The organism is Colwellia sp. BRX9-1, assembly GCF_014077195.1.
Lineage (GTDB): Bacteria > Pseudomonadota > Gammaproteobacteria > Enterobacterales > Alteromonadaceae > Colwellia_A.
The window spans coordinates 115,343-173,013 of the sequence record NZ_JACGVM010000003.1; the positions used below are offsets into that span (position 1 = coordinate 115,343).

52 protein-coding genes (2 of these 52 running past the window's edge) are annotated in these 57,671 nt (G+C 37.7%); 19 read left to right on the forward strand and 33 right to left on the reverse strand.

Annotation, left to right across the window (positions count from 1 at the left end; all coding sequences use genetic code 11):
• The 10 genes from H4J76_RS04865 to zapE form a co-directional block, all read right to left on the reverse strand.
• Positions 1-136, reverse strand: partial view of a ClpXP protease specificity-enhancing factor gene (locus tag H4J76_RS04865; RefSeq protein ID WP_182221806.1) — the beginning only. 317 nt of this gene lie to the left of the window's left edge; 136 of the gene's 453 nt are visible here — the first part of the coding sequence; its start codon is at positions 134-136; its stop codon lies off the left edge, out of view.
• Between the two features lie 17 nt (positions 137-153).
• A complete protein-coding gene (sspA, locus tag H4J76_RS04870; RefSeq protein ID WP_070375788.1) occupies positions 154-792 on the reverse strand; it encodes a stringent starvation protein SspA in 639 nt (212 codons plus the stop codon).
• Between the two features lie 85 nt (positions 793-877).
• Positions 878-1,591, reverse strand: a complete 714-nt coding sequence (locus H4J76_RS04875; protein WP_182213685.1) for a cytochrome c1 — start codon at positions 1,589-1,591, stop codon at positions 878-880.
• Entirely contained in the window at positions 1,591-2,856 is a 1,266-nt protein-coding gene (locus H4J76_RS04880; RefSeq protein WP_146799547.1) for a cytochrome bc complex cytochrome b subunit, read from the reverse strand. Before H4J76_RS04880 ends, H4J76_RS04875 begins: the two co-directional genes overlap by 1 nt.
• Positions 2,856-3,446 carry a ubiquinol-cytochrome c reductase iron-sulfur subunit gene (gene petA, locus H4J76_RS04885; protein WP_070375785.1) on the reverse strand — a complete coding sequence of 197 codons (591 nt, stop codon included), beginning with the start codon at positions 3,444-3,446 and terminating at the stop codon, positions 2,856-2,858. Before petA ends, H4J76_RS04880 begins: the two co-directional genes overlap by 1 nt.
• Positions 3,447-4,015: 569 nt before the next feature.
• Positions 4,016-4,408, reverse strand: coding sequence for a 30S ribosomal protein S9 (rpsI, locus tag H4J76_RS04890; protein WP_182169313.1), 393 nt, complete (start codon positions 4,406-4,408; stop codon positions 4,016-4,018).
• Between the two features lie 3 nt (positions 4,409-4,411).
• On the reverse strand, positions 4,412-4,840 hold the full coding sequence (gene rplM, locus H4J76_RS04895; protein ID WP_070375783.1) for a 50S ribosomal protein L13: 429 nt from the start codon (positions 4,838-4,840) through the stop codon (positions 4,412-4,414).
• A 255-nt stretch (positions 4,841-5,095) separates the two neighbouring features.
• Positions 5,096-5,764 carry an NrdJb gene (locus H4J76_RS04900; protein ID WP_182213687.1) on the reverse strand — a complete coding sequence of 223 codons (669 nt, stop codon included), beginning with the start codon at positions 5,762-5,764 and terminating at the stop codon, positions 5,096-5,098.
• 33 nt (positions 5,765-5,797) lie between these two features.
• Positions 5,798-7,954, reverse strand: coding sequence for an adenosylcobalamin-dependent ribonucleoside-diphosphate reductase (locus tag H4J76_RS04905; RefSeq protein WP_259368029.1), 2,157 nt, complete (start codon positions 7,952-7,954; stop codon positions 5,798-5,800).
• Positions 7,955-8,159: 205 nt separating this feature from the next.
• Positions 8,160-9,275: a cell division protein ZapE gene (zapE, locus tag H4J76_RS04910; protein WP_182213690.1), complete on the reverse strand. Its 1,116-nt coding sequence runs from the start codon at positions 9,273-9,275 to the stop codon at positions 8,160-8,162.
• 176 nt (positions 9,276-9,451) lie between these two features.
• Here zapE and H4J76_RS04915 point away from each other — a divergent pair, with 176 nt between their 5' ends.
• The 3 genes from H4J76_RS04915 to H4J76_RS04925 all read left to right on the forward strand — a co-directional run bounded on the left by H4J76_RS04915 (position 9,452) and on the right by H4J76_RS04925 (position 12,530).
• Complete coding sequence (locus H4J76_RS04915) at positions 9,452-9,907, forward strand: YhcB family protein (RefSeq protein ID WP_182213692.1); 456 nt, start codon at positions 9,452-9,454, stop codon at positions 9,905-9,907.
• A gap of 91 nt (positions 9,908-9,998) precedes the next feature.
• On the forward strand, positions 9,999-11,354 hold the full coding sequence (locus tag H4J76_RS04920) for a Do family serine endopeptidase (protein WP_182221764.1): 1,356 nt from the start codon (positions 9,999-10,001) through the stop codon (positions 11,352-11,354).
• A gap of 126 nt (positions 11,355-11,480) precedes the next feature.
• The gene (locus H4J76_RS04925; RefSeq protein ID WP_220465261.1) at positions 11,481-12,530 is read left to right on the forward strand and encodes a trypsin-like peptidase domain-containing protein; all 1,050 of its coding nucleotides are present in this window, start codon (positions 11,481-11,483) and stop codon (positions 12,528-12,530) included.
• 310 nt (positions 12,531-12,840) lie between these two features.
• Here the strand turns inward: H4J76_RS04925 and H4J76_RS04930 are convergent, their stop codons facing one another.
• Positions 12,841-13,752 (reverse strand): diguanylate cyclase domain-containing protein, encoded by a 912-nt coding sequence (locus H4J76_RS04930; RefSeq protein ID WP_182230198.1) that lies wholly within the window; start codon positions 13,750-13,752, stop codon positions 12,841-12,843.
• A gap of 84 nt (positions 13,753-13,836) precedes the next feature.
• Positions 13,837-19,935 carry a response regulator gene (locus H4J76_RS04935; protein WP_182230199.1) on the reverse strand — a complete coding sequence of 2,033 codons (6,099 nt, stop codon included), beginning with the start codon at positions 19,933-19,935 and terminating at the stop codon, positions 13,837-13,839.
• 193 nt (positions 19,936-20,128) lie between these two features.
• On the opposite strand from H4J76_RS04935, the gene H4J76_RS04940 reads away from it, so the two are divergent.
• Together H4J76_RS04940 and H4J76_RS04945 are read left to right on the forward strand one after the other, a co-directional pair.
• Positions 20,129-20,311 carry a hypothetical protein gene (locus H4J76_RS04940; RefSeq protein ID WP_182213698.1) on the forward strand — a complete coding sequence of 61 codons (183 nt, stop codon included), beginning with the start codon at positions 20,129-20,131 and terminating at the stop codon, positions 20,309-20,311.
• On the forward strand, positions 20,311-21,012 hold the full coding sequence (locus H4J76_RS04945; RefSeq protein WP_182221761.1) for an iron-containing redox enzyme family protein: 702 nt from the start codon (positions 20,311-20,313) through the stop codon (positions 21,010-21,012). The genes H4J76_RS04940 and H4J76_RS04945 overlap by 1 nt, the downstream gene beginning before the upstream one ends.
• An 88-nt stretch (positions 21,013-21,100) precedes the next feature.
• On the opposite strand, the gene H4J76_RS04950 is transcribed toward H4J76_RS04945, so the two are convergent.
• On the reverse strand, positions 21,101-23,056 hold the full coding sequence (locus tag H4J76_RS04950; RefSeq protein ID WP_182230200.1) for a RiPP maturation radical SAM C-methyltransferase: 1,956 nt from the start codon (positions 23,054-23,056) through the stop codon (positions 21,101-21,103).
• A gap of 174 nt (positions 23,057-23,230) precedes the next feature.
• Here H4J76_RS04950 and H4J76_RS04955 point away from each other — a divergent pair, with 174 nt between their 5' ends.
• On the forward strand, positions 23,231-24,208 hold the full coding sequence (locus H4J76_RS04955; RefSeq protein WP_182230201.1) for a C1 family peptidase: 978 nt from the start codon (positions 23,231-23,233) through the stop codon (positions 24,206-24,208).
• 95 nt (positions 24,209-24,303) lie between these two features.
• On the opposite strand, the gene H4J76_RS04960 is transcribed toward H4J76_RS04955, so the two are convergent.
• The 8 genes from H4J76_RS04960 to H4J76_RS04995 are packed head-to-tail and all read right to left on the reverse strand — an operon-like array spanning position 24,304 to position 29,534.
• A complete protein-coding gene (locus H4J76_RS04960; protein ID WP_182230202.1) occupies positions 24,304-25,509 on the reverse strand; it encodes a bifunctional alpha/beta hydrolase/OsmC family protein in 1,206 nt (401 codons plus the stop codon).
• 58 nt (positions 25,510-25,567) lie between these two features.
• Positions 25,568-26,146, reverse strand: a complete 579-nt coding sequence (locus H4J76_RS04965; RefSeq protein ID WP_182221757.1) for a thioredoxin domain-containing protein — start codon at positions 26,144-26,146, stop codon at positions 25,568-25,570.
• Positions 26,147-26,200: 54 nt separating this feature from the next.
• On the reverse strand, positions 26,201-26,683 hold the full coding sequence (locus tag H4J76_RS04970) for a DoxX family protein (protein ID WP_182221756.1): 483 nt from the start codon (positions 26,681-26,683) through the stop codon (positions 26,201-26,203).
• Positions 26,684-26,685: 2 nt separating this feature from the next.
• Complete coding sequence (locus H4J76_RS04975; RefSeq protein WP_182230203.1) at positions 26,686-27,513, reverse strand: putative DNA-binding domain-containing protein; 828 nt, start codon at positions 27,511-27,513, stop codon at positions 26,686-26,688.
• The gene (locus H4J76_RS04980) at positions 27,510-28,388 is read right to left on the reverse strand and encodes a DUF692 domain-containing protein (protein ID WP_259364678.1); all 879 of its coding nucleotides are present in this window, start codon (positions 28,386-28,388) and stop codon (positions 27,510-27,512) included. Before H4J76_RS04980 ends, H4J76_RS04975 begins: the two co-directional genes overlap by 4 nt.
• A 3-nt stretch (positions 28,389-28,391) precedes the next feature.
• The gene (locus tag H4J76_RS04985; RefSeq protein WP_070375771.1) at positions 28,392-28,676 is read right to left on the reverse strand and encodes a DUF2282 domain-containing protein; all 285 of its coding nucleotides are present in this window, start codon (positions 28,674-28,676) and stop codon (positions 28,392-28,394) included.
• A 30-nt stretch (positions 28,677-28,706) separates the two neighbouring features.
• Entirely contained in the window at positions 28,707-29,024 is a 318-nt protein-coding gene (locus tag H4J76_RS04990) for a co-chaperone YbbN (RefSeq protein ID WP_182213710.1), read from the reverse strand.
• Positions 29,025-29,048: 24 nt separating this feature from the next.
• The gene (locus H4J76_RS04995; protein ID WP_070375769.1) at positions 29,049-29,534 is read right to left on the reverse strand and encodes a YHS domain-containing (seleno)protein; all 486 of its coding nucleotides are present in this window, start codon (positions 29,532-29,534) and stop codon (positions 29,049-29,051) included.
• A 163-nt stretch (positions 29,535-29,697) separates the two neighbouring features.
• Here H4J76_RS04995 and H4J76_RS05000 point away from each other — a divergent pair, with 163 nt between their 5' ends.
• Positions 29,698-30,519 carry an AraC family transcriptional regulator gene (locus tag H4J76_RS05000; protein WP_182221754.1) on the forward strand — a complete coding sequence of 274 codons (822 nt, stop codon included), beginning with the start codon at positions 29,698-29,700 and terminating at the stop codon, positions 30,517-30,519.
• 252 nt (positions 30,520-30,771) lie between these two features.
• A complete protein-coding gene (locus H4J76_RS05005; RefSeq protein ID WP_182230204.1) occupies positions 30,772-31,875 on the forward strand; it encodes an aldose epimerase family protein in 1,104 nt (367 codons plus the stop codon).
• Between the two features lie 51 nt (positions 31,876-31,926).
• Here H4J76_RS05005 and H4J76_RS05010 read toward each other — a convergent pair whose 3' ends face one another.
• The 3 genes from H4J76_RS05010 to argR all read right to left on the reverse strand — a co-directional run bounded on the left by H4J76_RS05010 (position 31,927) and on the right by argR (position 33,406).
• Positions 31,927-32,241 carry a helix-turn-helix domain-containing protein gene (locus H4J76_RS05010; protein WP_182230205.1) on the reverse strand — a complete coding sequence of 105 codons (315 nt, stop codon included), beginning with the start codon at positions 32,239-32,241 and terminating at the stop codon, positions 31,927-31,929.
• A gap of 1 nt (position 32,242) precedes the next feature.
• Positions 32,243-32,728, reverse strand: a complete 486-nt coding sequence (locus H4J76_RS05015) for a hypothetical protein (RefSeq protein WP_182230206.1) — start codon at positions 32,726-32,728, stop codon at positions 32,243-32,245.
• A gap of 207 nt (positions 32,729-32,935) precedes the next feature.
• The gene (gene argR / locus H4J76_RS05020) at positions 32,936-33,406 is read right to left on the reverse strand and encodes a transcriptional regulator ArgR (protein ID WP_070375764.1); all 471 of its coding nucleotides are present in this window, start codon (positions 33,404-33,406) and stop codon (positions 32,936-32,938) included.
• Between the two features lie 492 nt (positions 33,407-33,898).
• On the opposite strand from argR, the gene H4J76_RS05025 reads away from it, so the two are divergent.
• The 6 genes from H4J76_RS05025 to H4J76_RS05050 all read left to right on the forward strand — a co-directional run bounded on the left by H4J76_RS05025 (position 33,899) and on the right by H4J76_RS05050 (position 39,771).
• On the forward strand, positions 33,899-34,762 hold the full coding sequence (locus H4J76_RS05025) for a MipA/OmpV family protein (protein WP_182213719.1): 864 nt from the start codon (positions 33,899-33,901) through the stop codon (positions 34,760-34,762).
• Positions 34,752-35,222: a DUF3019 domain-containing protein gene (locus H4J76_RS05030; protein WP_182213721.1), complete on the forward strand. Its 471-nt coding sequence runs from the start codon at positions 34,752-34,754 to the stop codon at positions 35,220-35,222. The genes H4J76_RS05025 and H4J76_RS05030 overlap by 11 nt, the downstream gene beginning before the upstream one ends.
• Before the next feature lie 31 nt (positions 35,223-35,253).
• A complete protein-coding gene (locus H4J76_RS05035; RefSeq protein ID WP_182169277.1) occupies positions 35,254-35,949 on the forward strand; it encodes a response regulator transcription factor in 696 nt (231 codons plus the stop codon).
• Between the two features lie 3 nt (positions 35,950-35,952).
• The gene (locus H4J76_RS05040; protein WP_182221751.1) at positions 35,953-37,263 is read left to right on the forward strand and encodes an ATP-binding protein; all 1,311 of its coding nucleotides are present in this window, start codon (positions 35,953-35,955) and stop codon (positions 37,261-37,263) included.
• Positions 37,264-37,573: 310 nt separating this feature from the next.
• On the forward strand, positions 37,574-38,674 hold the full coding sequence (locus tag H4J76_RS05045) for a phosphotransferase enzyme family protein (protein WP_182221750.1): 1,101 nt from the start codon (positions 37,574-37,576) through the stop codon (positions 38,672-38,674).
• 245 nt (positions 38,675-38,919) lie between these two features.
• A complete protein-coding gene (locus tag H4J76_RS05050) occupies positions 38,920-39,771 on the forward strand; it encodes a FecR family protein (RefSeq protein WP_182230207.1) in 852 nt (283 codons plus the stop codon).
• Between the two features lie 124 nt (positions 39,772-39,895).
• On the opposite strand, the gene H4J76_RS05055 is transcribed toward H4J76_RS05050, so the two are convergent.
• The 5 genes from H4J76_RS05055 to H4J76_RS05075 form a co-directional block, all read right to left on the reverse strand.
• Entirely contained in the window at positions 39,896-40,054 is a 159-nt protein-coding gene (locus tag H4J76_RS05055; RefSeq protein ID WP_182213728.1) for a hypothetical protein, read from the reverse strand.
• A 38-nt stretch (positions 40,055-40,092) separates the two neighbouring features.
• A complete protein-coding gene (gene rraB / locus H4J76_RS05060) occupies positions 40,093-40,446 on the reverse strand; it encodes a ribonuclease E inhibitor RraB (protein ID WP_259364676.1) in 354 nt (117 codons plus the stop codon).
• 11 nt (positions 40,447-40,457) lie between these two features.
• Positions 40,458-41,198, reverse strand: coding sequence for a 1-acylglycerol-3-phosphate O-acyltransferase (locus H4J76_RS05065; protein WP_182213730.1), 741 nt, complete (start codon positions 41,196-41,198; stop codon positions 40,458-40,460).
• 158 nt (positions 41,199-41,356) lie between these two features.
• A complete protein-coding gene (locus H4J76_RS05070; RefSeq protein WP_220465260.1) occupies positions 41,357-41,743 on the reverse strand; it encodes an MlaA family lipoprotein in 387 nt (128 codons plus the stop codon).
• A 20-nt stretch (positions 41,744-41,763) separates the two neighbouring features.
• Positions 41,764-41,937: a hypothetical protein gene (locus H4J76_RS05075; protein ID WP_182221747.1), complete on the reverse strand. Its 174-nt coding sequence runs from the start codon at positions 41,935-41,937 to the stop codon at positions 41,764-41,766.
• A gap of 239 nt (positions 41,938-42,176) precedes the next feature.
• Between H4J76_RS05075 and H4J76_RS05080 the strand changes: the two genes are divergently transcribed.
• Positions 42,177-42,839: a hypothetical protein gene (locus H4J76_RS05080; protein ID WP_182221746.1), complete on the forward strand. Its 663-nt coding sequence runs from the start codon at positions 42,177-42,179 to the stop codon at positions 42,837-42,839.
• A gap of 194 nt (positions 42,840-43,033) precedes the next feature.
• Here H4J76_RS05080 and H4J76_RS05085 read toward each other — a convergent pair whose 3' ends face one another.
• Entirely contained in the window at positions 43,034-44,815 is a 1,782-nt protein-coding gene (locus H4J76_RS05085; protein ID WP_182213733.1) for an acyl-CoA dehydrogenase C-terminal domain-containing protein, read from the reverse strand.
• A gap of 229 nt (positions 44,816-45,044) precedes the next feature.
• On the opposite strand from H4J76_RS05085, the gene H4J76_RS05090 reads away from it, so the two are divergent.
• Positions 45,045-46,052, forward strand: a complete 1,008-nt coding sequence (locus tag H4J76_RS05090; protein WP_259368932.1) for a hypothetical protein — start codon at positions 45,045-45,047, stop codon at positions 46,050-46,052.
• A gap of 42 nt (positions 46,053-46,094) precedes the next feature.
• Here the strand turns inward: H4J76_RS05090 and H4J76_RS20140 are convergent, their stop codons facing one another.
• Positions 46,095-49,379 carry an ATP-binding protein gene (locus H4J76_RS20140; RefSeq protein WP_182230208.1) on the reverse strand — a complete coding sequence of 1,095 codons (3,285 nt, stop codon included), beginning with the start codon at positions 49,377-49,379 and terminating at the stop codon, positions 46,095-46,097.
• A gap of 162 nt (positions 49,380-49,541) precedes the next feature.
• Entirely contained in the window at positions 49,542-50,921 is a 1,380-nt protein-coding gene (locus H4J76_RS05100) for a PhoH family protein (protein WP_182221744.1), read from the reverse strand.
• A gap of 355 nt (positions 50,922-51,276) precedes the next feature.
• Between H4J76_RS05100 and rapA the strand changes: the two genes are divergently transcribed.
• From rapA to H4J76_RS05115, 3 genes are all read left to right on the forward strand, one after another.
• Positions 51,277-54,204 (forward strand): RNA polymerase-associated protein RapA, encoded by a 2,928-nt coding sequence (rapA, locus tag H4J76_RS05105; RefSeq protein ID WP_182230209.1) that lies wholly within the window; start codon positions 51,277-51,279, stop codon positions 54,202-54,204.
• Positions 54,205-54,263: 59 nt separating this feature from the next.
• Positions 54,264-54,947: a pseudouridine synthase gene (locus tag H4J76_RS05110; RefSeq protein ID WP_182230235.1), complete on the forward strand. Its 684-nt coding sequence runs from the start codon at positions 54,264-54,266 to the stop codon at positions 54,945-54,947.
• Between the two features lie 106 nt (positions 54,948-55,053).
• On the forward strand, positions 55,054-56,001 hold the full coding sequence (locus tag H4J76_RS05115; RefSeq protein WP_182213740.1) for a DUF3530 family protein: 948 nt from the start codon (positions 55,054-55,056) through the stop codon (positions 55,999-56,001).
• Positions 56,002-56,158: 157 nt separating this feature from the next.
• Here H4J76_RS05115 and H4J76_RS05120 read toward each other — a convergent pair whose 3' ends face one another.
• A protein-coding gene (locus H4J76_RS05120) for a methyl-accepting chemotaxis protein (protein ID WP_182230210.1) crosses the window boundary here: on the reverse strand, positions 56,159-57,671 show its 3' portion. The gene runs 506 nt beyond the window's last position; 1,513 of the gene's 2,019 nt are visible here — the last part of the coding sequence; its start codon lies off the right edge, out of view — the gene reads right to left on this strand; the stop codon is at positions 56,159-56,161.

The window sequence follows — 57,671 nt, forward strand, 5'->3', positions numbered from 1 at the left end:
TTTGCCCATCAGTCACATAAGCTGTTGGAACTAACACACCATAGACACTCGTATCTACAGCAATATATGGTGTAAGGTCGTTATCAGAAATCCACTGATAAAAAGCTCTCACTATATAAGGCTTGTTAGAGGTCATCTCTGGAGATATCAAGGTTAAAACATACCTAAACGTATTTCACGTTCTTCTTCAGTTAACGATGCTTGAAATGACTCACGTTCAAATAACTTCAGCATGTAACCTTTAAATTCTTTAGAGCCTTCACCATCAAGTTCAATACCTAAAGCAGGTAAACGCCATAATAGTGGTGCTAAGTAACAGTCAACTAAACTAAATTCTTCACTCATAAAGTAAGGCGCTTCATTTAAAATTGGCGCTACACTTAACAAACTTTCTTTAAGTTCTTGACGAGCTTTGCTTGCAGCGTCTGCTGGGCCACTCATAATTATTTTTGCTAGACTGTACCAATCTTGTTCTACGCGATGCATCATCAAACGGCTACGACCACGTGATACCGGATAAACTGGCATTAATGGTGGATGAGGAAAACGCTCATCTAAGTATTCAATAATAATTGATGCTTCGTATAGTGCTAATTCACGATCAATTAACGTCGGTACTGTGCCATAGGGATTTAAGTCGAGTAAATCTTCTGGTAAGTTAGCCAAATCAACTAAGTGAATATCAACGCCAACACCTTTTTCAGCGAGTACGATGCGTGTTTGATGACTATACATATCATCAGCATGAGAATATAAATTCATCACTGAACGCTTGTTTGCTGCTACGGCCATAATGCCTCCAAAAATCTGTAATAAAAAACTAACAAAGGGGGCCAAAGCCCCCCATAAATAAAACGCTGTACATTAACAATAATTGTTAGTGTACATCCTTCCAATATTCAACTTTAAGTAAGTAAGCAAAAATAAGGAAAATAAATAAGAAACCTATTACCCAATATCCCATAGCTTCACGCTTAAGCTTGCTTGGCTCACCGGTGTACTCTAAGAAATTGGCTAAATCACGAGCAAAGGCATCGTACTCTTCAACGGTCATAGAACCACCCGTTGCTTCACTGAGTTTACCATTTTCGTCCATCGTACGAACACCTTGTAAACCCTGTAAAACATGCGGCATACCCGCATTTTTTAATACCGTGTTATTAACGCCAAAGGGACGCTCAGGATCAACGTAGAAAGAACGCAAGTAGGTATAAATATAATCAGGCCCTGGTTTTAAACGCGCCATTAGCGTTAAATCAGGTGGTGTATTACCAAACCATTTAGCCGCATCTTTTGCTGGCATAGTATTAGTAATATGATCACCGACTTTTTCACCCGTATACATATAATTAGCAATACCATCGGCTTCACTAATACCTAAATCCTCAAAAGTACGGTTGTATCTTTGGTACTGTAACTGGTGACAACCTAAACAATAATTAATGTAAGATTGAAAACCACGTTTAAGTGACTCTTTGTCACTTAAATCATTACCGGCTTTGTCTAAATGAACACCACTGCTAGCAGCAAGTGTAAGCATAGGCACAAGCGCAAAAATTCCAAAAGTAAAAGCTCTAATAAATTTATTCATTATCCTGAAACCCTCTCTGGAACTGGCTTAGTTTTTTCGTTCTTACTGTATACCCATAAGGCAAGAAAGAAACCAAAATAACCAAACGTAGCGATAGTACCAATTAAGTTATAGACCGGTGTTGATGGCAATGTACCTAAAATACCCAAAGCAATAAAACAAATAACAAATTGCGCTAAGTTAACCGTATGAGCAGTACAACGGAATTTAATAGATTTCACTGTACCACGGTCAAACCAAGGTAATAAGAATAAGACAATGATCGCAGAAAACATACCAACTGCCCCTAATAACTTATCAGGGATAACACGTAAGATGGTATAGAAAGGACCAAAATACCAAACCGGTGCAATATGCTCTGGTGTTTTCAAACCATTTGCAGGTTCAAAATTCGGCGCTTCCATAAAGTAGCCACCGCCTTCAGGGTTGAAAAACATTACCCAAGAGAAAATGATTAAGAAGATAACGATCGCCACTAAATCTTTAACCGTGTAATAAGGGTGGAACGGGATCGCATCGACGATATCGTATTTTTTAGTATATTGCTCATGGAAAGTAAATTTACTGTGCTCTTCTAATGGCACACTACCTTTAGGTTTTTTAATATCTGTGCCTTCAGGGTTGTTCGAACCCACTTCATGAAGTGCAAGAATATGTAAGAAAACTAATACAACTAAAACCAGTGGCATTGCAATAACGTGTAAAGCAAAGAAACGGTTTAAGGTAGCACCTGATATAACGTAGTCACCACGTATCCAGAGTGTTAAGTCATCACCTATAATTGGAATAGCACCAAACAGAGAAATAATAACCTGCGCGCCCCAATAAGACATATTACCCCAAGGTAATAAGTAACCCATGAAAGCTTCAGCCATAAGCACTAAAAAGATCAACATACCGAAGATCCAAAGTAACTCACGAGGCTTTTGGTATGAACCGTACATCATGCCACGGAACATATGCATATAAACAACAACAAAGAACGCTGACGCGCCTGTAGAATGCATATAGCGAAGTAACCAGCCGTAATCAACATCACGCATGATGTATTCTACAGAAGCGAATGCACCTTCACCTGATGGCTCATAACTCATTGTTAACCAAACACCCGTTAACAATTGATTGACGAGTACGACACTCGCTAAAACACCAAAGACATACCAAAAATTAAAGTTTTTAGGTGCAGGGTATTGACCAGCATGCTTGTTTACCGCGTCGGTTAACGGTAAACGTTTGTCAATCCACGCCATTAAATTAGCTAACATTATGCTTCTCCTGCGCTAACACCAATTAATAAGGTGTCTGCTGTTGGGAATGAATGCTCAGGAACCACCAAGTTTGTTGGTGCAGGAACGCTTTGAAAAACACGACCAGCCATATCGAATTTAGAACCGTGACAAGGACAAAAGAAACCGTCTTTTACACCTTCAACAAACTCTTCAAAATCGCCTTGGTGGTGAGTAGGAGCACAACCTAAGTGAGTACACACGCCTAAAGCAACCATAAACTCAGGCTTTATTGAACGATATGCATTGGCTGCATAAGTAGGTTGTTGAGGCTCTTCTGAACCTGGGTCTTTCAATTGATCGTCATGCGCCGCTAAAGTTGATAATATTTCTTCAGTTCTACGGACCACATACACAGGTTTTCCTCGCCATTCAGCGCGGATTAATTGACCTGGTTCTATTTTACTAACATTGACTTCAACCGGAGCACCTGCAGCTTTCGCTCTAGCACTAGGGTTCCAAGAACCAATGAAAGGCACAGCCAAACCGACAACACCAACACCACCTACTACCGAAGTAGCAGCAGTTAAAAAGCGTCGACGGCCGTTATTCACGGGCGCATTGCTCATTCAAAATCTCCAAATAACATTGTTTCAAACAAATTCGAATTATTATTCTCACAGCTACAGTGAGTTGCGAGAGGAAATACTTTCCAATTGTTTGCCCAAACTTGCGACAAAAAATTTTTCTGATAATAAAGAAATAAGCACTTTTTTACAAGTAAAAATAAGCGAAACATCAGTTATATATCTTAATTTCACTGACTTTGTCACTTTAAACACACAGCTAAATACGAAAGATTATTATTCAAAAAAAGCGCAGAAAAGAATAGTTTCTCTTTCGCTATCCGATAAATTATTTTAATGCTTATATAGTTGAGTGTAATTGCTAACCATCGAAAAAGTGCTCAGTAAACAGCTCAATAATACGACTATTTTCCCGCATATTATTTTTATTACTGATCCTTTAAAGTTTACCATTTTATTGGAACTCGCACTGTATTATTTATTATCGCCTAAGGTCGCTTTTATAATAAACAGCCCACGAAGTTACCTTACTGCGGATGCTCATTTTTCTAAATGACAGATATAAAAAAACCGACATAAAGTCGGTTTTTTGAAAACGTATAAGGTAAATATTAACGTTTTGAAAATTGTGGCTTTTTACGAGCCTTGTGTAAACCAACTTTCTTACGTTCAACTTTACGAGCATCACGAGTTACGAAACCAGCTACACGTAGAGAACCACGTAAAGTTTCATCGAACTCCATTAATGCACGAGTAATACCGTGACGAATTGCGCCAGCTTGACCAGAAATACCACCACCAACAACAGTGATGTTAAAGTCAAACTTTTCTAACATTTCAACTAATTCTAATGGTTGACGAACAACCATACGAGCCGTTTCACGACCAAAGTATACAGAAATGTCACGCTTGTTAATTGTAATTGCACCGTTACCAGCTTTCATGAACACACGAGCAGTTGAGCTCTTGCGACGACCAGTACCGTAATATTGATTATCAGCCATTGCTTAAAGCTCCAAAAGTTGTGGTTGTTGTGCAGTATGCTTATGTTCAGTGCCCGCGTAAACTTTAAGCTTACGGAACATTTCACGACCTAAAGGACCTTTAGGTAACATACCTTTAACTGCGAATTCTAAAACACGCTCTGGAGCTTTTTCAATTAGTTTTTCAAAACTAATTTGCTTAAGACCGCCTGGGAATTCTGTATGCGAGTAGTAAATTTTACCTTTCGCTTTATTACCAGTTACTTTCACTTTCTCAGCGTTAATAACAACGATGTAATCGCCAGTATCTACGTGAGGAGTATATTCTGCTTTATGCTTGCCGCGTAAACGGGTTGCAATTTCAGTAGCGATACGTCCTAAAGTCTTATCTTCGGCGTCCACTAAGAACCATTCGCGTTGTACGCTTTCTGGTTTTGCTACAAAAGTTTTCATTAAAAAACCCAATATTTATTATGTTACTTTAAATGATGAATGCTAAGAATTAGCATCACCGGTTAAAAAGACCACGCTCTACCCCTTCGAGTATCGAGTCCATCGCCACTACTTTTCACAAAAGTCAAAAACAGTAGGCATTTGTAACGCAGGGAGCGCGGATTATACAGAAGTTATCTACTAAGATCACCTATAAATCACAATCAATTGCACTTTTTTTAAACTTTTATCACGAATACAATCGCTAGCTAGTAACTAACCACATTTTGAATCGCCGCAATTTAAGCAAGTAGCGCAATTGTCTAATGAGATTACCGACTTTTGATAACATTTTACACATTGGCTTGCTGTGGTTGGAAAAGCTAATAGCTCACTTCCCTCTTTAGCTTTTATTGTTTGGCGCTTTTCCTCAATGTAGGCTTGTTGGTGGTTATCTCTTTCACTTTTTGGCAACATATCTAATGCCTTTAAATGTGTTTCAATAACATGGCCAATATCAGCGACCACCGATGGCATAAATATACCTGTGCCTCTTTGGTAATAGCCACCTTTGGGGTCAAATACTGCTTTTAGCTCTTCGACTAAAAAGGTGCAGTCACCTCCCTTGCGAAATACCGCTGAAATAACCCGTGTTAGCGCCACTACCCAAGAATAAAACTCCATATTTTTTGAATTGACAAAAATTTCGAAAGGACGGCGAGTTTCTTGGTCACTTTCTTGATTGAGCAAAATATCATTAATAGTAATATAAAGAGCATGGTCTGATACTGGCGGTTTTATTTTATAAGTAGAACCAATTAACATTTCAGGACGTTTTGTACTTTCGGTGAGTTTATCCGCGATGCCTTTTATTTTTTCTTTAACAGGCAGCTGATCAGCAACTAACACCTTAACCGCAGTGATCGCTTGATTAATTTCTCTCATTATTAGTTTCCTCGTTATTTTTTGCCAGGGCTTTTAGAGCTTACCGTAGTAACCTTCTTTTAAAGCGTCATGAAGATTTGCAGCCGTATGCGTTTCGCCGTCGTAAACCACCTCTTCATTACCTTTCGCTAAAATCTCAGTGCCATCGGCTAAGGTAAACTGATACGTTACATTAGCGAGTTCTTCGTCTTTTACTAATACGCCTTGATGGACTTCTGGGTTAAAACGAAAAGTCGTACAGCCTTTCAAGCCCTGGTCGTATGCATACAAATAGATATCTTTGAAGTTTTCATAATCGATATCAGTTGGAACATTAATTGTTTTTGAAATAGACGAGTCTATCCAGTATTGTGCCGCAGACTGAATATCAACATGTTCTTTAGGAGCGATGGCATCGGCAGATACAAAATAGTTAGGCAGCTTTTTATTGTCATCTTCGCTATATGCCAAAGCATCTTTATTGATAAAATGACGATATGCCAGCAGTTCATAACTTGAAACAGCGACGGATTCTTTTGATTTCTTACCTTGACGAATAATATTGCGGTGATATTCATGTGCAAAGCTTGGTTCAATACCATTAGATACATTATTACCTAGACTGAGCGCTAAAGTGCCTGTGGGTGCTATTGAAGAATGATGTGTAAAACGGGCGCCAACCTCAGCTAACGCTTCGACAAGTTCAGGATTTTCTTCAGCGATACGCTGCATATAACGACTGTATTTTGCGTGCAGAACTGAACCTTTGATTTTATCCGCCACTTTTATGCCGTCTTTTATCATTTCGGGGCGTTTTACTAGCATTTGCTGAGTTACCACGAACGTTTGTGCAAGTATCGGCGCAGGGCCTTTTTCTTTTGCTAAATTTAACGCTTCTTGCCACCCCGTTATCGCTAAAACTTTTGATACTTTGTCAGTAAAAGCCAGGGCTTCAGGACTATTATAAGGTATTTTTAATAATGTCAGAGCTGAGCCTAATCCTAAGTACCCCATACCATGACGGCGCTTACTTTGAATTTCTTGCTGTTGTTCAGGCAGTGGTAAGCCATTAATTTCTACTACGTTGTCGAGCATGCGGGTAAAAACTTTAATAACTTCGCGGTATTTATCCCAATTAAATTTCGCACTAGAAGTGAAAGGTTGCTCAACAAATTTAACTAAATTTACTGAACCCAGCAGACAAGCACCGTTGGGTGGTAATATTTGTTCGCCGCAGGGATTACTTGCACGTAGTTTTTCACAAAACCAGTTGTTATTCATTTCGTTAGCATGGTCAATGAGTAAAAAACCTGGTTCAGCATAGTTAAATGTATTGCTCATTATCATATCCCACAGCCTAACAGCTGGTATCGAGCTATAAATTTTACAGGCGATTTTACCTTCATGATTCAATACATAATTATGTTTTTTAATATAAGCGTTATCAAAATAATTCTCTTTGAAGAGTATTTTATCCCGATCGGTGATAGCGATATCATCGGCAAGTAACTCTTGGTGAGAAATAGGAAAATTGAGTAACCAGTCTTGTTGATTTTTTACAGCAGCAATAAATTCATCACTGATCAGTAGTGATAAATTAAATTGCCGTAACCGACCATCCTCGCGCTTCGCTAAAATAAAACGTTTAACATCAGGGTGAGAGATATCAAAAACCCCCATTTGCGCACCACGCCGCCCGCCGGCAGAACTAATGGTAAAACACATTTTATCGAAGATATCCATGAACGACAGTGGACCTGAAGTTGTGGCACCGGCGCCAGCAACAAAGGCACCACTGGGTCTTAAAGTTGAGAATTCATAACCAATACCACACCCCGCCTTTAACGTTAGGCCTGCTTGGTGCACCGCAGTTAATATACCCGTCATTGAATCGTCGATAGTGCCTGAAACCGTGCAGTTTATTGTTGATGTGGCGGGCTTAAATTTTTCGGCACCTGCATTTGATATTATTCGTCCCGCAGGATAGGCGCCACACTCCATCGCCCAAACAAATTTCTCGTACCACTTTTTCTTATCTTTATTTTCTATATCCGCGAGCGCTAAGGCAACTCGATGAAATGTTTCTGAAATAGTATTCTCTTGCGGGTGGCCATGTTTGTCTTTTAAGCGGTATTTTTTATCCCAAATATCAACTGAAGCGTCTTGTAATTTAATACTTGTCGCTAAGCCTGGTGAAAAAGCGTTTGTCATCAGCATTCCTTTATCATTTTATTTTTGGTGTATATTACCTATAAAAATAAATGACAAAAGCCAAAGCACTACATATTGCGATCAAGATCAATAAATAACACAACATATAGCTAGTTAGCGTAATAACGCTAAAATTGGCATAAAAAAATGCCGATCGTTAAATCGGCATTTTTATAATTATCTTTAAGTAAGTTTTACTATCTCACTAAGGTAAGTGCTTACTTGCTAAATAATCATGTGACTGCATTTCTTGTAAACGACTTAAACAACGTTTGAACTCAAATTCCAAACCACCGTGGCTGTATAAATTTTCCATTTCGACTTCAGCAGAAATAATTAATTTTACATTACGTTCATAAAATTCATCAACCAAGGCAATAAATCGACGGGCCGCATCTTCACGATCGACACTCATTTGTTTAACATTTGCTAATAATACCGTGTGATACAAACGACTTATCTCCATATAGTCAGTTTGACTACGTGCGGATTCACACAACACCGAAAAGTCAAAGTGCACAATACCGTCTGACTCTTCAATCGCCGATAATGAGCGATTATTTATTTTAACGTCAACATCTTTCTTACCTGGTTTGACCGACAATTGAATAAAATATTGCGCCAGGTTTTCACTTGCCTCTGCATCAAGTGGAGCATGGTAAATCTCGGCTTGCTCTAGGGTTCGCAAACGGTAATCAATACCGCTATCGACATTTACCACATCACAATGTTTATTGATGAGTTTAATGGCTGGTAAAAAACGTTCGCGTTGCAAACCATTTCGGTACAGACCGTCAGGTATAATATTTGACGTTGCCACTAAAGTAACATTATGTGCAAATAATTCTTCAAACAAAGCGCCAAGGATCATTGCATCGGTAATGTCGGAAACAAAAAACTCATCAAAACAAATAATGCAGGTTTCATCAGCAAAACGTTTGGCAATTATTTTCAATGGGTCAGCTTGCCCGGTTAATGTTTTTAATTCTTGATGAACACGGTGCATAAAGCGATGAAAGTGAACACGCATTTTATTTTCAAAAGGCAAACAATCATAAAATGTATCAACTAAATAAGTTTTCCCTCGACCAACGCCACCCCAAAAATAAAGTCCTTGTATGGTTTTGGTTTCAGATGAGGCAACAATGCGCTTCCAGCGATTAAGCACCTTCTTAAATCCTTCAACGGGTAAGGGTTTATTTTGAAGATCTTCATAGAGACGCTGTAAGTTTTTTACCGCATTTTCCTGCGCATCGTCATGTAAAAAATCATCACGAGTTAAATCTTCATTATACTTATCTAGAGGTGAAAGCTTGATCATTTATTGGCCACTTATATTTTGTTTCACAAAGTCTTTACAGGACTAATGAAATATTTTCTTGAAATTAACAAATTCGCAATCATATTCATTAGGTAAGCGCGAACAGAAGCGCTATTATACAAAATAAGTTCCCATATTTTTACTAATTTTATTGAATATAACGAGGGTTTGACACTATGGATATAGTTTTAGCAATTTTTCTTTTATTAGTTGGTGCGGCAATAGGTTTTGTTGCTAGTCGTTTTTTATCTGCATCAGTCCAAGACAACCAGAAACTTAGTGAACGCGTTAGTAATAGTGAAGCCGCTTTAGCGCAATATAAACTCGATGTTGCAGAACATTTAGATGATTCAACAATACTTTTGGACAAAATGAATAGCACTTGCCAAACAGCCATGTTGCAAATGGAAAAAAGTACGCAGTTATTAAAACAAGCAACACCTTCAGACGTTGATGGCATGCCTTTTTTCTCAAAAGAAACACAAGAACAACTTGCACAAACCGTATCATTACGTCACAGCCGAGCCGAACGTAAGAGTGAAGAAACAAGCACAGAACCACCACTTGACTACTCAGGTCAAGCGAGTGGACTTTTTGCCGACAAGAAACAAAGTGTTACAAATGTAGGCTAATGTTCTTTGGAACTAACGCACACAGCATAGGTCTTTAGTTAAGTATAAAATTACATTAATCATTTATGTTTATAAGAAGGTTGTCTCTTTTATGAAAAAACTGTCTGTTTTAGCAACAAGTATTCTTCTTTCCGGCTCTATTGCCGTGGCAAGTTTGCCCGTCCAAGCCAATTTACCTTTTTCCGTTAGTGGTCAACAGTTGCCAAGTTTAGCGCCGATGCTAGAGAAGGTTACTCCGGGTGTCGTGCTAATTTCGGTTACTGGTACCCACGAAGATAAATCTAAAGTACCAGATGCTTTAAAGTTTTTCTTTGGTAATCCTCAACAAAACCAAGCAAGAAAACGTGAATTTCGAGGTTTAGGCTCAGGGGTCATTATTGATGCTGCACAAGGCTACATAGTCACTAATAATCATGTCATCAATGAAGCTGATGAAATTCAAATAACGTTAAAAGACGGTCGTCAAATCACCGCCAAGAGAATTGGCTCCGATGCCAGTAGTGATATCGCTTTACTACAAATAGACGCTGAAGATTTAATTGAAGTAAAATTAGCTGACTCAGATGATATACGAGTTGGAGATTTTGCTGTTGCCATTGGTAGCCCTTTTGGTTTGGGGCAAACCGTCACTTCAGGTATTATAAGTGCTTTAGGACGTAGCGGATTAAACGCGCAGAATTACGAAGACTTTATTCAAACTGATGCTGCTATCAACAGCGGTAATTCAGGTGGTGCACTCATTAACTTACACGGTAAACTTGTTGGCATTAATACGGCGATATTAGGCCCTAATGGTGGCAATGTGGGTATTGGCTTTGCCATACCCAGTAATATGGTCGATAACATTGTTAGACAATTGATTGAGTTCGGCGAAGTTCGCCGTGGTGTACTTGGCGTGTTAGGCCGAAGTGTCAATGGTGAAATCGCCAAGGCACTAGAACTCGAGTCGAGCCAAGGTGGCTTTATCGAGCAAGTCGTTGCTGATTCTGCTGCTGCCGATGCCGGCATTGAGTCTGGTGATGTTATTACCAAAGTGAACGGAAAAGTGGTAAAAACGTTTGCCGCCATTCGAGGAAAGATTGGCTCAATTGGCGCAGGCAAGTCTGTTGAATTAACGGTCATCAAAAAAGACGGCTCAGAAAAGACTTATGACGTTACGCTTAAAAAACAAGAAACAGCAAAAGTAGAGGCCGCAAGCATTCACAGAATGTTAGATGGCGCTGAGCTTGAAAATAGTACGAATGATCAAGGTATTGATATTAAGTCAGTCGAAGAAGAAAGTCCCGCCGCCGCTATTGGTTTACAAAGAGGTGACGTGATCAGCGGAATAAACCGCACGCGTATAAAGTCTATAGGTGAATTACGCAGTTACTTAAATGATAACAAAGGGGTTTTTGCGCTCAATATTGTCAGGGGTAATAGCACATTATTTTTAATGATCCGCTAACACCGCAAGGGTGATAATGGACTTATCTAAAGGCTCTTTATGAGCCTTTTTTATTTTTCAAACTATAAGATTAAAGCAGACCTATGCTATGCTAGCGATATTAAACACTCATCATAAAAATTAATTTTGAACATAATAAACCTAATAAAATACATTGTTCGTCCAGCCAGTTATGGCGTGATGTTAGCTGTCACTTTACTTCTATTAGTGCCAGAGTTACGCAACAACACTTTGCAAGTACTACAAAACAATCAACCACAACAACAACCATTATCTTATGCAAAAGCAGTAAGTACCGCCAGTCCTGCTGTTGTTAACATCTATTCAGAAGATATAAGCACTAGCCCTGTCTATGGTGCAAAAGCAAGAAGATCTACCCGCTTAGGTTCTGGGGTTATCATGGATTCTAACGGATATATATTAACTAATTTTCACGTCGTACAAAATGCTGATTTAATTAATGTTGATCTGCAAAATGGCCAACGTTTTCCTGCAGAACTTATTGGTTATGATACTTATACTGATTTAGCCGTCCTTAAAGTAGACACAGCGAACCTACCGGTTATTCCACAAAGAGCTGATTTACAATCACTTGCTGGTGATGTGGTTTTAGCGATAGGTAATCCACTAAATTTAGGACAAACAGTGACTCAAGGCGTGATAAGTGCCACAGGTCGTAGCGGTTTAAGTGTCATTAATTATTTAGAATTATTACAGATGGACGCGGCCATTAATGATGGTAATTCCGGCGGCGCGCTTATCAATACTAATGGCGAGCTGGTAGGTATTAATTCAAGAAAGTTCATTGATACAGAAAGGAATATTCAGGGAATATTTTTCGCCGTTCCTTATTCACTCGCCCATAAAGTGATGAGAAAAATAATTGCTAATGGTCGGGTCATACGTGGCTACTTAGGCGTAAGTATCAACTCGCTACCAAACAACTTTAAAGGTTTTACTATTGCTGGCGTTGAAAAGAACAGCCCTGCCTTTAGAGCTGGCTTACAACCGGGTGATATCGTTTACCAGATTAATAATGTCGCCATTAGTTCATTTATACAAGCACAAGATATTGTGGCTGAAACTCAACCTGGCACCGTATTACCTTTTAAATTAATACGAAAGAAACAGTTAATAGAAGTATCTGTCACTATTTCTGAAAAGGCAAAAGATTAGCCAGTGATTAAATGATAATGCCAAATGTTTTTTATCTCTTGCGCCAAAAGTTAACAAAAATTTGGCGCTGTTGATAAACAATTTGCCTAGTTCGTTCAGCTCAGCAAGACAGTGATTAAATTATAACGCCATGGGTGTTTTATCACTTGCGCTAAAAATCAACTAACATCCGGCGCTGTTGATAAACAATTTGCCTAGCTCGTTCAGCTCAGCAAGACAGTGATTAAATTATAACGCCATGGGTGTTTTATCACTTGGCTAAAAATTAACTAACATCCGGCGCTGTTGATAAATAATTTGCCTAGTTCGTTCAGCTCAGCTCAGCAAGACAGTATTGATTACGGCCATTGTTTTTCGCCTGATAGAGTAAACTGTCCGCTTTTTTCATAACATTCGCGACAACAACAGACTGAGATGACTTAACCACCACAGCACCAACACTGACTGTTAATTGTGGCGACACACTAGAATACTGATGTTTGATTTTTTTATCTTTGATCGCTTGAGCAATATTACTGAGCATAATTTCAGCGCCCGCTTTATCACAATCAGGTAAGATGAGCACAAATTCTTCACCACCATAGCGTGCGATAAAGTCTCGTGGTCTTACACAGATTTCACGAAGCGCCTGTCCGACTTGCCTTAAAGCAACATCGCCAGCGCCATGACCGTAGCCATCATTATATTGTTTAAAGTAATCTATATCGAGAATTGCCACGAGTAAATTGGTATGCTCATATTTATTTGCTGCAACTTCATCTTTTAAAACAAGATCCATCTTACGCCGGTTATTAACCCCTGTTAAGGCGTCAATATGAGCAATTTCATCTAACATTTTACGTTGACGAATTAATTCTAAATGCATCATCACGCGAGCAATAACAATGTTGGGTTTAAAGGGCTTATAGATATAATCACAGCCGCCTAAATTAAAACCACGCTCTTCATCATCATCATTAGCTAAACCTGTGATAAAAATGACCGAAATATTGATTGTCTTAGGGTCATTTTTCAAAGAATCGATGACCTCAAAACCAGAAATATCAGGCATAATCACATCTAATAAGATAAGATCAGGAAGATGTTTTCTAGCAAGTTCTCTGGCTTGTTTACCATTTTTCGCAAAAATAATTTTTGCTTGTTCCTGCAACAACTCTTTTAGCATTTTACGGTTTGCTTTATCGTCATCGACAATTAAAATGATTTGCTCTAAAGTTTTCATTTTCCGCTATCAACTTTTTTCTTTTAAAACAGATAATAATCAAGCCAAACTTGACCCACTAATACTCACTTGCCCTTGAGCCGACTAATAGACAAGTTTATTCCTTAATGCTTCGATACGGTTTAATGCGCTAGCGTATTCGATATCTTCAACTAATTCGACAATATTATCAACAAGTTCAACGAGATCACTTCCTCGGGTATATTCGAGTAACTGCGGTAATAAGTCTTCGACTTCTGCATCTTCTTTTTTAAGTAAGTCGACAATAGAATTTAACAGTACGAGTAGTAACTCTTTGTTAATGGCCTTTTTAGGCTCATCACTTAATAAATCTGTATTGCTATTAGTCAAGGTCGCTAAGGCTGATAATATCTTCTGGTGTTCTGTTATCAGTTGTCTCATGAGTGATAAACAGTTCTCAGGTTGCTCTTTTATTTTTCCTTCTAGCTCTGCTGATAACTCAGCTAAACAGAAGGCACCAATGTAAGCGGCATTAGATTTCAAAGAATGAACCATGCGATATAAACTTTCAACGTCTTTATCTTGGTAAGCTTGCTCTATTTTTTGAGGAATTTTTAGGGTACTTTTATGAAAGTCGATAACGAGTTTTTGATAAATATGCTGTCTGCCACCCATCGCCTGCAAGGCTTTCTTACTGTTTAAGCAACTCAGTTGTGCAATGCGATCCATTAATGTTTTTTCGGGGTTATCCGAAATCAACTCAGTAATATCAATATTTTGCTCTTTAATATCGACAGATTTGTTTACCACGGCATTAATTTTATCACTTAAGTATTTTGCCATTAAACTAAATAACGCGTTAGGGTCAATCGGTTTAGTGAAATATTCATTCATACCGGCTGCCAAACATTTATTGAGCTCATCTGGCATCGCGTGAGCTGTCATAGCAATAATAGGCAGCTTTTTAAATTGGGCTTGTTTTCTAATTTCTTGTGTGGCCGTTACCCCATCCATTTCAGGCATTTGAATGTCCATCAAAACTAAGTCATAACTTTTATTGGCTAATTTCTCTAAGGCGACAAGGCCATTTTCTGCAACATCAACATTCGCTTGGGTATCTTCTAAAAACCCTAAAACAACCTGTTGGTTTAACTCATTATCTTCAACTAATAATATGTCAGTTGTTGAAAAGTCCATTAAACTTGCATTTTTTATGCTGTAAAAGTCTTCATCAGGGGAGATTTTCAATACGTCCATCATCGCCTCTAATAGCAAGCTGGCATTAACAGGTTTCTCTAAGAAGCCATCAATACCCGATGAATGTGCTAACGGCATGGCATCACTTTTATCAAATGCCGTCACCATTAACACTGCTCGAACGTTATATTGATTTTTATCATCTTGTATCGCTTTAGCAAAAGCAATACCGTCCATTTTGGGCATACGCCAATCAGTAATAACCAAGTCATAAGATTTATGATTACTTTTTGCCGTTGCTAACAATGCTAATGCTGTTTCTGCGCTGGCTACGGCGGTAATTTCACAATGAAACTCTTGTAACAACTCAGTAATAACATTCAAGCAAAGCTCATTATCATCCACCACTAAAATATTAAGTCCTTTAATAGCGTCAATATTTATCAGCTCATTGCCCGGTAAATCGCTTTTTTCACAGACAATATTAAAGCTAAATTTACTGCCTTTTCCTAACGTACTCTCAACCCAAATCTCACCACCCATCAAACCACTTAACTCTTTACAAATGGATAAGCCTAAACCTGTGCCACCAAATTTTCGGGTAATTGAACTGTCTGCTTGGGTGAACGACTGAAAGAGGTTATTCATTGTTGATTGTTCGAGACCGATACCTGTATCACTCACACTAAATTCAAGCGTAAGCTGATTACTATCATCAGCCATTAATGACTGTTTAGCCAGACCGACTTCAATAAGGATATGTCCTTGTTCGGTAAACTTAATAGCATTACTCACTAAGTTAACTAAAATTTGCTGCAGGCGAACCGGATCAGACTTGATATGCTTTGGCACATCACTATGTACTTTAACAATAAGCTCTAAATCTTTAGCATGAGCACGCAACGCACAAATATTATTGGTTTTCTTAATTAAGCCACCCATATTCATTGTTACCGACTCTACTGACATTTTACCGGCTTCAATTTTGGAGAAATCTAGAATATCGTTAATTAGCCCTAAAAGCGCTTGAGAAGCGTCTTGGGTTTTGCTAATTAAGTCTTTTTGATGGGGATTTAAATCCGTTTTCAGCGTTAAATAACCTAAACCGATAATAGCATTCATCGGTGTGCGAATTTCATGACTCATTTTAGCCAAAAACTCACCTTTTGCTTGCATCGCATATTCGAGTTCAACGGTACGCTCAGCGACTTTCGTCTCTAAACTGCGGTTAATATCTAGCAAGGTTAAATGCGTTTCAACACGCGATAATAGTTCGTATTTTGAGATAGGTTTAGTTAAATAATCATTACCGCCAGCAGAAAAACTTTCAACTAAGTCAACGACTTGATTTTTAGCCGTTAAAAAGATCACCGGTAACTCATTAACTGAATATTTTTCTCGAAGTTTTCGACAGACTTCATAACCTGAAATTTTTGGCATCATAATATCAAGTAAAATTAAATCAAACGGACGTTCCCCCGCCAACAAGCCTTCACTCGCTTGTTCAATAAGCGCTAAAGCTTGCTCACCACCGTGGGCTTGAAAAAGCTGATAATCCAGTGGCAATAAATAGTTATTTAAGACTTGACGGTTAATCGGATCGTCATCAACGATTAATACTCGAAAATCATTATTCTCCTTATTGGTCGTACTATTTTTCGGTGATAAAATATCAACAGGAAAGTAGTCAATAGTGTCATCTAGGGCCTGTAATCGTGATAACTGTTGCTTAGTTTGCTCATGGTTTACATCCCCCACGGCGATAAGTTCACTTAATTCACTATCACTTATATCGTAAATCGGAAGCGTGAAGCTAAATATGCTGCCTTTATTCTGTGTCGAGCTTACCGTTATAGTACCGCCATGTAACTCAACAAGCTGTTTAGAAACCGCTAAGCCTAAACCTGTGCCACTTGCGGCACGCGTCTCGTTACCCGTAACTTGTTCAAATGATTTAAAAATAGTCGCCAAATTTTCTGTTGCAATCCCAATCCCAGTATCACTGATATCAATACAAACAAATTGCTGTTCATCAGTACGGCTATTGCCCACTAATTGCGCAGAAATAGTCACTGTACCTGATGGGGTAAACTTAATCGCATTGCCAACTAAATTAAAAAGAATTTGCTGCAAACGGTCCTCATCAGCTTTGACCGCAGGGAAATCTTTAGCAATATTATTAATTAGTTCAATGTCTTTTGTTTTTAATGTGGCTCGAGATAAAGTAAAGACCACATCAACCATACTGTTAATATCAATTGCAGAGGTCTGTATTTGTAAACCATGATTTTTTAATTTTGAAAAATCTAAGATATCATTCACTAAGTTTGATAACCGTCGACCACTCGCCACCACCATGGATAGGTCATGATTCGCTTTTTCCGGCAACTGCCCAGCAACACCGTCAATTAATGACTCGGCTAAACCAATAATACCGTTTAAAGGAGTACGTAATTCATGGGAAGTATTAGCTAAAAATTCATCTTTTAATTTATCAACACGGGTTAAACGTAAATTAATGGCTTGCTCTTTTAAACGTTGGTAATTCAAACGATATATATAAGAGATTAGCGCGCCAATACCGACAATAAAATAAAAAGTAAACGCCCACCAAGAAAGCCATGGCGCTGGTAATACCGTAACGTTTAATGACTTCCCTTGTTCGTTCCAGTAGCCGTCACCATTACTGGCTTTTACCCGAAAGACATAATCGCCTGCGGGTAAATTGGTGTAAGTGGCTCGGCGATTTTTTGCATCGGTATAAACCCATTTTTCATCAAAGCCTTCAAGTGTGTAAGCATATTTATTACTCATTGGCTCAGAAAAGTGGAGAGCTGAAAATTCAAAAGTGATCAGTTTTTCAAGGTGAGTTAACGTTAGTTGTGTTAATTCATTGATGACGGCATCAAGCATAAATGGCTGTTCAGTTTTATTGCCACTTTCTTCATATGAGCCCACTTTAACAGTTTCGTTATGTACCAAAAAATTGGTTAGGACAATGTTGGGTAATCTGGTGTCGTCTTTAATATCTTGTGGATAAAAATGGTTATAACCATTAACACCACCAAAAAACAACTCACCCGATTTGCTTTTATAATATGAAAGTGTGGCAAACTCCTTTGATTGAAGTCCATCGGTAACATCATAGTTTTTAAAATTTTCTGTTTCTGGATTAAAGTGTGACAAGCCATTAGTCGTACTCAACCATAAGTGACCTTGTTCATCTTCTAAGATGCCATAAATAGTAGAACTGGCAAGACCATGTTTTTCTTTATAATGGGTGAACTTTTCTGTTAATGGGTCAAATTTATTTAAACCATTTGAAGTCCCCAACCATAAAATACCGTCACTCGTTTGATGAATTGCATCAACAAATTGATTACTAAGGCTATTGTCATTTTTGGGGTCGTGCTTAAAGTGCGTAAAAGTATTCGTTTTAGGATCAAACTTATTCAAGCCACTAAACATGGTGCCGAGCCAAAGAAAGCCTTTATCGTCTTTATGTATCGCCCATATATTATTTCCTGACAAAGAATTTATATTGTTAGGATCGTGCATAAAGCGAGTAAACTTTTTAGTGCGCGTATCAAATTTATTGAGACCGCCCCCCCAAGTACCTATCCATAAAGTATGCTCATTCTCTTGAAAAATAGGTAGTATTTTATTATGGCTAATACTGTTTGGATCATCAGGATTATGCATAAAGCGCGTAAAAACTTTTGTTTTAACATCAAAAAGATTTAAACCGCCACCAACGGTCCCCACCCAAACACCTTGTTTTTCATCATTGATTAACCAAGTAACCGTATTCGATCCTATGCTATTATTATTGGTCGGATCATGTAAATATTGATGATATTCGCCTGTCGTTTTGTCATATTCATTTAACCCTGATTGATAGGTTGAAATTAATAATTTATCGGTAGAGTGTTCCAAAAAGTGAAAAAAAGCACCACCTTGTAAGTTATTATTTTTTGTAACATCTTGTACTGTATGGTTAAATTGTTCTCTAGATACGTCATATTTATCAATACCATTGATATATGTACCTATCCATAGGTTATTTGCATTATCATTAATAATGGCTCTGATATCATTGTCGATTAAGCTATCAGGGTTTTTCTTGTCTGATTGCAGGTGCTCAATACTTTTGCTGATGAGGTTATAGCGATAAAGCCCCTTATTCCTAGTCGTTATCCATAAGTCTTTATTATTCTGTAATAAAAATGAGGTAATATGGCTACTAGCAAGTTCATTAATTAATGTGTTGTGATCACTAAGCAAACCACTTTTCTTGTGGTATAAATACAAACCATTTTCAGTGCCTAACCATAATGTATTATCGTCATATTCGAAAAGGCTGGTGATACTTTGCTCTTTCAACTCTACTTTCACAGCGTTCAGCGTCTTAGCTTTCACATCAAAAAAACTAAGTCCACCTTGAGTACCCAGCCATAAATCATTGTTGCTATCTTCGAGAATAGTTTGAATATTGTTACGTAAGGCATTATTTTCTTCACTCTGGTGGGAGAATAGAACAAAATTTTCGCCATTAAATTTATTTAATCCATTTTTGGTGCCTACCCATACGCTGCCAAACTTATCAGCAGTTAATGATTGAACAATATTGTTACTCAAACTATTATTTTGTTTGTTGTCATGTAGAAACGTAGTAAATAACTCGGTACTTTTATTAAACCTATTTAAACCGTTTACTGTTCCAAACCATAAATTTTCATTGCTGTCTTGGGTAATCGATAAAACATTATTATTAGATAAACTATCAAGTTTATCGCTATTGCTGCGGTACACTTTAAATTGATAACCATCAAAGCGATTAAGACCATCAGTAGTACCAGCCCAAATAAAGCCTTGTTTATCGTGATAAAGAGCTTGCACTGATGCTTGTGATAACCCTTGGTCGCGAGAGAAGTGATCAAAACTATACTTCGAGTTTTCTGCATAGCTGTGTAGCGACGTAGCACATAATATGATGAGGGAAAGTAATTGAATTAAGCAGCGCATTTGTTTCTTCTTTTTATAAATAATGATTCAAGGAAGCTGGTATGTAGCTTAAATATAAAGTTTGACATCAACAAGTTATAATTAAAATTATCACTTGACAAGAAATTCAATTAATTACTATGCTATTGCAGCTTTATTTCAATGTACTGGTATAAAGTAAGGTAAATAATACCTCTAATCTAAGGATAAAAATATGTCTAATAATAAAAGTAACGCAGATCATCTACATGACGCTGGAGTAGTGAACAAAGCAGAGCTAAGTGATGAACATCTAAAAGCCATCGATAGTTTATCAAAAGAAGAAGTTGCACAATTAGAGTCTATTCATAAAAGTGCGAACAAAGGCAATGATAAGCCTGTTGGCGTTATTGTTTAATGGAAAAAAAGAATACGTTAACTCATTATCAACGTTTAAATACAAACCTTTTGTTAATGAAAATGCGAGCAGGGGCTGTAAATAGTACTTTTACTCAACTTGCTTGTTACCCTGATGTTTGTATAGAACAAGCCATCGTAAATTATAAAATATCAACGACATCTACAGAGTTGATGAAAGAAGTTATTCGTTGCGCTAAATTACGACCTGAAGACCCTATATCAAAACCCCTTATTGCTTACATGGAACAACATATTCCTGAAGAGCTTAATCACGACGAGTGGTGCTTAGAAGACTTAGAAGTACTTGGGGTGCCCAGAGAGTCTGTTATCAATAAAATACCTTCAACCAATTTAGCCGCCTTAATTGGTTCACAATATTACTGGATCCGCCATGCTGACCCGATTGCCTTTATGGGATACTTGGCCTGTTTAGAGGTGAACCACCCTACCGTAGAATATGTTGAAACATTAATTGAAACTTCAGGTCTACCGGCAGCAGGCTTTAACAGTTTAATGCATCATGCCAAAGTTGATTCACATCATAAGCAAGATATTATCGATACGATAAACGCTTTACCATTAACGCAAGAGCAATATAAATTGATGGAACTAAGTGCTTTTCAGACTTATCGCTATGTCGCTTTAGTGATGGAAGATGTTTGTCGGGTAGCACCCGTTCAACAAAAAACGAGTACTTAATATCAAGGTTCGTTATTATTCTTTGTGGTAAGAAAAGTATTTATCTGATTATTTTTCACATAATTTGGTAACTGTTTTTTATATCCACTCACTCGATGGCAACCGCCTTTGCTGCTTTATCTAAATTCAAATATCCTGAAGGATAATCTTTTACATCGGGTAATTTTGGCGTTTTCCCTTTTAATGCAAGTGCTAAATAACAGTGACTTAATGATAGCAACAATTTATTTTTTATCAGTATTGCTAATGCTTTATTCACGTTGATGTCATCATTAGGGAGTGCTAACTCGGCTAACTTACTGATCAAACGACTTTTTGACACTGGCTCTTCACATAATCTGTAAATACATGCTGTTAAACCTGATAATTGATGGGTAACGTTAGTAGCCACTTTACGGGTGTCAATAACAACAATATTTTCGCCTTGGTCGCTCATATAAAGTAAGGGTACTGAGCTACCACTCCACTGCTGTGACCATAGTGTAACTTGCTCTTGTAGTAACTTATGACCCGCTACATTGTGAACATTACCAACAGTTAAACTAAAAACAGCTTGATCTTTTGTTGATTTATCATCAAAAAAATAGGCGATATTAGCAAGTTCATTCTCTGTTAAAGGATAAATATACTGATAACTTTGTAATGGTTCAAGCGTTAGGCCGTACTTTTTAGGGTCTTTAAAATAAGGGCTAAAGCGCGGATAGCGTATTTTAATCAATTCATGATAAGGTGGTTGTAAGTGCATAATAAGCGGCAGTATTTCTGCCATTTCATCATACCAATGGTCTTTTTCATTTGGCGCTCCACATAACAAATTCCATGAAACCCTCACACCAAAATTTAAGCTCCATTTAAGTGCAGAAACATTTTGAATACCTGTAGCACCTTTAGCAACGAGCTTTAAAAAATCGTCGTGTAAACTTTCAAAGCCAGGTTGTATCCATTTTACCCCAGCATCAGCTAGTTGAGCGACATGCTCTTTTTTCAGGTTAGACTTTGTTTCATAAAAAATATTATATTTTTGTTCCTTACTTAATGCAGGTAGCACTGTTTTCATGTATTCCATCGGTAAAATATTATCAACAATTTCTAATTTATTAATGTTGTATTTTTGATGAAGCTCCTCAAATTCAGCTAATACTGCTGACGAAGACTTTGAGCGATGCGTCATGCTAACACCGTTTAAGCCACAAAAGGTGCAATGCTTTTTGGCTCCCCACCAGCATCCTCTCGAGGTTTCAGCTAACAACCCCGGATGAATACTTGCCGTTAAATCTAAATGATTTAACGTACTAAAATAGCTGTCGTAAATGGGGATACCTACCTGAGCCATATCTTCAATATAACCACGTGGTGGCTTGGTTGACACCTTGTTTTGTGAGAGCAATAAGTCATTATTTTTTTGGCAAATAAAACCATGCGGTAAGTTATGCGTGCCAATAAATTCATTACGCATCAGCTTATCAATGAACTTACCGATAACGTCGTCACACTCACCTGAAAAAACGTAATCAACCCACGGAAAAGACTCACTGATGGTTTGCCCCATAATACTTTCACAATTTGCCCCTCCCATCATTGTTACTACATTGCTATTTTTTTCTTTGATTATGCGTAGTAACGCCAAAGAGGCACAATTTTGTTGGAAGGTAGAAGTACAGGCTACGACTTTGGGTGAGTCTGCTAGGATGCGATCAGCTAATTCAGCAATATATTGTTCCGCTTTATTTCTAGTGGATAAAAGTTGCTGTTTTATGATGTCGGTCAAATCAGTGAATAGCCCAAAGAAACCGTCGTCATCACGTTTTTTGTCCGGAAAAGCACCACGAGAAAATGTCCATTCGCCAATGAGATGTTCAAAAAAAGAGTTGTCTATTTGATCATAAAGTTCAAGGCCAATTTGTGTCGAGAATTCAACATTGCCATATATTGTTTCTACTTGGTGACCATATTTATTAATATAATTTTCAATAAGCCCCAGTGCTAGAGAAGGCCGAGTAATTGAAGAATACGGCATATTGATCAAGTAGATAGTTGAAAGCATGAAAGAGACAAGTCTTATTAAATTTAATTAAACGATATATTAACAACTAAAATTATTTTTCGCTTCCTTTAATCTCTTTTGTATAAAGAGACAAAGTTTGTACACTTTTATCGACCTAACAAAACAAATATTGTATCTTTAGTCATTGTTATTGTTTATAAAGTTAAAAAAGACATGGAAGCCTTGCATAAAAGAACCATACAACCTGATATCCATGATCATCGTGATCACCAATTTTGTCTGCATCACGGTGACAAATCGCCCCAGTACAGCCATATAACTTGCCCAATTAAATTAAAAGAGCAAATGGCTGAAGATATTCTCCCTATGGTAGATTTACGCAAGAGTCTTACCTCTGAGATAATTAACCAAGGCTTACTTAATTCATGTTCAGCCTGTGCTATTGCAGTAGCGGCTGAACTTTATTTAGTCAAAGATAATCAGCCTTTTATTAATGAGAACATCAGTAATATCGATGCTTCACAAATGTTCATTTACTACAATGAGCGCGTAATAGAAGGTAAAGTTGATTTAAATGCCCCTGTTTTTATTCGTAACGGAATTAAATCTTTGTTTAAAAACGGCATTTGTTCAGAAGTCTCTTGGCCTTATCCTGAAACAACATTACCCAAAAGCATTAAAAATATTATTAGGACAGGCAGCGTTGCAGAAATTACAGCAGCGATAGCAAAAGCACTAAAAGACAATGAAACCGAATTACATGCTGCTATTTCACAAAGCCCCTCTATGCAGGCTCTCACACAAGCAAAAAAACATATAATCAACCGTTATTGCAAATTAACCCTAGATAACGGTTTGCTAGACCTAAAAATGTCTTTGTCGAAAGGCTTTCCTGTTATTTTTGGCATGATGGTACCGAGAAGTTTTTATTTAACACCGGCGAGTGGTATTTTTACTATGCCTTCCCAAAATGAAATTAGGCTCGGTGGTCATGCCTTACTAGCGGTTGGATATAATGATGCCGCGCAGCACTTTATTGTTAGAAATTCATGGGGTGAAGAATTTGGCGACAAAGGCTATTGCTATATACCTTATGATTTTTTTATTGGTAAATATAACACCAATCAAATAAGTCAGCCTGAAGAGACACAAGACAACACCTTTAGCTTTTGGTGCCTGACTCATGACTAATTACTCGGTAACAAGTTATGAGTCATCGGTGTGACCATTTAATGGCATTAATCTTAGGTAGATAAACTTAGATACATAAACTTAGATAGATTAGCCTAACCATCAATCAATACCGTTAATATTTGCGGATTATTGTGCAATGTTCGATGCACAGGACAACGGTCAGCTATTTCCATTAATCGTTTTTTTTCATTATCACTTAACGGCCCAAACAACTGAACTTTGCGAAGTAATGATTCTATCTTTTCATCATGCTCTGACGCTTTGTCTGCATCATTTAAATAATTACGCTCGTGGGATAAAGAAACTTCAACGTGCTGAAGCGGAATTTTTTTGTGGTCGGCATACATACGGATGGTCATTGCCGTGCAAGTACCTAGAGCAGCAAGTAAATGTTCATAGGGATCTGGACCTGAATTCTTCCCACCTGACTGAGTCGGTTCATCCGCATACCAGTGATGGCTATCACTAAAAACTTCCTGCTGAAATTTGTGATCAAGCTCAGCAACCAAAACATGTCCCTTTGTAATGTTAGCAGTCGAGATTTCAGGCGCGGGAAGATAACGACTCGCCCACCCTGAAATTGTTTGAGCAACATATTCACTATCAATTGATTTGGATAAAAGGTGATCAGCGGTATCTAGGCTAACAAAACTTTTAGGGTGTTTTGCCGCTTTGTAGATTTTCTCTGCATCTGCGATATCTACGGTTAAATCAATCGGAGAGTGTAAGACCAATAAAGCTTTATTCAAGTGTTGTATATGTTCTGTCGTTTGATTACGTAAATCATCCAAAAATTGCTTCTTAATTGTAAATTCACGAGAACCTAAACTCACTTTCGCCGAACCGCTTTGTTCAATTTTATCAAGGTGTGCATCAAAGTTATGTATAACATGGCTTACCTCATATGGGGCACCAATCGTTACTACGGCTTTAACTTTTGGAAGTTGTGAAGCCATAGCTAAAACAGCCGCGCCACCAAGACTATGACCTATTAAAAGTTGAGGAGCTTGATAATTTTTTTCAAGGAAGTGAGCGGCTGACAGTAAATCTTCAGTATTGGATGAAAAATTAGTATTGGCAAAATCACCGTCACTATTTCCTAAGCCAGTGAAGTCAAAACGAAAAACGGCAAAACCATGTTGCACCAAAAATCGACTAATACGTGATGCTGCCGCTATATCTTTACCACAAGTAAAACAGTGGGCAAAAAGTACATAGGCTCGAGTTTTTTGATCAGGCGTTTCTAACAAACCTGCTAGATATTGACCTTGGCTAGGAAATTCTACTTTTTTTCTCATCGGTTCTCTCCGGTGTGTTAATTAACGGCGTTAACTTACGTGCTATACGTAGATGACGTTAAGTAAGCAACAGTGGGTCGATAACCGCTTGCCAGTCGGTTAACCTTGATTGGTGATCTAACGGTACTTTACCAGCATTATTTATAAATAATGTTGGTGTTGCCCATACAGCCTTGGTGGCAGCATAACGAATAGGAGTACGAGCCTGGATGTAAGTATCGTTATTATTCATGCTGTTAATAAATTTTTCGCGGTCTACACTGGCATGCTCTTCAGAAAAATCGGCTATCAATTGAATTAAATCATAGTGAGACTTATGTAAAAACTTATCATTATAAAATTGTGCTTGTCGTTCAAATATAAATGTTGTGAAATCATAAAATTTACTGGCGTCACCCTGTGCTAACGCAAATAGCCCTAAACTCATATCCCAAGCCTGTCGGTGATTGCTAAGGGTGATTAAATGCACTCTAAGACTGACAGGCTTATCTTTATAATGTTTAGACACTGCCAGTAACGTTGGCCAGATAGTGCGAGAATGTGGGCATTGAATATCAATAAAAGCATCAAGAGTAATGAGTGCCGCTGCATCACCAAGAAGGAAACCGCTCGGGCGATGAGGAATAGGTATAGTCATTACAAATATTTCCCTGTATTACTTATCATTGATGATTATAGCTAAATAAATTACCTATGAGACTGTTGAAACTTTGCCATTGAATAACTGTTTTTCAACAAGTCGGTCTAATGCAAAGCGTCCACCATTAAAGATAACAACCAATGCGAGTAATACTCCCCATAATACATGTTCAGCATAGGCGACTGGCGCAATATCTTCTAAACTTATCACAGCAACAATATTAACAAAAAACAAACCTAAAGCAGAAAATCGACTCGCTAATCCAGCCATTAATAACAAGGGTAAAATAATTTCTGCACCCGTACCTAAATAAGCGGCTAATTCAAACGGTAGTACAGGTACTTGATATTCATATTCAAATAACATCAGTGTACTCTCCCAATCTCTGAGCTTCGTTAGTCCAGAGGCGAAAAAGGCCCAAGCAACATAAAAACGCGCAGCTAACAATGCGACGGGTTCTAACATACTAATTTTACTGGCAACATTACGATAAAAAAGGCTGGTTTGTAATAATAGATTTTGTAAAGTATCCATGGTTATTTCTCTTTAAAATAATAAATTAAGTTACGTTCAATAGCACTAATCAGCCATTGTTCAAATGAAAATTCGTTGTCATGATTTACTGCATTAAGGGCTTGTTCTAATGATTTACCAGCCAGTAAGTCATTGATAAAAAGACCTTCATTTATAGTTAATGTTGTTACTTTTGGCTGATATTCAGGACGGTAAACCATCACAAATTGTTCTAAAGGTTTTACTAATAGTGCTTGCTTTGCATTATTCATTGCCATTTTTCGTTGAAGTTCATCTTCATGATGGTGTGCATAAAAAATATCTTCTAATGGAAATGCTGTTTTCAACACGCGCACATTCTGATTAAATTCAATAAAAATATCCTTAGGTTCACTTTCACCAAGCACTTGCAATGACGTTTGTACCAAGGTCTGATCACGACCATTTAATGCACAATGAATGTGCCAATCTAGAGCAGAACAATCAGAAATATAAGGATAAATCATAGCTATTTTTGTTGTTTCTAAAAAGTGAGAAAAATTTTCTCCCCATAGAGCCCAGTCGCCTTGGTCTGGTGGCGATCTCCTTAAAAATTGATAAACTAGGTCTTCGCCAATATCACTATCTAACAATTCAAATACTGTTGGAAAACTAATCGTCAATGCTCGTTGAGCGTTAGCCAGTAGGTTTCGTCGATAAACAGTAATACCTTTAGCGTCAAAACCACATTGTTCTAAAACGGTTGAACCTTCATGCCAAATAACGTCTAGCAATGTTTGCTGGAGACTTTTATTGGGTTCATTTCTACCTGGTTCATTAATGCTTAGCTCAGTTTCAGGTTGTTCACTCATGTGCTCTTTCTCACTAATACCGCATGGGCAATATCACGCGCTTTTTTAGCTTCAGCAACCAGTACTGACCACTCGGGCAAATCGCTGTCCCATTCAATGAGTGTTGGCAGTGCCCCAAAACGGGTTAGCGCTTTTTTATAGCCTAACCAAACTTCATCAGAAACGGGGCAAGCATGATCATCAATGGTTAACTCTCCCACCAAAGGTATGCTACAACCGGCTAAGTGAATTTGTGCCACACTCGCCACGGGTAATTCATTAATATAATCAGCTATAGATTGCTGAATATCGCCGTTATCAAAATTTACACTATTAACGGCAATATTATTAATATCTAATAATATTTTTGCCCCCGTACGTTGATAGAGCTGTGTTAAAAATTCAGCCTCTGAAAGATGGCTTTCATCAAACTTTATATAAGCAGAAACATTTTCAATGATAAGTTCTCGCCCTAAAAAATCTTGTACTTTTTCAACTTGTTCACACATCGAGGCTAACGTCTGCTGAGTATGGGCAATCGGTAACAGATCACCACTGTGAATAACTTGCCCTTGTTGCTGTCCCCAAGTAAAACAGGCATGTTCAGACATAAGAAATGGGTCAATATTTTCCGTTAATTTTTTCAAACGATCCAAGTAATGCTGCGGAATGTTCTGTGCAGAGCCAAGCCCCATTGACGTTGAATGCAAACTAACTGGGTATTTCTCTCTAACTTGTTTAAGTACAGATAACGCAGCGCCGCCTTGACCAAAAAAGTTCTCCGAATGTACTTCAATAAAATCAACCTGTTTGGGCTGAGTTAGTATGTCGGTAAAATGAGGGTGCCTTAGACCAACGCCTATCATTACATTACTGTTGAATACCGACATACTCATTATTTAAGCGCCTTTCGTTGCTTTATAAAGCTTTTTAGCATCTGCTTTTGATAGTCCGCCAAGTGTTGAGCAAGTACCTTTAGTTACTAGCTTCCATTCACCTTTATCGTTATCAACCTTTGACTGACCGGCACATGAATGGGTACCCGCTAAATTTGCACAATCGTTTTGTGCCGCTTTTGCTACGCCATAACATTTTTCTTTCTTATCTGCTGCTTCTGCTGGTGCAACAATACCTGTCGAAATTACTGCAGCTAGTGCTGCACTTACTAATAATTTATTATTCATCATTTATCCTATTATTGTTTAAATGAGCAACTAGATCCGTTGCTCTAACCATTGTATTAATTGTTGTTGTGGTAAGCCACCTACACGCTGGTCAATAATTGCACTATTATTCACCAACATCAGCGTGGGTACACTACGTATACCATAATCAGCAGCTACACTTGCCATACTATCGACATCAATTTTAATCGTGTTAAATCTATTTTTCATCAGATCAGAGGCTCCTTCAACAATAGGAGACATTGTTTTACAAGGTCCACACCATGAAGCAGTAAAATATAACAGTGAATATTGATGCTGAGATAATAGATCATCAATTGAGTCATCTAATGTTAGTTGTTTCATCATCAAGCCTTACCTAATGGGTGAGTATTAGTCGTAAATTTTTTCAATTTGCGCTTCTGTTAACCCTTTAATATCGGTCCAATTAGTCTGAGCGGTTTCAATATAACCCGGAATATCTGTTACCCATTTTTTTTGCACGTCTTTATTGAGGTTTAAATATAATTTGTCACCACGGATATGCCAGGCCATCGGATCGGTATCAAATTTTTTATTCATCGTAACGCCAAAGGCACAGAAACCACCGTACTGTGGTGCATATTTACTTGGCTCAGATTTAAAAAGGTCACGGTTATCTGCCGTAGAAAACTGGTAAATAGCGCCGTTGTAAGCTGCAGTGAATTGATCTGAGCCTTTCGTTGGTGAGCCTTTAGTAAAATAAGATACCGTATCATAGCCTTTAATCGCTAAATCATTGCCATTGGCATTTACTTCAATATTCGCTGCAAAACTTAAACTGCTAACTAATAAGGCAGAAGTCGCAAAGGTAGATTTTATCAATGTTGAAATTTTCATTTTGTTGCTCCAGTAATTAATTTTTACTCTGTCATGTTCAAAGTTTGTTTATTAATAAGGATGTTTCCTTGGTTGATAATATAGGCCTTTCAATTACCTAAAAGGAATGAGATAGTCCTAACTTTGAACCCTATCGTCCAGAATAGGTATAAAGAGAGATAAAATGGATCAACTTTCAGTCATCTTGCAACGCTTTTCGATGAATACTGAGGTTTTCTTTACCGGAAATTTATGTGGTATTAGTAATTTTAATCGCGAGCAAAATCAGGGACACTTGCACTTACTTCGCAGTGGAGAGTTAACGCTGATTGATGAGCGGGGTAAACCTCAATTAATTAATGAACCGACCGTGTTATTTTTCCCAACACCTCATGCTCATCGTATTATTGGTAGTGAGCATAATCCTCCTGAATTAGTTTGCGCTAACATCATCTATAACGAAAGTTCCTCTAATCCCATTGCTAATGCTCTGCCTACGAGAATGTCCTTTACACTTGGCGAAGACGAAAAACTGAAACAAACTGCAGATTGGTTATTCGAAGAAGCGTTTCACGAACGATGTGGACGACTTCCTATGATTAATTCGTTAACCAATATCTTTCTTATTCATGTACTTCGCCATGTACTCGATAACAATATTATGCAGCACGGATTACTCGCAGGATTAGCCCACCCTCAAGTATCGAGGGTATTATTAGCTGTTCATGATGCGCCACAGCATCAGTGGAGCTTAGAAGAAATGTCTGAGCTTGCAATGATGTCCCGTTCAAAATTTGCAGATATTTTTAAATGTACTGTTGGTCAAAGCCCTGGAGATTATTTAATTGATTGGCGTATTGTTGTGGCTAAAGGCTTATTAAAACAAGATAAATCTGTGGCATTAGTGGCTAATGCAGTTGGTTATGAAAATGGCTCGGCATTAGCACGGGTGTTTAGAAAAAAATTGGGAATATCCCCAAAGCAGTGGCTTGAACAAACACGCTAACTTAATTTGACTATGTGACATGACTTACCTTTTCAACGCAGCCAAAATTGGCTGCTATTAATGAAGTTATCTTTAATAATAAAACCAGCTATTGAAAAATAAATTATAAATAAAAATTTATGCAATACTGATATATTTTTATTTAACCGCCAAACCGCGAACGAAAAACATTACAATTTTTATTTGCTTAAACACTTAGCTTCAATATGATCTATTGATGAGAATATAGCGGTATATGCAGGGAGATTTTTGGTGAAAGAACATTTAGTCAATAAAAGTAACGTTAGGCGACTAACAAGCGCTGATTTCGGTCAATTATCAAGTGGTGAATCGACACAACTTTTTACCCTGCAAAACAACCGTGGGACTCAGATCAGTATCACTAACTTTGGCGGCATAATCACCGCCATTAACACACAAGATAGCAAAGGTATTTTTGCTGATATCGTTTTAGGTTACGATAACATTGAAAGCTACGAACACGACCCTTATTATCTAGGTGCCATTATTGGTCGCTACGCCGGTAGAATTGAGCAAGGGACTTTCAGTATTGCTGATGAAACTTTTCAGCTGACCTTAAATGCTCCTGACAGCCAACTTCATGGAGGAAAAAAAGCCCTTAACAAGCAATTGTGGCAAGCCAATACATTTCAAAATAACAGCTCGGCAAGTGTAGTGCTCACTTATACTAGCCCCGATGGCGAAGAAGGCTTTCCCGGCACCGTTACTTTCAAAGTAATTTATACTTTAGATGACGATAACCAATTCACCCTTGAATATTTTGCCCACACCGATAAAGCTACTATAGTCAATTTAACGCAACACAGTTATTTCAACTTGGCTGGCCATGACAGTGGTAATATTTTAGATCATCAAGTTTATATTAATGCTAACCATTTTTTACCTATGTGTGAACGTGTCTATCCGACAGGTGAAAAAAGCCCCGTTGCTGGAACGGTTCATGATTTTACCAACGCTGCAGACCTACGCACTTTGGGCGATGAAATTAACGGTGAAGATGAACAAATAAAAATTGGCTTGGGTTATGACAATTATTGGCTTTTAAATAAAGAGTCTTTAGGGGGAGAAGTGCTTGCAGCACAAGCTGTCGAAAAATCCTCTGGCCGTTGCCTAAGTATTTATTCAGACCAACCTAGCTTAATTTTATATACCGCCAATTATATTGACGGTAGCCAAATAGGTAAAGACCATTGCCGTTACCAGTCACGCGCTGCACTTTGTTTAGAAACCCAACGCGCTAATAGTTTTCACAAGGGCTGCTCTATCGACAATGTACTATTGACCCCTGAAGCAGATTTTTATAGTAAGACTCGCTGGATTTTTTCTTGTCTTTAAAATGAAGATCACAGATAAAAAGGATCGGTGATCCTTTTTATCTGCTGGTAATTACTTAACGAAAAACATGATGAGTGCACCAGCCATTGCGCCAAATAACGCCGCAAATAATATTTGCATATTTGGGTTAAAACTATTGTCTTCTTCATCTGAAAACGCTTCATCAAGCGCTTCAAGTAAAACTATCTCAGTTTGTGTTATTTCAAAAACCGACGCGAGTCCAAGTACGGTATCTTGAGAAGCATTACCGTAACGTTCTACGCGTTGCACCGTTCTTAAGCTAATAGCGCAGGCATCAGCTAAATGTTGTTGGGTCCAGCCATTGGCCGTGCGAAGCTCTTTAATTTTTTTGGCATTAACATCCATCTTATTCACCAAACAACATAAATAAAACGTTAACGGCTAAAAAACCACAAAGTGCACCGGCTACAAAGCAACTTGGGATGAACCACCAGAGTTTATCTTTACTGAGTTGAAGACTTTTCTTTAGCGCTTTTTTAAGTGTTTTTACATGGACATCATTTTTGATTAACGTACAGTGAGTTTCACCGGTAAACATATTAACAACATGTAATTCAACTTCATAAGAGTCTCCACCAATAGAAAAATAATGAATTGATTTACGTCTAAACGACCATTTTCCAGAGACTAATACATCATCAACATAAAGTCGCTCTTTACCATTAACCGCTGAGCAATTTAAGTAAATCGTATGGTCACCTTCAATAAAGCTATAGTTGAAACCCTTGCGAAAACTTATCGTACCTTCCAAATCTTGTTTAGCCGTTGTCATATTCGGTGGTATATTTTTTTCTGTGTTTTTCTTTGTCGTGTTTTCTGCATTATTTTCCATGATGTTGCCTTAGTTAGTCTTATTGGTGTGAGGCCAGTAAAACTTTTTTCGGTAATAAAGTCTGCGTCATTGAGGTGACAGTACCCCTAAATGTCATATGACAACATCAGTGTCACATAAACTAACGTATTGAAAATATTAAACAACACAAAATAAAAGAGGGCAACATAATTGTTGCCCTCTTTTATGCTAAGTCAACCTAGTTAACTATACATCTAATAAATCTTTAATTTGTTGGGTGATTTCATCGATTCTATTAATATCTATCGGGGCAATAAAGATAGTATCATCGCCAGCTAATGTGCCTAAAATTCCGGCGGGTTCACCTAAACTGTCTAGCATTCTCGAAATCAATGGCGCACCACCAATACCGGTTTTCAAAATTATTTGCATATTATTATGCTTAACACTGACCACAACTGACTGAATAGATTGCTTTGATTTAGGTACTGCAAGCTCATCAGGTAAAATATAAACAACTTCAGTATTGGCGTTACGCATTTTAACTGCGCCAAGTTTTGACAACAAACGAGATATTTTCGCTTGTGACATGTTTTTAAAACCTTGCTTATCTAAAGCTTCAGCGAGCTGACTTTGTGAACCGTAGCATTGATCTTTTAATAAGGATTTGAATGCTAAAACTAATTCTGCTTCATTTTTTTTACGGCTAGAAATCATATCTTCGCTGGTACAGTGGTTATATTATTTTTTATTTTAAGCGATTAACACTATATTCACCTAGACAAATTTATAAAAAGTAGTGTTAACTTTGTATTTTCACTAAAGAAATAACACCTAAGGATACAAGGCTACATAAATAAAGCCTTAGCCTAAAACAAAAAAAAGTAAAAAGTGGGTAATAAACATCTGAATATAAAGACTTTTATGACAGTTCTGCGCGAGGATGTACCGTTCTTTCATTCCATTAGTATACGGATTTACCCTTCGTTGCTTTTGATTTACTGCTGAGACGCTAAGTAGCAATTTTACTTTACTCGATAGTTATACATATTTACTTGCTTACAATTTTTAAACATTTTTCAAACGCATATGTCTGACAAAACTTGCTTACATTTGTTAACATTTAGTTATATAAAAAATAATAAGAATTTATCGAAGAATCATGAACAATCATCTTCCAAAGACCGATCGCTTAATAGGCTGCAAATTATGTTGAGTAAAAACTTAATAAAAAGTACCTATCAACTCTTTTTTTTATTACTGACATTTATATCAGTACCCGCTTTAGCTGCTGATCCACAACATGAAAATGAAACTACGGTCTTTGATAAAACATTCAGCTGGCAAGCTATGGGTGGGATCTCAGGTATTTACCAACAGAGTCAATTAATGGGGGTTGAGCCATCAGAATTTGAAGATTACCTTAATATTTCACTGTTACTTGATGTTTATTACAAAGGTTTTTTTATCCAATCAAATCATCGTCGCTCTGATGCTGTCACGCTAGGAGGTGAAATAGGCTACGAACTCATTGTTGAAGACAATTGGGAACTCGATATTATCACCAAAACTTATGTACAGGGTTATCAGCCTAAAGAATTAATAAAAAATAGCGACTCTGGTATCGCCACCTTACTCGGTTTACAAGAAAGAGACTCGGGTGAAGGGTTAGGTTTTCGTTATTCCCACTTTTATGACGATGCTATTTTATCGGTCGATGTCGCCGCACTTATCACCGATGGCTGGGTGGCTGATATCTTTTATAGCAAGTTGCTTCCCTATAGAAATTGGGACATTTATCTTGGCGCAGGTCTTACCCACTATTCAGCACAAGTGACTGATTACTTTGTCGGTGTTAATAAAAATGAAGTTTCAGATATGCGTTCTTTTTATAAACCCGGTAGCAGTTATAAAGCACAATTAGAAGTATTTGCTCGCTACCCTATATCTCAAAAGTGGTCGTTTAATGGCGGTGTAACTCAAAGTTATTATTCTGCTTCTTATAATGACAGCCCTCTGATTGGCCAGCAACACTTAACACAAGTGATGTTAGGGGTACTTTATGTCTTTTAAATTTAGCAAAGGACATGCTAAAAAGTGGTTATTATTAAGCTGTTTATTCGCGGGTTTGACGTCTAGTGTCGCCGCAGAAATAACGCAGGAGAAACAAGATCAACAGCTGGAAAAATCGCCAGAAAATCACGTAAGCTTTTCAGCACAGCCAGCTAACTGTATTGCTTTGCGATATGGTAGAACCTGCTACGCTAACGTAAAAATAAATTGGACTAGCGATATTAAGCAAGATTATTGTCTATTGATTAAACAAGAAAAAACAGCACGAACAGTTCAGCAAAACATAAAATGCTGGAAAAGTAGCAATGGCAACGAAATTATTTTTAATTTTGAATCAAATAAGAAAATTGAATTCCAGCTGATGTCCTCTAAAGACAAGCAAGTTATTGCAGAAACCGCAGTAGAAGTAAGCTGGGTGCACGAAGCAACCCCAAGAAAACGTCGCTGGCGTATATTTTAATGCTAACGTCAGATGTAATAAGGATAAAAAAATGACCAGTCGAATCTTATTAGTAGAAGATGATTTAACCTTAGCTGATTGGGTTTGTGAGTATCTTCGCGAACAAAACTTTATTGTTGATCATGTCGCTCGTGGTGACTTAGTCATGGCCGCCATGGCAAAATTTCAACCACAATTGGTATTGCTCGATATTATGTTACCTGGCTTGAATGGTATTGAAGTATGCCGATTGATTCGCCAGGAAAGTCAGTTACCGATAATAATGCTCACCGCTAGAGCGGATGAGTTTGATGAAGTTATAGGCTTAGAGGCCGGCGCTAATGACTACGTAATAAAACCTGTTCGTCCACGTGCCCTACTAGCGAGAATAACGGGTGCGCTTAAGCATAGCGCTCCAACCGAATCATCTACGCAAATAATAACCTTCGGTTCACTCATTATTAATGGTGAAGCTAAGCGAGTCACCTATAAAAATGAAGAGGTGGAATTATCGACCAGTTTATTTGCCTTTTTAACTTTTCTTGCTAGCCATGCTGGCGAAGTTGTTGACAGAGACACCGTATTTAAAGCGTTAAAAAGTCGCGAATATGACGGACAAGATCGCCGTTTTGATGTGATGCTTTCAACACTACGGAAAATATTTAAAGACGATCCACAAAAACCACAAAAATTTAAAACTGTTTGGGGTAAAGGCTATTTATTTGTGGCCGATGCGTGGGCTGAATAAAAAATGAAACGCTTGTATATCAGTATGGTAGTTGCCGTGTTGGGGGCATTATTCATTATAAGTTGGGGACTAGATAAACTGGTCGCTAAACAAGGTAATGAACATGAAAATACAGAGTTAGTGGTTTACCAGAAACTCATTGATGGTTTTGAGCAACAGTTATCAAGCATAAAAGCTGATGAATTATTAGAAAAAACCAATCAATTAGCAAAGAACTTTAAAGTCAATGTTTCACTTGAAAGTACCGATAACATTGCTCTGCCACCCTCTTTACTGGCACAACTCTCAGAATCAGGTGGTTTATTACTCGCTTCTCAAGATGATGCTTATTTATTAAGAAAGATATCCTTGTATCCACAAACGCTGATACATTTACAATTACCACCGATGGTGCCAGAAAATGAACAAGAAAATCTACTTTTCACCTTGATCCTCTATCTAGGCATTTGTGGTATTTTACTGCTCTGGCTGTTGCCATTAACTCGTCGCCTTTATTTACTGACATTTGCCGCTGCTAAAATTGGCGCTGGCGATCTATCAATACGTGTTCCTTATAACCGTTTATCTTATATAAATACCTTAGAAAGCAGCTTTAATAATATGGCGGCGCGCATAGAGAAATTGGTTGCTGACAATAAAATTCTTGCCCGCAGTATTTCCCATGATATTCGCACACCTATGTCATGCCTGCGATTTGGCGTTGAAGCCGCATTAGACTGTGATGATTTAAACAAAAAAAACAACTATCTTTTGCGTATGGAAAACGAATTGACCCGCATGGAAGATATGACAACTGCTTTTCTTGACTATGCGGGTATGGAACGACAAAGCTTTCATTTAAATACCGAATTAATTGATGTCAATAATCTCATTGAACTGGTGACCAGCGACTGTCAATCATTAGCAGAACAACATAATATTAAATTAACTTGCAAGTCATTAAACATAGAGAAATTCTATTCTTTAGACTTTCATTGGTGTTATCGCGCCGCATTAAACTTAGTGAGTAATGCTATTCAGCATGCCAATTCACAAGTCATATTATCGGTAGAGCTAACCCAGCAAGGGTTTTTCATTGCGGTAGAAGATGACGGAAAGGGTATTCCAAAAGATAAACGAGACGTCATTTTTTCACCTTTTATAAAACTTGATAGTTCACGTTCACGAGAGCAAGGACACTTTGGTTTAGGGCTTGCTATTAGCGCTAAAGTGATGGACTGGCATCAAGGCACCATTAAAGTCATTGCAGGTCTTCATTTATCAGGTGCACGATTTATTTTACTCTTTCCAGCGCAGAGTCAAATTGAAAAATAATAAACATTTACAATAGTTTGCTACCAAGACAACTTGTGATGATAATAAGATAAGTGTGCTATTATCGTTATCATTTACAGAAAGAATGGCCAATTGGTGACTGCTATTTTGCATTAGTACCCTATTAAGTTAGTTGCCACCCCCTACTTACGGTAAATATGAGTAATGCTAAAGCTTTAACTTCCCATATTTATAACTTTCTATTAGTATACCGCCTGATTTCATCTTGATAAAATTAACTAAAGCCTTTTAAAATAAAGGACTATTTTGTTTTTTATTTTTCAAAACTAAACACTAGCAGTAAATAACTATGAGTAAAGTTGTTAATAACACCTCCCTAAAACAAGTGCTAACGAACTATCGATGTTCTGTTGATCAATGTAGCGTATCTCCTTTAGGGAATGGCTTAATTAATAGCACTTACTTAGTGCGGAATATTAACGATAATTTTGTTTTACAACGAATAAACAAAAACGTTTTCAAAAAGCCAGAAGACGTCATTAATAATGCGGAATTGATTAACCAACATTTATTAGCAAAAAAGCAGCAGAATTTATATTCGCTATCGCCAATATGGCAAATACCAACTATCGATAAACAACCTTTTGTTATTGATGAACACAAAGAGTACTGGCGTGCTATTGGCTACATACCGAACTGTTTTACTGTTGAAGAAGTTGAAAACCCCGTACAAGCACGGCAGGTTGGCTCAGCTTTTGCGCAATTTACAGCAGCATTAAGTGATTTTTCTGCAACATCATTAACCGAAACCATTCCTGACTTTCATAATTTATCTAAACGAATGGATGATTTAAAAACGGTAGTCAATACCAATGCTAAGCAGCGTTTATCTTCATGCCAAGCACTCGTTGATTTTTGTTTTGCACAGCAAGTTTTTATTGATGAAGTCGCTAGCCTTACCCAACAACTTCCGCTGCAAGTTACCCATAACGATACTAAAATTAATAATTTATTATTTTGTACTAAATCCAACCAACCACTTGCTGTCATTGATTTAGATACCTGCATGCAAGGATATCTTATGCATGACTTTGGTGACATGGTAAGAACTTGCTGTTCAAATTTACCTGAAGATGGCAAAAATTTAACAAAGATGGCCGTTAGATTTGATATTTACAGCGCGCTAGCGCAAGGCTACATAGAAGCTTTTGGTGACAAAATGTCGGCACTTGAACGACAAAGCTTAACAATTGGCGCACAATTATTACCTTTTATGCTCGGCGTTCGATTCTTAACTGATTATCTAGATGGAGATAATTACTTTCATGTTAAGCATCGAAGTCATAATGTAGAACGTGCTAAAAATCAGCTTAACCTTTATCAGTTGTTACATAAGGATCGTGAAAAATTGAATAAAATAACCACTGATTGTGCCCTCGCCATAAGTTAACCCCTGCTGTTGCCTTTGTTCAGACTTATAAACGGGGTAAAGTTATATTAAAGGCGACACGACCTGCTAATCAATCAATTCTACCTTCTTTATTGAGTGTTACTTTGCCACTTTTGCGATTAGAGACACAAGTTATAATGAGTGAAGAATCCAATAAAGTATCTTATATTTGACGAGTTTGACCTTGTTGTTATTGTTTGTTTTTTAACCTACATTATTTTCAAAATATAATAATAAGAATAATAATGGCTCGCTATAATAACGTCACCCCAAGGTTTGTTAAATACGCCATGTTAGCAAGCATTGCATTTATATTGATAATTGCCAGTAACTTAGTTAATAACATCACAACATTTACTAAAAACGATAATGAACAACAATTTGTGGAAGTAAGCACATTGCAAACTGGCATTGGTCAGCAGACTCGATTCTCGCTCTCTGATGGTTCAAGAGTTAAGCTCAACACCAATAGCCTAATCGAAGTCAATTTTTCAAAAAAAATGCGCTTATTAACGCTTATAAAAGGCGAAGCGAGCTTTGATGTTACTAAAGATAAAAGTCGACCCTTTATGGTCATGGTGGGTGAAAGATCATTTACCGCCTTAGGGACCATTTTTAATATAGAAAAAAAATCAAACAAAAATATCGAGCTTGTTGTGACCAAAGGCCGTGTTTTAATTACCGAGTCATACCAGCCCATCGATAAATTAGTTAAACAACAAACAAGGTTAACAACAGAAAATTTGCCTGGGGTAGTGATTGCGTCAGGTGAAATTGCCACCATAGAAAATAGTGCCTTCACTGCAAATAAAAGCACGTCTTTTGAACAAATTCAGCGAGTACTCGCTTGGCAACAAGGTATGTTAGTTTTTAATGGTCAACCCTTAGATGAAGCTTTAACTGAAGTTAGTCGCTATACCACCATAAAGTTTGAAATCATTGATAGTAAACTCAACCAAACAAAAGTATCAGGCTACTTTAAAGCTAACGATATCGATGGGCTACTTGAATCTTTAAAAAACAACTTTAATGTTCAATTCGAAAAAGTAAATAATAACATCATTCGCTTAAGCCTAAACACCGAAGAAAATCACTAAAGCATTTATTGCTAAGCTGGCGCCGAATACCGTTTTTAAAAGTATTATCTCATTTACTAAAAAAGCAAAGTGCTAAGACTTTGCTTTTTTAGGTTTTAAGGTTGAGCATATTAAATTATTAATATTAGCTATCAGGGTCAAGACCCTGCTTAATTTTTTCTATTCGCTCTTGGTGCCTATGATGCGCTTTCAATGCATTAACAGAAAAGGCGCCAACAATAGCAATAATGGGTATTAATAATGCGAGTGTTGCCGGATTAAGTAGTGTTTCTAACCATCCCATCAGTAAGTCCTTTAAAATTATTAATTAAGCTTTAACGGTTATTCTTCGAAATAAGTCCCCCAACCATCATAATCAACTTTACAAAGGCTGGCTAACTCAAACATTTTTTTAGTCTCTTCGAAAATAATCTCTTCATCGAGCGGTTGTTCAGTAATAATATCAAAAGCAAAAACTTTATCACCATTTTCTAGCTCGGCTTCTTCAGGGTCTTCTATTTCTAAACCCATTTTAAAAGCGGTAATAGCCGCTTTTTCTAGCAGATCAAAATCTGTACTAGAAAAATGATGCTCAATAGTGTGATGTACCTCTTCGTTGGTACCATCTTCGATAAGGGCATTCACTAAATTATTGGTGTGATCTTGCCATTGTTGCAAATCTTCATCTATCATCATGATCTCTATTTTTAAACTTTATTTTTTAGGATTAGCTCGTTTCCAGACTCTTTACTGAGCTCAGCAATTTTCACAAGCATACTTTTATGGGCGGTGTTAGCGACTTCTCTAATACTTTCTTTAGCTTGGTTATTAAAATATATAGGCTCTAATAGCTCAATAATCAATTTACCGTTGTTCCAACGACCTAATTTTATCTTGCCGTGTAAATTACTAACACAAACAGGAATAATAGGTACATTTGCTTGTTGCGCTGTTCGAAATGCGCCAGTTTTAAAAGGCAGTAAACCTTTACCATTACTTCTAGTTCCTTCTGGAAATAACCACACAGACAACTCTTTCTCAGTAATCTTTTTTGCAGTTAACGCTATGGTATTAATGGCTTTACTTGAATTTGAACGATCAATTAAAATGTTACCCGTTAACCAATACATTTGGCCGAAAAAAGGGATCCACTTTAAACTTTTTTTGCCAACACTAACAGTAGAAGGCTGAACAGCTGCACTAACAGTAAAAATATCGTAGCTATTTTGGTGGTTACATATATAAACTGCTGGTCCAATATCTTTAATACTTTCTGGTATTCTAACCTCAATAGTTAGGCCTAAAAGTGTAGAGACCTTACTCAGATAATGTGAGGTATGATAGACATTATTACGATGAAAGGGTCGTAAAATACTATAAATACAAGCAGCACAACAAATAAAGACTAAAGCTAGTGTCATGACAATAAAGCGAATTATGGCTAACAAATTTACATCCTAATTATTATATATCGGCGCAGTATACCTTATAGATGTTCGACAACAAAATTCCTTTTTATTAACTAAAATGGGGGTAAACAGCTATTATTTATCTAATGGAAATTATCGGGCTATTTGAATTTCTCTATATTTCATATAAAGAACTTTTAAACGCTCATATCAATACTGCGTAAAAAAGTCAGTAATATCTCTTTATCACCACTGGCATCTAATTCATCAATAACGATTTGCAAGGCAAGCATATCAATTCCTACCCCAAAAGCATCACGTAACGAAGATGGGCCTAGTATAGGCAAAACTAAATAAGGTCCTGGGGCAATGCCCCATAAACCCAGTGTTTGACCAAAGTCTTCATTTTGTTTATCTAGACCTATTTTCGTTACTACATCAAATACACCAAAAATACCAAGAGTGGTATTTACCGCAAAACGACCAAGAGTTTCAACGCCAACACTAGGTTTACTTGTAAAAGTGCGTTGATAAAAACAGAAAGCTCTCCTACGTTTGTAAAAAAATACTAACCGCTCTTTCAACAAAGTCAGGTGTTATCGCTTTATAACCAGCAACAACAGGTAAAGTATGTATTCGTCTGTTTTTGCATAAAGTCATACATACGTCGATTGAACCCTTGCCAAGGATCGTCATATCGATTAGTAACCGCTATTTTTTGATAGGCTAAAGACAACTTCACTCGAGGCGCTTCGACATTACCTTCAATAAAAGACAAATAAATAGGGTCATTAAAGCCAATTATTTCACACTCAATATTTTATTAAGCTAAATACTCTCGTTGTTTTTTGTACTGTGTTGAACAAGGTTAATTCTTCGACTAATCAAATATTAAGCAATATAAAGTGGTATTTAAGCTAAATATAACGCCTTTTTTTCAATACTTGCCTATAGTTAACATCTAGTAAAAGTTAATTAAAATAATAAAAACATTAATTTTTTGGAATAGGTTATCTCATGAAAATATTGATAAAATGGATGCTATCACTACTATTTACCTTAAGTGTATTACCTAATGCACAAGCCTACGACGATGAAAAAATAGTACCAAGCCCTATAGAGGGATCCTTAATTAGTGACTGGGCCAATTCGGCGGTAATTTTTGAGGCTTTAGATAAAGGTTATGATTTAGAAGCCATAGGGTTCCCTCTGACAAGCAAAGCCACTGCCCCATCTGAGACACGATTAATCAACAAATCTGAAACTCACCAAATAGCGATCGTTTTTGATAATAAAGCTTTTAGTGCCCAAAGTGGTTTTTCACACCAGGGGCTTGATCAAATTAATGAACAGACTTTTTTTATTCAAGGCAGTTACCGAGTACTACAACAAGAAAATTTTGCCTTACTTGTTACTGCAAAAATAGAGTCTTTAAGTGATCACTCAATCTACCAGTTTTACAGTAATGACTTTGTTTCAAGCGAAGTATCTTCCAGAGATATTAACGGCGCAAAATCCTATGCTAGGTTTGGTATTCTAGGTCAATATTCAATAAACAATAACTGGTATGTGAGCGGAGGGTTAACATCAACAGCTCATGAAGATTCTACAAACAATTTACCTATTAATAATATTCAAAAAGAACAAGTAGCGATATTTGGTACCACCTATATTTTTTAATCTTTGGTCGCAGTAAGATCAATAGAATTTCGTCACCACAAAAGAGGCGCTAAAACATCATTAGAATGGCAAAGGTCACTATAAGATCAATAGAATGACGTAATCAAAAAGGGTCGCTGTGAGATCAATAAAAAAGCGCTACCATAAAATGGTAGCGCTTTTTTTATCATGCTATTTAATGTTACTTTAGCTGACTAGAATAAGCTTTCATCAATATCAAACAAAGTATCACAACCAGCTTTTATCGACGCAGTCAATGACAAACGACGTGGTAACAAACGTGCGAAGTAGTAGCGTGCTGTTTTTATTTTACTTTCATAAAATTCATCGCTTGAACTTTCTTTAGCCAAAGCGGATTCAGCCATTTTAGCCCAAACAAATGCCATTGCTGTGTAACCAAATACATGCAGGTAATCGTTAGCCGATGTACCTAACTCTTCAATATTCCCTTGCGCTGCTTTAAGGATATGCTGAGTTAATTCAGCTAAATCAATATTGGCATCTTTTAAAGGTTGAATAAATTCTTGCATGTTATCGGCAGAAGTTTGTTCAATGTAAGTGTTCACTTCATTGATAAAAGTCTGCATTAACTCGCCCTTACTAGCGGCTACTTTTCTTGCTAATAAGTCCATCGCTTGAATGCCATTAGTGCCTTCGTATATTTGCGCGATACGAACATCACGAACCAGCTGCTCTTGTCCCCATTCACGGATATAACCATGACCACCTAAGACTTGTTGACCTGCAACGGTATTATCAAGACCTAAATCGGTAAAAAAGGCTTTCGCTAAAGGAGTCATTAAAGCTGATAAACTCTCACCCTTAGTTTTTAATTCGCCTTCGCCATAGGTTGCCATATCCAGTGTCATTGAAATGTACGTAGACAATGCGCGTGAACCTTCAGTTAATGCCTTCATGTTAAGTAACATACGACGTACATCACCATGAACAATGATAGGATCAGCTGCTTTCTCTGGATACTTAGCGCCTGACAATGAACGACCTTGTAAGCGTTCTTTTGCATATTCTAAAGCATTCTGGTAAGAACGTTCTGCCGCACCAATACCTTGAATACCAACACCAATACGTTCAAAATTCATCATAGTGAACATGCAGGCTAAGCCTTTATTCTCTTCGCCAACTAAGTAACCTTTTGAGCTATCAAAATTCATTACACAAGTTGCTGAAGCGTGAATACCCATTTTATGTTCAATGGAACCACAGCTCACATTATTAAAATCACCTAATGACTCATCGTCATTGACTTGATATTTAGGGACTAAAAATAATGAAATACCACGAGGGCCGGCTGGCGCACCGGGTAATTTCGCCAATACTAAATGGACAATATTTTCAGTGATATCGTGTTCGCCAGCAGTAATAAATATTTTTGTACCACTAATGGCAAAGCTACCATCGTCTTCAGGAACAGCTTTAGTGTAAATCAATCCTAAATCAGTACCAGAATGAGGCTCAGTTAAACACATGGTTGCCATCCAGTCGCCTGCATACAAACGTGTTAAATAGCGCTCTTTCAATTCGTCTGTCGCATGCTTAGCAATCGACAAGCCAGCGCCAGCGGTTAGCCCTGGATATAATGAAAAGGCGATATCTGCTGAACAGAGCATTTCTTCGTGTAATGCCGTGATCACTTTAGGCATACCCATACCACCAAAGTCAGGTTCGCCACCTAAGCCTGTCCAACCACCATCAGCGTAAGTTTTAAATGCTTCTTTATAACCTGGAGCGGTTGTTACTTTACCTTCATTGAAACTTACACCAATTTCATCACCTTGGCGTGAAAGCGGGGCAATTTCTTGCTCAGCTATTTTTGCACATTCTTGTAAGATGGCTTGCGCGGTCTCGCGATCGACATGCTCTGATAAGGTAGGCATTGACTGCCACATTGCTTCCATTGAAAAAACATCATATAACAAAAAATTCATATCTTTTAATGGTGCTTGATAATCAGCCACGGTATTCCCCTAATATTTTTAAATGTTACGACAAATAACATTGTAATTTAACTTTTGAAACAATCATTTCAAACATGCGTTTGAATATAGCAAAATCTGCTTAAAAGTAAAGCGTCAACGATAAATATTAAGTCATCTTTTGTTGATTGGTATGAAAAGTAAAAATGCGTTAATGTTAGCATAGGTAATATCTTTGCTAGTGGTTTGATTATTTTCGATGACTTCTCCTATGTTAACTAAATTTTTATGCATAACGCTTTGCTGTTTAATGCCCTCTTTGGCCTTAGCCGAGCAACTCGCCTTTTCAAAAGTAGAAAAAGGAGATAATTACCAATTTAATTATCAATGGCTTGATTATCAGGGTGAAACACAAAGCCTACAATTTTTACTGGCTAAAAAAGCAATATTCGATCGTTTTAGAAACTTCAAAGTATTTAAAGCTGATATGGCAAAATATTCAATTAATAATGCCCTACAAAAGAAATTACGTGCAGAGCCTATCCGTGGGGTAATGATTGATTTTAATAAAAATTCCACAAATGATGAAATTGTCATAAAAGGACGAAACAACCAAACAATCAATGCCGCCTACGCTAGAGTTTATGAGTTAAAGCAAGCGTTAAGTGATCAATATTTAGCAGATAATTACTATCATCAATTTATAACTCATGATCAAATTAACGCGGTAAAACCAGACCATGGACGATTTGCAAATATTGCCAGCATTGATTTAAAGCCGGTAAAGCCTATTATTCTTAAAAAGTTTTCAATAAAAAACATTCGAAAAGTTACCGACTATGTTTTAGGATTTATACAAAGTATTCCCTATGCAACTTTAGAATCAAGAGTAACCGCCTCTGGAGCAGGTTTTAATCCACCATTAAAGTTATTATGGGAAAACCAAGGTGATTGCGACAGTAAAGTCACGTTAACAGCGGCAATTTTACGTAGCCTAATGCCACGTATAAAAATGATTCTAGTCTTTATTGATAATCACGCTTTACTCGGTATTCAAATGCCTGTGCAAGCAAATGATCAAACAGTTGTTATTGATGGCATATCGTATGTGCTAGCAGAGCCAACAGGGCCTAGGCTTTTACCTTTAGGAGAAATAGCTCCCGCTTCAGAGTTAGCGGTAGGTAACGGGCATTACACAGCAGAGCGGTTCCATAAAAAGGTAAAGCGAGCATTAAAAACAGACCTTAATAATACGACTGTAGTGGGTAAGGAACCATAACACCGAGCTGTTATTAATGTGAATAACGATGAGTTATTGCAATTAATTAAGCACGTCTAAAATACTCGAAAGTAGTAATTCAGCACTGATAGGTTTTGCCATATGCTTATTCATACCCGCTGCTAAGCTTCTCTGCTTGTCTTCTTCACGGGCGTGCGCCGTCATCGCGATAATGGGTAAGTTATGAAATTCTTTTTGTTGGCGTATTTGCCTAGTCGCTGTTAAACCATCCATGATCGGCATTTGAATATCCATAAGCACAACATCAATATGGTGCTGCTTATCGGTCAATATTTCCAACGCTTCTTTACCATGACCCGCAATAATGACATTGGCTTGCATCGTTTTTAATAGCTCTTTTGCCACCAACTGATTAACTAAATTATCCTCAACCAATAAAACATTAATACCTTTTAAATTATCAATATCTTGCGACAGGCTTTGCAAAGGAATCGATTCGTCAATAGCTGCTTCAGCCGCAAGCTCTCTAGCTGTTATGACTGAAAATAGCTTACTGATAAAGCTTCGATAAAGTGGTTTTTCTAGCAAGATATAAGAAAGTTTTAATGCCTCAATACGTTCAATGATTTCACTGGAAATACCTTTAGCCATTGGATGACTTATCGCTAATAAAATCTGGTTATCAAGACAGCTTTGATATATTTTTTCTGGATATTTATTAATGCTTTGTTCGTCAATAATCAGCACTACATTTTCATTGTTCTTATATTTGTCGAGTTCCGATAACGCCGTGATATTAACATGGCTTATTTGAGAACCCGCTAGATGACCTATTAACGATTCAGATAATTCTTGAGAATAACTGCACAAGGTCAGTGCTGATTTTTTGCTTGATGCTTTATTTTCAACAACGTTAAAAGGTAAAACAAAAGTAAAGCTAGTGCCTTTACCTAAGTCACTTTTCAAGGAAATGTCACCCGATAAAAGATTGATAATTTGCTGACAAATAGATAACCCTAATCCTGAACCACCATATTCGCGGGTCATCGATTCATCTGCTTGACGAAATGCTTCGAATAAGTGACCTTGTTTTTCTTGAGCTATACCTATACCTGTATCAGCAACGATAAAGCGTACTAATACCGGTGAGTCATCAAAGGTGGTGCCTGCAGCATCATTGCCCGTATTAACTTTTTCAACTGTTAGTGAAATTTCACCTTGGTGGGTGAACTTCATCGCATTATTAAGTAAGTTTGTTAGTACTTGCACCAATCTCATATCATCAGTTAAGACAATATCTGGCACATCAACCGCAATATTTATCTTTAGAGATAATTGTTTTTCACTGATCATACCGATATTAAGTTTAACGGCTTGGTCGACTATTTTGTCAATACTGGCGGGCATTTTTATAACAGACATATTGCCAGATTCTATTTTGGCTAAATCAAGCACTTCATCAACCAAATGTAAAAGGGACACAGATGCACCTTCAGCATTTAATATATGTTGCTGCTGTTCATTCGTTAAACGTGTTCTGGCTAATAAAAATAGCATACCTTTAATCGCATTAATCGGCGTGCGTATTTCATGGCTCATATTAGCTAAAAACTGACTTTTTGCTTGGTTAGCATATTCAGCTTGGTTTTTTGCTTGTTCCAAAGCGACATTCGCCGAATACTGCGCGGTAACATCACGTACTAAATTGATAGTGCCAACAATTTCAGCGGTTTGACTATATAACTGGTTACTAAACACCTCATAAGTATTAGCCGGTGTTTCAACAACCTCTGCTAATCCTTGTTCTGTTGACCGTGTTAATGACGCTTCAGACATAGCGACTAATGACTGACCTAACTCGACACTGACTACTTCATTACTACACTTACCAATTAAATCTAGTGAGCCTGCTTGAACAAAGTTTTCAAACGCTTTGTTATACCCCATCATGGTGCCATCTAAGTCGTTAAAAATGATGTAATCAGGAATAGCATCCATCACCGAACGCAGCAAAGCATAGTCACGTTGGTGTTGTTCACTCTTAAGGCGTAACGCTTGGGTTTTTTCGTTAACACGCGTATCAAGAATCACATTTTGATCTTTCATTTGCTGCAATAAAGTACGATTTTGTCCAAAAATATCTTCAACAATTTTAAACCAATATGACCAGTCCGCTGGAGGTTTTACTTTACCTGGATCACCATGCGAGCAATGTTCAATATGATTAATAAATTCTTTAGTGGGCTTCATAAAGGTTTTGCGCGTTACGATATAGATGATACTCATAAAGGCAAATAGCCCGACAAAAAACAAAACCAGCATCAAGATAAATCGATTAAAAATAGAGGCAGTAAATTCTTGATAAGGTTGGTACTTAAGGAGAACCCAACCATTAATAGGTAGTTGATATTTTTGAATGAGCCAAGTGCCCTCTTTGTGACTGTCGGGTAATTGATTAATGCGCTGATAGGAATAACTTTCTAATTGCTTTGGTGCAATATCTTGCCAAGTCAGCTTGGTTGATAAGGCTTGATTATCAGCCGTTTTGTGGATGAGAATATTGTTCTTTTCATCAAGCAATATTAACGCTTGATTAGGTTTACTAATATCAGGCAAACCATCACTCAAACTTGATAAACTAAAGTCCATTAGCACCGCGCCAGCGAGTGATCGATTACGATAGACAGCGGTGCCTAACGAAGCACTCAAGCCTTTACCTGCTGAATCTAAATAAGGTGGTGACCAAAAGAAATTGTCGTCGCCAGGCAATAGCGTTTTAATGCTATTGATATTGTCATTATTTAAGTTATGTTCTGAGAACCGCCAACTATCACGCCCTATCCAAGGATATAGGCTAACAAATTGATTTAAAGAGATGTAATAAAACCAATTAGATTCTTTAATTGAATTTTTGGCAATAATAAATGCTGGCGTTAACGCATTTGCCATTGCCAGCTCTTGCTTTTGTAACTCATCAAAATCAGCAACCTGCCCGATACCCGTTATACTTCCTCGGTAATTTTTTCGATGAGCAAAAGAATCTCGGCTATTTTTCTTTAAATAGAATTCATTACCGTCTTGTTCAAGTGGCGGGGTTGTAGCAAGTAACTCTTCGGGGAAAGAAAGATGATAATTAGCAAATTTTTTAATGCCAGCAATACTTTTCAACCCCAAAATCAAGGTGTTTTCTAACTGCTTAGCACGTGTAGTTAAGGTGCGAAGTTCTCGTGCCTGATATGAATCTAACTCAATAAAATATCGGTAAGACGCTATCGACATAGCAATCAATGTTATTACGATAAATACAGCCAAAACAGAACGATTGTAACGACTAAACACCTGTTCTTTGGAGGACTTATCAAACACTGTTGCAACCTTATATTTATTCAGATAATTTTAATTTATAACAATTAATACATCTTACTTAAAATAGTCTTTGATAACTAGTCGCACGGCTAAGTCGGTCAATTATCAAAACTAAAGGCTCAAAAATGAGCCTTTAAATATCACCTATAAAATCAGCTGACCCTATAAATTTTCCTCGGCAAAAGAAGCTAATCGACTTCTCACCACACCATTTAGATTAATAGTTGAGCTGCCTGAAAAGTCTTTAAAACGTTCAACAATATAGGTTAGCCCTGACGTAACCGCCGTTAAATAATTACTATCAATTTGAGCAAGATTACCTGAACAAACCAGCTTAGTACCCTCACCGCAACGAGTGATAATTGTTTTTAATTGCGATGCCGTTAAGTTTTGACATTCGTCGAGCAAAACCAAAGAGTTTTGAATACTTCTGCCGCGCATAAAATTCACTGACTTAAACTGAATATTGGCTTTTTCCATAATGTAATCAAGGCTACCATTCATATTTTCATCTTGTTTATGCAACACTTCTAATGAATCGGTAATAGCCGCGAGCCAAGGCGCCATTTTTTCTTCTTCTGTTCCGGGTAAAAAGCCAATAGACTCAGCAATTTCTGGAGTACTGCGCGTAACGATGACTTTATCATAGAGGCCACGTTCTATTACTTGTTCAAGCGCTGACGCCAGCGCTAGCAGTGTTTTCCCACAACCTGCTGGCCCAGTAAGAATCACTAAATCTATGCTTGGGTCAAGTAAAGCATCCAATGCCATCCCCTGGTAGATGTTTTTTGGATGGATCCCCCACGCTTGTTTTGCCATTAAACGGTCTCGGCTTAAATCCATTATCGACAATTTTTCGTCATCCCAACCAGTAACTTTGCCGGCAAAGTTCTCACTATCATCAATAAGATATTCATTCATGTAAGTATTAGGAAGGACATCACGCTTAACATAGTGGGTGGTATTTCGGCCTTCAGTTTCACTCTCACACTCATTAACATGTTGCCAAAAGTCACCTTCAAACTTGTGATAGCCTTTCGTTAAAAATTTAATATCATCGATAAGCTGATCTGTACGGTAATCCTCAACATAAGCCAAACCTGCGCCTTTAGCTTTTAAGCGCATATTAATATCTTTAGTCACCAAGACAACTTTATTGGGCGCCTTTTTTTCCTGTAGGTATAAAGCCGCGTTAATAATACGATTGTCATTTTCATTAAAAGATAACCGGCCAGCTTTTTGCTCTAAGGTATAATCATTAAAGATTGATAAACAACCACTGGGATGTTCGTCATCATTTTGAGGTAATTTAACACCCGCAAGTACTTCTTCAGGAGTGGCATCGACAAGCATATCTTCAAGTGCACGTATCGCAACACGGGCATCTCGACTAACATCTTTGCGGCGGTCTTTAATGGAGTCTAATTCTTCAAGCACAGTCATGGGGACGACCACGTCGTGCTCTTTAAAAGAGAGAAAAGCGAAAGGTTCGTGTAATAAAATATTTGTGTCTAATACGTAAAGAATTTTTTCATCATTCATACAAAGATCTCCTATCTAAGTTAACGTGACACAGAAGAATCGTTAAGTAAGCTTAATCACTTAGTCTTCAACTGCGACTAAAAAACCAAAAACAGTAACTATACCTTTACCGATCACCTTATTACGTGAATGATAACTTTACTTTGCCAGCTAAATTTATCACTGGCAAGTGGCATCGAAAGATTATTTGTCCTCAGACAAACTTTATTGCCGCCTTTTGTAAATTCTCGGCATTTTTTGGTGATCCTAACTATGATTAACGTTACTATAGCGCCCTTTTTTAATGCCGTATTGGCGTGTTCTGTTGCACAAGTTTTTAAAAATCGTGCAAGGTTTTAATTTTTGGAGTTTTTATATGGTTTTTTACCCTGGTCAACGATGGATAAGTGACGGAGAGTCGGATCAAGGATTAGGCACGGTACTAACGGTTGAACACCGTTTTGTTTCTATTTTATTTACCGCTACCGGTGAATCGCGCCAATATGCCATAGCAAATGCACCATTAACACGTGTTATTTTCAACCAAGGGGATAGTATTCCTAGCCACGAAGGCTGGATGCTTATCGTTGAAGAGGTTGAAGATATTGACAACTTACTCACTTACCATGGTAAGCGCCAAGATACCGGTGAAGAAACGTCACTAAAAGAAGTGATGATTGACCACTTTATCAAATTTAATAAACCGCACGATCGATTGCTTAATGGTCAAGTTGACCGTCTCGACTGGTTTCGTTTACGCAAAGATAGCTTAAAACACCAGCATACTCAGCAGCAATCGCCATTAATGGGTTTAAGTGGTGGCAGAGTCAGTTTAATTCCTCATCAACTTTATATCGCTGAAGAAGTTGGCTGTAGATTTGCACCTCGCGTGTTACTTGCCGATGAAGTTGGTTTAGGTAAAACCATTGAAGCTGGCCTCATTATTCACCAGCAGCTTGTTACCGGTCGTGCACAACGTATTTTAATTATTGTGCCTGAATCACTTATGCATCAGTGGTTGGTAGAAATGTTACGCCGTTTTAACTTACATTTTAGTATTTTTGATAGTGAACGTTGCCAAGAAATAAAAAACTCAGGTGAACAAGAAAATCCATTTAGTACTGAACAACTTGTTTTGGTTAATTTAGATTTTGTTACCAAAAATCCAGAGTGGTATGAAGAGCTCATTGCTGAGGACTGGGATTTAATGGTAGTTGATGAAGCTCACCACTTAAATTGGCATCAAGACAACCCTAGCATTGAATATTTATGTATTGAGCAACTAGCCCAGACTATCCCTGGGGTTTTGTTATTAACAGCAACACCAGATCAACTTGGTCATGAAAGCCACTTTGCACGTTTACGCTTGCTTGACCCTGACCGTTTCTTTGATTATCAAAAATTTACAGAAGAAGAAAGCCATTATACTGAAGTCGCCAATGCCGCCAATGCTTTGGTTGCTAAAGATGCTTTGTCGCCAGCACAACAAGCAACATTGACTAAGCTATTAAAAGAAACTGATATCAGTCAACATTTAATAAACATCAATATAGCATTGCCCAGCGATAATGAAATACTCGCGCAAGATGCATCAAGAGAACAAGTGCTAACACAACTACTCGACCGTCATGGCACTGGCCGTATTCTTTTTAGAAACAGCAGAAATACCATAAAAGGTTTCCCTGAGCGTGAATTGCATTCTACGCCTTTAGCTTTACCAGAGGCTTATCAAGAGCAAATCAATGAGTTTTTATTATCGGACACTAGTGAAAATTTAAAAACCTTGGCTCAAGCTAAACAAGTTTTTACGCCTGAAATTTTGTTTTCGTTAAACAGCCATGAAAATTGGACTGATATCGACCCTCGTGTTGACTACTTAATCGAACTTTTACAAACATTGAAAAAAGAAAAGTTATTGGTCATTTGTGCGCATGCACAAACTGCGATTGACTTAGAAGCGGCGTTACGCGTAAAAGAAGGTATTCGTGCAGCGGTCTTTCATGAAGGTTTGAGTATATTCGAACGCGACAAAGCCGCTGCTTATTTTGCCCAAGACGAAGACAGTGCACAATGTTTACTCTGTTCTGAAATAGGCAGTGAAGGTCGAAACTTCCAATTCGCCCATCACCTAGTGTTATTTGACTTACCGAGCAACCCTGATCTTTTAGAACAGCGTATTGGTCGTTTAGACCGTATTGGACAAACACAAACCATTCGTTTGCATGTCCCCTATTTTACTGACTCTGCACAAGGATTACTTTTTGACTGGTATCAAAATGGTTTAAACGCTTTTGAACATACTTGTATCACTGGCCGAGCAATTTTTGATAAGTTTGGTGACGAACTGTTTGATTTAGCCTTAACGGCGCAGTGGCAGTCGACAGCCGCAGAAAAGTTAATCAATGAAAGCCATGATGAGCACTTAACCCTTAAAGCGGAATTAGAGTCAGGACGGGATAAGTTACTAGAATTACGTTCTTCTGGTCAAGGCCGCTCTCACCAACTAGTTAAAGAAATTTCAGCACTGGACCAACAAATTGAATTACCACAATTTATGTTTCAAGTACTTGATGTTTTTGGTATCACTCAAGACGACAAGTCAGATAATGCCATCGCTTTACAGCCTAGTGAGCACATGCTTTGTGGTAATTTCCCTTGCCTGCCTGATGATGGTACAACCATTACTTTTAACCGAGATACTGCGCTAGCTTGTGAAGATTATCACTTATTAACTTGGGACCACCCTATGGTGCGCGGAGCAATGGATTTAGTGCTCAGTGATCAAACGGGTAACTCGAGCATAGGTTTATTGAAAAACCAAGCATTGCCGGCAGGAACATTTTTTATTGAATGTATTTTTACTATCGAAGCAACCGCTCCCAATCACTTACAGCTGGGTCGTTATTTACCGACGACACCCATACGTGTTTTGGTTGATAAGAATGGCACTGACTTGGCAGATAAAGTGGGTGAAAATGTTCTAGATCAACAGCTTGCACCCGTTAAAAAACAAGTAGCGCTACAATTGGTTAAAGCCTTGAAAGATCAAGTAACACCTTTAGTAGCAAAAGCTGAAGCACATGCTAAGCCACAGGTTTTGAGCATTCAAGAAAAAGCCCTAGCCAATATGCATAAAACGCTAGATGCAGAATTTCAACGCTTAACAGCACTAAAAACTATCAACCCAAGTGTTCGCCAGCAAGAGCTCGACTTTATCAAAGTACAGCAAAGTGAATTAAGCCACTACATAGGTAAAGCACAGTTGAAATTTGAAGCGATACGTTTAATAGTGGTGAGTAACTAACGATGTCAAGCCAACACGAAACTCCAAACGATCAGCAGGCACAACAAAAAGTTGTGCCTATGGCGCCAAACCCAGAGTTTGTTTATTGCCCGCCTATGTCGCCTTACCTTGATATAATTTATCGCGATAATGATATTGTGGTGATCAACAAGCAAAGTGGTTTATTAACCGTGTCAGGTCGCTTACCCGCTCATAAAGATTGTTTACAAAGTCGAGTGAATAAAGTGCTGCCAACCGCAACGGTAGTTCATCGATTAGATATGGCAACATCTGGTATATTGATCATGGCGTTACATAAACCTGCACATGTCGCAATTAGTCGAATGTTTCAGCAACGCGAAACGAAAAAAAGCTATATTGCCCGTGTCTATGGTCATATGAAAGATGATAATGGTTCGGTCGATCAACCGCTTATTTGTGACTGGCCAAATCGTCCACGACAAATGGTTGACCATGAACGTGGTAAACAGTCGTTGACCCATTACCGAGTATTATCACGCGATACTGATGCTAACTCGGTGCCAAGTACCTTAGTTGAATTAACCCCGATAACAGGGCGTTCTCATCAACTACGTGTCCATATGTTATTTTTAGGCCACCCTATTTTGGGTGACAGATTATACTCACATGAGTCAGCGGTTACGGCAAGTGCACGGTTATTATTGCATGCGCAAATGTTAGAGCTCGCACATCCATGTATAGAAAAGACACTCACTTTCAAAGTTCCTTGCCCGTTTCTTTGATAAGCATTTTTTCTGGTTAAGAAAATAAAGTATTTGCCGATAATTGATCATACGTCCATTAAACAATTTTCGGTAAGTACTCACCGCCTATAATTTTAAGGAACATATGTCTTTACGTGTTTTAGCTTCATTAATCATTTTCTGTCTATTTAGCCTTGTTACTATTAACAGTTATGCATTGTTATACCAAGAAGAAAATAAAACCGAAAAGCCAAAAGTTCCAGAGCAGCAAGAGGCGACAAAAACAGCGGATGAATCCGGTGATGCCAGTAAAGTAGCTCCTAAAAAACGTCCAGAAATTTTCGCCCCTATTAATTCGCTACTGCAACAAGAACAAGATCTGACTCATTACCTAACGGCTGAAAAAATAACGCCTATGTTAGCTGGCGCTCAAGACTTTATTACCATTATCAATGAAAATACCGCCAGTAATCAAAAAGGGGTAATGATACTGCTCCCTGACTGGGGAATGAGTGCAAAAAGTAGCAACGCTTTAAATTATCTACAAAAAGTACTGCCTAGCCAAGGTTGGACAACCATAGCTATTCAGCCACCAAGTATCCCTTTAGGTTACCCTTCTCGCGCATTAAAGCGATCGATTCAACTCGAAGACGATGATAAAACCTTACTGGCACACAAAGAACATTTGACCGAACTAATGACGGCGGTGATGGAAAAAGCTAAAGATTATCCTGGTATATTTGTCGTGGTATCAAAAGGCAGTCATGCCATATTACTGGCCAATTTATACAGTACCGGTAAACTACAATCGCCAAGTGCTATGGTCATGCTTAGTGGTTATATGAATACTACAGAGCAAAGCCTCTCATTTGCTAAAGTACTGGCGACCAGTGAGTTTCCTCTCTTAGATATCTATCTGTCAAGAGAGCAGCAATTAGCGACCTCTGCCGCTAAAATTCGTAAAGCACAAGCAGTTAAAGAAATGAAAGTCTATTATCGACAAACTGAACTGCACAATAATCAAATTGGCTATTACCCTGAAAAAGCGTTGTTAAGGTCAATAAATGGCTGGCTTAAATCTATTGGTTGGTAACATCTGCTATAAACTCAAACGCTGATCTCAATAAGTTACTACCCCGTTAGCTACAATCAACAAAAAGCCCCCGCTGAAGTTATCCTCAGCGGGGGCTTTTTAATCGTTAATACAAGTTAATTCATTAGCTAACCATTATCAGCAGAGCGATTAGCACTTATAGCTTAAACTCTTGCACTGACTGTTGTAATTCTTCAGCTAACTTAGCGACTTCATTACTTGATTGTGCCGTTTGCTGTGCACCTGCCGTTGTTTGTTCAGCAATGGCAACAATAGATTCTAAATTAACGCTAATCTCATGAGCGACGACACTTTGTTCTTCAGCAGCCGCGGCAATTTGAGTACTTTTATCAAATGCCTCGTGAACCGAATGAGTAATAGTTTGCAGCGCTTTCTCAGCTTCTTCGCTCTGCTCTACACAATTTGCGGCTTGCTTCTTACCCGTATCCATAACGCCAACAGCTCGTTGAGCACCGGTTTGCAGTACCTCAATCATGTTTTGTATTTCTTGTGTAGACACTTGCGTTCTACTAGCTAGCGTTCTTACTTCATCAGCAACTACGGCAAAACCACGACCTTGCTCTCCGGCACGAGCGGCTTCAATAGCTGCGTTTAATGCCAGTAAGTTAGTTTGCTCAGCTATGCCGCGAATGACATCAAGAATACCACCGATAGAAGCACTGTCTTGCTGTAGTTTATTGATAACTTGTGCTGCTTCTTCAACTTCGTCAGCAAGTAAGCCGATAGTTTGGCGATTACGTTCAGAAATAATTTTTATACGCTTGGCTTCGTCATCAGCTTGCTTTATTTCACCTAGTGTATCATTAGCACTAGATAGTACACTTTGAGAAGTACTGCTCATTTGCGTAGTCGCAGAAGCGGCTTGTTCAACTTGTGAACGTTGCTCTGCAATAGCAATGGTACCTTGTGCGGTTACCGCTGAAGTTTCTTCTGCGGCAGTTGCTAGTTGTGTAGAGCGACTAACAATACCTTGAATAAGCGTACGCAAACTATCAATTAATAAATTACAGTTACGTGATAATTCAGCAAATTCATCTTTACCCGTTTCATCTAACTTATGAGATAAATCACCAGAAGCAACGATGTTAAGCATTTTATTAACCAAAGACAGTGGTCGGGTAATACTAAGCAGTGTAAACCAAGCAATACCAATTGCGGCAACAATTGAAAAAATCATAATACCTATAGTTTGTGAGTTACCATCGGCCACTTTTTCTTGAACAAGTTTACCCGCCGTCATCGCAGTTTGATTCGCTAAATCGACTTGTTTTTCTAAAATGGCATTGGCTTTTTTGATGTCACGTTCTGCAGCATCTAAGTTTTCTGTTGCGACTTTAAGGGCAATCAGTTGTTTATCTTTGTGAGAAAAAATATCATTGTTAGAGTTAATTAATTCAGTTAATTCACTCAAAGCAACAGACAAATCATCAGCTACATCTTCGGCGCCTTGATTAGATAGCTCGGATATAATATCGGTAAATGATTTATTTACATCAACAAAGCTATTGGATATTTGGTTACCGACTAAATCTGTTGACGACCTGTCGATTAAACCTCGATATTCAAGTGCTGAGCTTACTAGCCCATTAAGTAAGGTTTCAATACTTTCACCTAAACTAACAGCTCGCTGAAGCTTAGTGTCAGCTAAG

What these genes read in the sequence shown, in the direction of transcription:
- sspA (WP_070375788.1), bottom strand. Translation starts at nt 792, where the DNA reads ATGGCCGTAGCAGCAAACAAGCGTTCAGTGATGAATTTATATTCTCAT.
- H4J76_RS04875 (WP_182213685.1), bottom strand. Translation starts at nt 1,591, where the DNA reads ATGAATAAATTTATTAGAGCTTTTACTTTTGGAATTTTTGCGCTTGTG.
- H4J76_RS04880 (WP_146799547.1), bottom strand. Translation starts at nt 2,856, where the DNA reads ATGTTAGCTAATTTAATGGCGTGGATTGACAAACGTTTACCGTTAACC.
- petA (WP_070375785.1), bottom strand. Translation starts at nt 3,446, where the DNA reads ATGAGCAATGCGCCCGTGAATAACGGCCGTCGACGCTTTTTAACTGCT.
- rpsI (WP_182169313.1), bottom strand. Translation starts at nt 4,408, where the DNA reads ATGGCTGATAATCAATATTACGGTACTGGTCGTCGCAAGAGCTCAACT.
- rplM (WP_070375783.1), bottom strand. Translation starts at nt 4,840, where the DNA reads ATGAAAACTTTTGTAGCAAAACCAGAAAGCGTACAACGCGAATGGTTC.
- H4J76_RS04900 (WP_182213687.1), bottom strand. Translation starts at nt 5,764, where the DNA reads ATGAGAGAAATTAATCAAGCGATCACTGCGGTTAAGGTGTTAGTTGCT.
- H4J76_RS04905 (WP_259368029.1), bottom strand. Translation starts at nt 7,954, where the DNA reads ATGACAAACGCTTTTTCACCAGGCTTAGCGACAAGTATTAAATTACAA.
- zapE (WP_182213690.1), bottom strand. Translation starts at nt 9,275, where the DNA reads ATGATCAAGCTTTCACCTCTAGATAAGTATAATGAAGATTTAACTCGT.
- H4J76_RS04915 (WP_182213692.1), top strand. Translation starts at nt 9,452, where the DNA reads ATGGATATAGTTTTAGCAATTTTTCTTTTATTAGTTGGTGCGGCAATA.
- H4J76_RS04920 (WP_182221764.1), top strand. Translation starts at nt 9,999, where the DNA reads ATGAAAAAACTGTCTGTTTTAGCAACAAGTATTCTTCTTTCCGGCTCT.
- H4J76_RS04930 (WP_182230198.1), bottom strand. Translation starts at nt 13,752, where the DNA reads ATGAAAACTTTAGAGCAAATCATTTTAATTGTCGATGACGATAAAGCA.
- H4J76_RS04935 (WP_182230199.1), bottom strand. Translation starts at nt 19,935, where the DNA reads ATGCGCTGCTTAATTCAATTACTTTCCCTCATCATATTATGTGCTACG.
- H4J76_RS04940 (WP_182213698.1), top strand. Translation starts at nt 20,129, where the DNA reads ATGTCTAATAATAAAAGTAACGCAGATCATCTACATGACGCTGGAGTA.
- H4J76_RS04945 (WP_182221761.1), top strand. Translation starts at nt 20,311, where the DNA reads ATGGAAAAAAAGAATACGTTAACTCATTATCAACGTTTAAATACAAAC.
- H4J76_RS04950 (WP_182230200.1), bottom strand. Translation starts at nt 23,056, where the DNA reads ATGCTTTCAACTATCTACTTGATCAATATGCCGTATTCTTCAATTACT.
- H4J76_RS04955 (WP_182230201.1), top strand. Translation starts at nt 23,231, where the DNA reads ATGGAAGCCTTGCATAAAAGAACCATACAACCTGATATCCATGATCAT.
- H4J76_RS04960 (WP_182230202.1), bottom strand. Translation starts at nt 25,509, where the DNA reads ATGAGAAAAAAAGTAGAATTTCCTAGCCAAGGTCAATATCTAGCAGGT.
- H4J76_RS04965 (WP_182221757.1), bottom strand. Translation starts at nt 26,146, where the DNA reads ATGACTATACCTATTCCTCATCGCCCGAGCGGTTTCCTTCTTGGTGAT.
- H4J76_RS04970 (WP_182221756.1), bottom strand. Translation starts at nt 26,683, where the DNA reads ATGGATACTTTACAAAATCTATTATTACAAACCAGCCTTTTTTATCGT.
- H4J76_RS04975 (WP_182230203.1), bottom strand. Translation starts at nt 27,513, where the DNA reads ATGAGTGAACAACCTGAAACTGAGCTAAGCATTAATGAACCAGGTAGA.
- H4J76_RS04980 (WP_259364678.1), bottom strand. Translation starts at nt 28,388, where the DNA reads ATGAGTATGTCGGTATTCAACAGTAATGTAATGATAGGCGTTGGTCTA.
- H4J76_RS04985 (WP_070375771.1), bottom strand. Translation starts at nt 28,676, where the DNA reads ATGAATAATAAATTATTAGTAAGTGCAGCACTAGCTGCAGTAATTTCG.
- H4J76_RS04990 (WP_182213710.1), bottom strand. Translation starts at nt 29,024, where the DNA reads ATGATGAAACAACTAACATTAGATGACTCAATTGATGATCTATTATCT.
- H4J76_RS04995 (WP_070375769.1), bottom strand. Translation starts at nt 29,534, where the DNA reads ATGAAAATTTCAACATTGATAAAATCTACCTTTGCGACTTCTGCCTTA.
- H4J76_RS05000 (WP_182221754.1), top strand. Translation starts at nt 29,698, where the DNA reads ATGGATCAACTTTCAGTCATCTTGCAACGCTTTTCGATGAATACTGAG.
- H4J76_RS05010 (WP_182230205.1), bottom strand. Translation starts at nt 32,241, where the DNA reads ATGGATGTTAATGCCAAAAAAATTAAAGAGCTTCGCACGGCCAATGGC.
- H4J76_RS05015 (WP_182230206.1), bottom strand. Translation starts at nt 32,728, where the DNA reads ATGGAAAATAATGCAGAAAACACGACAAAGAAAAACACAGAAAAAAAT.
- argR (WP_070375764.1), bottom strand. Translation starts at nt 33,406, where the DNA reads ATGATTTCTAGCCGTAAAAAAAATGAAGCAGAATTAGTTTTAGCATTC.
- H4J76_RS05025 (WP_182213719.1), top strand. Translation starts at nt 33,899, where the DNA reads ATGTTGAGTAAAAACTTAATAAAAAGTACCTATCAACTCTTTTTTTTA.
- H4J76_RS05030 (WP_182213721.1), top strand. Translation starts at nt 34,752, where the DNA reads ATGTCTTTTAAATTTAGCAAAGGACATGCTAAAAAGTGGTTATTATTA.
- H4J76_RS05035 (WP_182169277.1), top strand. Translation starts at nt 35,254, where the DNA reads ATGACCAGTCGAATCTTATTAGTAGAAGATGATTTAACCTTAGCTGAT.
- H4J76_RS05040 (WP_182221751.1), top strand. Translation starts at nt 35,953, where the DNA reads ATGAAACGCTTGTATATCAGTATGGTAGTTGCCGTGTTGGGGGCATTA.
- H4J76_RS05045 (WP_182221750.1), top strand. Translation starts at nt 37,574, where the DNA reads ATGAGTAAAGTTGTTAATAACACCTCCCTAAAACAAGTGCTAACGAAC.
- H4J76_RS05050 (WP_182230207.1), top strand. Translation starts at nt 38,920, where the DNA reads ATGGCTCGCTATAATAACGTCACCCCAAGGTTTGTTAAATACGCCATG.
- H4J76_RS05055 (WP_182213728.1), bottom strand. Translation starts at nt 40,054, where the DNA reads ATGGGATGGTTAGAAACACTACTTAATCCGGCAACACTCGCATTATTA.
- rraB (WP_259364676.1), bottom strand. Translation starts at nt 40,446, where the DNA reads ATGATGATAGATGAAGATTTGCAACAATGGCAAGATCACACCAATAAT.
- H4J76_RS05080 (WP_182221746.1), top strand. Translation starts at nt 42,177, where the DNA reads ATGAAAATATTGATAAAATGGATGCTATCACTACTATTTACCTTAAGT.
- H4J76_RS05090 (WP_259368932.1), top strand. Translation starts at nt 45,045, where the DNA reads ATGTTAACTAAATTTTTATGCATAACGCTTTGCTGTTTAATGCCCTCT.
- H4J76_RS05100 (WP_182221744.1), bottom strand. Translation starts at nt 50,921, where the DNA reads ATGAATGATGAAAAAATTCTTTACGTATTAGACACAAATATTTTATTA.
- rapA (WP_182230209.1), top strand. Translation starts at nt 51,277, where the DNA reads ATGGTTTTTTACCCTGGTCAACGATGGATAAGTGACGGAGAGTCGGAT.
- H4J76_RS05110 (WP_182230235.1), top strand. Translation starts at nt 54,264, where the DNA reads ATGGCGCCAAACCCAGAGTTTGTTTATTGCCCGCCTATGTCGCCTTAC.
- H4J76_RS05115 (WP_182213740.1), top strand. Translation starts at nt 55,054, where the DNA reads ATGTCTTTACGTGTTTTAGCTTCATTAATCATTTTCTGTCTATTTAGC.